Source organism: Pseudomonas sp. Marseille-Q1929 (assembly GCF_017316265.1).
Lineage (GTDB): Bacteria > Pseudomonadota > Gammaproteobacteria > Pseudomonadales > Pseudomonadaceae > Aquipseudomonas.
Window position 1 is genome coordinate 110,862 of the sequence record NZ_JAFLWU010000011.1, and the last position, 57,671, is coordinate 168,532.

At 63.3% G+C, this 57,671-nt stretch carries 46 protein-coding genes (1 of these 46 only partly in view); 16 read left to right on the forward strand and 30 right to left on the reverse strand.

Annotated elements, in window-relative coordinates; all coding sequences use genetic code 11:
• Together J1G37_RS14405 and J1G37_RS14410 are read left to right on the forward strand one after the other, a co-directional pair.
• Positions 1-6,205 carry the 3' portion of a non-ribosomal peptide synthetase gene (locus tag J1G37_RS14405; protein WP_207042672.1) on the forward strand. Its footprint begins 65 nt before the window's first position, so only the last 6,205 of its 6,270 coding nucleotides appear in the window; its start codon lies beyond the left edge, outside the window; the stop codon is at positions 6,203-6,205.
• Between the two features lie 757 nt (positions 6,206-6,962).
• Entirely contained in the window at positions 6,963-7,880 is a 918-nt protein-coding gene (locus tag J1G37_RS14410; RefSeq protein ID WP_207042673.1) for an ATP-binding cassette domain-containing protein, read from the forward strand.
• A 3-nt stretch (positions 7,881-7,883) separates the two neighbouring features.
• On the opposite strand, the gene J1G37_RS14415 is transcribed toward J1G37_RS14410, so the two are convergent.
• The 3 genes from J1G37_RS14415 to J1G37_RS14425 form a co-directional block, all read right to left on the reverse strand.
• Entirely contained in the window at positions 7,884-9,404 is a 1,521-nt protein-coding gene (locus tag J1G37_RS14415; RefSeq protein ID WP_207042675.1) for a glycosyltransferase family 39 protein, read from the reverse strand.
• Entirely contained in the window at positions 9,401-11,056 is a 1,656-nt protein-coding gene (gene arnT, locus J1G37_RS14420) for a lipid IV(A) 4-amino-4-deoxy-L-arabinosyltransferase (protein ID WP_207042678.1), read from the reverse strand. Before arnT ends, J1G37_RS14415 begins: the two co-directional genes overlap by 4 nt.
• 170 nt (positions 11,057-11,226) lie before the next feature.
• Positions 11,227-11,901 carry a histidine phosphatase family protein gene (locus J1G37_RS14425; RefSeq protein WP_207042680.1) on the reverse strand — a complete coding sequence of 225 codons (675 nt, stop codon included), beginning with the start codon at positions 11,899-11,901 and terminating at the stop codon, positions 11,227-11,229.
• 274 nt (positions 11,902-12,175) lie between these two features.
• Between J1G37_RS14425 and J1G37_RS14430 the strand changes: the two genes are divergently transcribed.
• The 5 genes from J1G37_RS14430 (at position 12,176) to J1G37_RS14450 (ending at position 17,864) form a co-directional block, all read left to right on the forward strand.
• Complete coding sequence (locus J1G37_RS14430; protein ID WP_207042682.1) at positions 12,176-12,844, forward strand: ABC transporter ATP-binding protein; 669 nt, start codon at positions 12,176-12,178, stop codon at positions 12,842-12,844.
• A 1-nt stretch (position 12,845) separates the two neighbouring features.
• Positions 12,846-15,308 carry an FtsX-like permease family protein gene (locus tag J1G37_RS14435; protein ID WP_207042683.1) on the forward strand — a complete coding sequence of 821 codons (2,463 nt, stop codon included), beginning with the start codon at positions 12,846-12,848 and terminating at the stop codon, positions 15,306-15,308.
• On the forward strand, positions 15,298-16,362 hold the full coding sequence (locus J1G37_RS14440) for a lipocalin-like domain-containing protein (protein ID WP_207042684.1): 1,065 nt from the start codon (positions 15,298-15,300) through the stop codon (positions 16,360-16,362). The genes J1G37_RS14435 and J1G37_RS14440 overlap by 11 nt, the downstream gene beginning before the upstream one ends.
• Before the next feature lie 138 nt (positions 16,363-16,500).
• On the forward strand, positions 16,501-17,499 hold the full coding sequence (locus J1G37_RS14445; protein WP_207042685.1) for a hypothetical protein: 999 nt from the start codon (positions 16,501-16,503) through the stop codon (positions 17,497-17,499).
• 2 nt (positions 17,500-17,501) lie between these two features.
• Entirely contained in the window at positions 17,502-17,864 is a 363-nt protein-coding gene (locus J1G37_RS14450) for a hypothetical protein (protein WP_207042686.1), read from the forward strand.
• Position 17,865: 1 nt separating this feature from the next.
• Here the strand turns inward: J1G37_RS14450 and J1G37_RS14455 are convergent, their stop codons facing one another.
• From J1G37_RS14455 to J1G37_RS14520, 14 genes are all read right to left on the reverse strand, one after another.
• Entirely contained in the window at positions 17,866-18,966 is a 1,101-nt protein-coding gene (locus tag J1G37_RS14455) for an SMP-30/gluconolactonase/LRE family protein (RefSeq protein WP_207042687.1), read from the reverse strand.
• Between the two features lie 72 nt (positions 18,967-19,038).
• Positions 19,039-19,902, reverse strand: coding sequence for a LysR family transcriptional regulator (locus tag J1G37_RS14460; RefSeq protein ID WP_207042688.1), 864 nt, complete (start codon positions 19,900-19,902; stop codon positions 19,039-19,041).
• Between the two features lie 787 nt (positions 19,903-20,689).
• Entirely contained in the window at positions 20,690-22,093 is a 1,404-nt protein-coding gene (locus J1G37_RS14465) for an amidase (RefSeq protein WP_207042690.1), read from the reverse strand.
• Positions 22,090-23,358 carry a Zn-dependent hydrolase gene (locus J1G37_RS14470; RefSeq protein ID WP_207042693.1) on the reverse strand — a complete coding sequence of 423 codons (1,269 nt, stop codon included), beginning with the start codon at positions 23,356-23,358 and terminating at the stop codon, positions 22,090-22,092. Before J1G37_RS14470 ends, J1G37_RS14465 begins: the two co-directional genes overlap by 4 nt.
• 13 nt (positions 23,359-23,371) lie before the next feature.
• Entirely contained in the window at positions 23,372-24,067 is a 696-nt protein-coding gene (locus J1G37_RS14475; RefSeq protein WP_207042695.1) for an ABC transporter ATP-binding protein, read from the reverse strand.
• On the reverse strand, positions 24,067-24,816 hold the full coding sequence (locus tag J1G37_RS14480; RefSeq protein WP_078049325.1) for an ABC transporter ATP-binding protein: 750 nt from the start codon (positions 24,814-24,816) through the stop codon (positions 24,067-24,069). Before J1G37_RS14480 ends, J1G37_RS14475 begins: the two co-directional genes overlap by 1 nt.
• Entirely contained in the window at positions 24,813-25,823 is a 1,011-nt protein-coding gene (locus tag J1G37_RS14485; RefSeq protein WP_207042697.1) for a branched-chain amino acid ABC transporter permease, read from the reverse strand. The genes J1G37_RS14480 and J1G37_RS14485 overlap by 4 nt, the downstream gene beginning before the upstream one ends.
• Position 25,824: 1 nt before the next feature.
• A complete protein-coding gene (locus J1G37_RS14490; RefSeq protein ID WP_124529663.1) occupies positions 25,825-26,685 on the reverse strand; it encodes a branched-chain amino acid ABC transporter permease in 861 nt (286 codons plus the stop codon).
• 57 nt (positions 26,686-26,742) lie between these two features.
• The gene (locus tag J1G37_RS14495) at positions 26,743-27,945 is read right to left on the reverse strand and encodes an ABC transporter substrate-binding protein (protein ID WP_207042699.1); all 1,203 of its coding nucleotides are present in this window, start codon (positions 27,943-27,945) and stop codon (positions 26,743-26,745) included.
• Positions 27,946-28,214: 269 nt separating this feature from the next.
• Positions 28,215-28,985 (reverse strand): FCD domain-containing protein, encoded by a 771-nt coding sequence (locus tag J1G37_RS14500; protein ID WP_207042701.1) that lies wholly within the window; start codon positions 28,983-28,985, stop codon positions 28,215-28,217.
• A 107-nt stretch (positions 28,986-29,092) separates the two neighbouring features.
• Positions 29,093-29,842 carry an alpha/beta fold hydrolase gene (locus J1G37_RS14505; protein ID WP_207042704.1) on the reverse strand — a complete coding sequence of 250 codons (750 nt, stop codon included), beginning with the start codon at positions 29,840-29,842 and terminating at the stop codon, positions 29,093-29,095.
• Positions 29,843-29,949: 107 nt separating this feature from the next.
• Entirely contained in the window at positions 29,950-31,350 is a 1,401-nt protein-coding gene (locus tag J1G37_RS14510; RefSeq protein ID WP_207042706.1) for an efflux transporter outer membrane subunit, read from the reverse strand.
• Complete coding sequence (locus J1G37_RS14515; protein ID WP_207042708.1) at positions 31,343-33,316, reverse strand: MacB family efflux pump subunit; 1,974 nt, start codon at positions 33,314-33,316, stop codon at positions 31,343-31,345. Before J1G37_RS14515 ends, J1G37_RS14510 begins: the two co-directional genes overlap by 8 nt.
• Before the next feature lies 1 nt (position 33,317).
• On the reverse strand, positions 33,318-34,487 hold the full coding sequence (locus tag J1G37_RS14520) for an efflux RND transporter periplasmic adaptor subunit (protein ID WP_207042710.1): 1,170 nt from the start codon (positions 34,485-34,487) through the stop codon (positions 33,318-33,320).
• 226 nt (positions 34,488-34,713) lie between these two features.
• Between J1G37_RS14520 and J1G37_RS14525 the strand changes: the two genes are divergently transcribed.
• From J1G37_RS14525 to J1G37_RS14540, 4 genes are all read left to right on the forward strand, one after another.
• A complete protein-coding gene (locus tag J1G37_RS14525) occupies positions 34,714-35,229 on the forward strand; it encodes a sigma-70 family RNA polymerase sigma factor (RefSeq protein WP_347402346.1) in 516 nt (171 codons plus the stop codon).
• Between the two features lie 120 nt (positions 35,230-35,349).
• Positions 35,350-36,687, forward strand: coding sequence for a SidA/IucD/PvdA family monooxygenase (locus J1G37_RS14530; RefSeq protein ID WP_207042719.1), 1,338 nt, complete (start codon positions 35,350-35,352; stop codon positions 36,685-36,687).
• A 66-nt stretch (positions 36,688-36,753) separates the two neighbouring features.
• Positions 36,754-37,974: a putative DNA modification/repair radical SAM protein gene (locus tag J1G37_RS14535; protein ID WP_207042721.1), complete on the forward strand. Its 1,221-nt coding sequence runs from the start codon at positions 36,754-36,756 to the stop codon at positions 37,972-37,974.
• Positions 37,971-38,852 carry a TIGR03915 family putative DNA repair protein gene (locus J1G37_RS14540; protein WP_207042723.1) on the forward strand — a complete coding sequence of 294 codons (882 nt, stop codon included), beginning with the start codon at positions 37,971-37,973 and terminating at the stop codon, positions 38,850-38,852. Before J1G37_RS14535 ends, J1G37_RS14540 begins: the two co-directional genes overlap by 4 nt.
• Positions 38,853-38,919: 67 nt before the next feature.
• On the opposite strand, the gene J1G37_RS14545 is transcribed toward J1G37_RS14540, so the two are convergent.
• The 7 genes from J1G37_RS14545 to J1G37_RS14575 all read right to left on the reverse strand — a co-directional run bounded on the left by J1G37_RS14545 (position 38,920) and on the right by J1G37_RS14575 (position 44,811).
• Positions 38,920-39,417, reverse strand: a complete 498-nt coding sequence (locus J1G37_RS14545) for an Lrp/AsnC family transcriptional regulator (protein WP_207042724.1) — start codon at positions 39,415-39,417, stop codon at positions 38,920-38,922.
• Between the two features lie 5 nt (positions 39,418-39,422).
• Positions 39,423-40,253, reverse strand: coding sequence for an ATP-binding cassette domain-containing protein (locus J1G37_RS14550; protein ID WP_277990749.1), 831 nt, complete (start codon positions 40,251-40,253; stop codon positions 39,423-39,425).
• Positions 40,254-40,256: 3 nt separating this feature from the next.
• The gene (locus tag J1G37_RS14555) at positions 40,257-40,970 is read right to left on the reverse strand and encodes an ABC transporter permease (protein ID WP_124529641.1); all 714 of its coding nucleotides are present in this window, start codon (positions 40,968-40,970) and stop codon (positions 40,257-40,259) included.
• Positions 40,967-41,668: an ABC transporter permease gene (locus J1G37_RS14560; protein WP_207042725.1), complete on the reverse strand. Its 702-nt coding sequence runs from the start codon at positions 41,666-41,668 to the stop codon at positions 40,967-40,969. The genes J1G37_RS14555 and J1G37_RS14560 overlap by 4 nt, the downstream gene beginning before the upstream one ends.
• 136 nt (positions 41,669-41,804) lie before the next feature.
• A complete protein-coding gene (locus J1G37_RS14565; protein WP_026136619.1) occupies positions 41,805-42,584 on the reverse strand; it encodes an ABC transporter substrate-binding protein in 780 nt (259 codons plus the stop codon).
• A 245-nt stretch (positions 42,585-42,829) separates the two neighbouring features.
• On the reverse strand, positions 42,830-43,873 hold the full coding sequence (locus J1G37_RS14570; protein ID WP_207042726.1) for an ornithine cyclodeaminase: 1,044 nt from the start codon (positions 43,871-43,873) through the stop codon (positions 42,830-42,832).
• An 11-nt stretch (positions 43,874-43,884) separates the two neighbouring features.
• Positions 43,885-44,811, reverse strand: a complete 927-nt coding sequence (locus tag J1G37_RS14575; protein ID WP_207042727.1) for an arginine deiminase-related protein — start codon at positions 44,809-44,811, stop codon at positions 43,885-43,887.
• 287 nt (positions 44,812-45,098) lie between these two features.
• On the opposite strand from J1G37_RS14575, the gene J1G37_RS14580 reads away from it, so the two are divergent.
• Positions 45,099-45,992 carry a GNAT family acetyltransferase gene (locus J1G37_RS14580; RefSeq protein ID WP_207042728.1) on the forward strand — a complete coding sequence of 298 codons (894 nt, stop codon included), beginning with the start codon at positions 45,099-45,101 and terminating at the stop codon, positions 45,990-45,992.
• A gap of 136 nt (positions 45,993-46,128) precedes the next feature.
• Here the strand turns inward: J1G37_RS14580 and J1G37_RS14585 are convergent, their stop codons facing one another.
• The 5 genes from J1G37_RS14585 to J1G37_RS14605 form a co-directional block, all read right to left on the reverse strand.
• Complete coding sequence (locus tag J1G37_RS14585; RefSeq protein ID WP_207042729.1) at positions 46,129-47,148, reverse strand: branched-chain amino acid aminotransferase; 1,020 nt, start codon at positions 47,146-47,148, stop codon at positions 46,129-46,131.
• 172 nt (positions 47,149-47,320) lie between these two features.
• Complete coding sequence (gene lpdA / locus J1G37_RS14590; RefSeq protein WP_207042730.1) at positions 47,321-48,700, reverse strand: dihydrolipoyl dehydrogenase; 1,380 nt, start codon at positions 48,698-48,700, stop codon at positions 47,321-47,323.
• Positions 48,701-48,703: 3 nt separating this feature from the next.
• Complete coding sequence (locus J1G37_RS14595) at positions 48,704-49,960, reverse strand: dihydrolipoamide acetyltransferase family protein (protein WP_207042731.1); 1,257 nt, start codon at positions 49,958-49,960, stop codon at positions 48,704-48,706.
• Complete coding sequence (locus tag J1G37_RS14600) at positions 49,961-51,019, reverse strand: alpha-ketoacid dehydrogenase subunit beta (protein ID WP_207042733.1); 1,059 nt, start codon at positions 51,017-51,019, stop codon at positions 49,961-49,963.
• A gap of 1 nt (position 51,020) precedes the next feature.
• The gene (locus tag J1G37_RS14605; protein ID WP_207042734.1) at positions 51,021-52,256 is read right to left on the reverse strand and encodes a 3-methyl-2-oxobutanoate dehydrogenase (2-methylpropanoyl-transferring) subunit alpha; all 1,236 of its coding nucleotides are present in this window, start codon (positions 52,254-52,256) and stop codon (positions 51,021-51,023) included.
• Between the two features lie 195 nt (positions 52,257-52,451).
• On the opposite strand from J1G37_RS14605, the gene bkdR reads away from it, so the two are divergent.
• Positions 52,452-52,940, forward strand: a complete 489-nt coding sequence (gene bkdR, locus J1G37_RS14610; RefSeq protein ID WP_017735434.1) for a Bkd operon transcriptional regulator BkdR — start codon at positions 52,452-52,454, stop codon at positions 52,938-52,940.
• 135 nt (positions 52,941-53,075) lie between these two features.
• Here the strand turns inward: bkdR and J1G37_RS14615 are convergent, their stop codons facing one another.
• The gene (locus J1G37_RS14615; RefSeq protein WP_207042736.1) at positions 53,076-53,939 is read right to left on the reverse strand and encodes an MBL fold metallo-hydrolase; all 864 of its coding nucleotides are present in this window, start codon (positions 53,937-53,939) and stop codon (positions 53,076-53,078) included.
• Positions 53,940-54,070: 131 nt separating this feature from the next.
• Between J1G37_RS14615 and J1G37_RS14620 the strand changes: the two genes are divergently transcribed.
• The 3 genes from J1G37_RS14620 (at position 54,071) to nosP (ending at position 57,576) form a co-directional block, all read left to right on the forward strand.
• Positions 54,071-54,883: a sulfite exporter TauE/SafE family protein gene (locus J1G37_RS14620; protein ID WP_124529065.1), complete on the forward strand. Its 813-nt coding sequence runs from the start codon at positions 54,071-54,073 to the stop codon at positions 54,881-54,883.
• A 145-nt stretch (positions 54,884-55,028) separates the two neighbouring features.
• Entirely contained in the window at positions 55,029-56,204 is a 1,176-nt protein-coding gene (locus J1G37_RS14625) for a porin (protein ID WP_207042738.1), read from the forward strand.
• Between the two features lie 226 nt (positions 56,205-56,430).
• Positions 56,431-57,576, forward strand: coding sequence for a nitric oxide-sensing protein NosP (gene nosP, locus J1G37_RS14630; protein ID WP_207042740.1), 1,146 nt, complete (start codon positions 56,431-56,433; stop codon positions 57,574-57,576).
• Positions 57,577-57,671: the final 95 nt, after the last annotated feature.

A 57,671-nucleotide genomic window follows, 5' to 3' on the forward strand; every position in this document is an offset into this window, starting at 1 on the left:
CGACCAACTGCGCCAGGGCGACTCGCCGCTGTACAACATCGGTGGCTACGTGGACTTTGCCGGCGCCGTAGTGCCGGCGCTGATCGAGCAAGCCATCGCGCAACTGGTGGCCACCCACGATGCGCTGCGCAGCCAAGTGCATGGCGACGCCGAGGGCTTGCCCCAGCAAACCTTTGTCGCCGAGATGGCGGCCGAGGTGGCCCTGCATGACGTGTCGGCGCAGCCGGATCCACTTGCCGCGTTCCAGGCTTTGATGCAAGCGCAGATGGCCCGGCCCTATGCCCTGGCAGGCGAGCCGTTGTTCCGCTTCTTCCTGGTCAAGCTTGGCAGCCAGCATTACCGCCTCGGCACCCAGGCCCACCACTTGATCCTGGATGGCTGGGGGTTTGGCCAGATGCTGCAATCCCTTGCCGGCCGGTACAGCGCCCTGCAACAGGGACAGCCGCTGGTGCAGCAAGCGCCGTCCTATCGCGACTTTATCGACGCCGACCTGAGCTATCGGCAGTCGCCCCGTTATGCCCGTGACCGCGCCTATTGGCTGGCCAAGTACCAGACCTTGCCGGACCCGCTGCTGACGCCTCGTCACACCACCAAGGCGCCGAGCAACACCTGGGTGCAGGCGTTTCCGCTAGCCTTGCTCGAACGCATGGAGCAGCTTGCCAAGGGTTACCAGGCGTCGGCGTTTCATGTGCTGCTGGCGGCGATGCACGTGTATTTCACCCGTACCAGCCAGCGTGGGGAATGGGTGGTGGGGGTGCCGATTCTCAACCGCGCCAACGCCCGGTTTCGCGCGACGGTCGGGCTGTTTGCCCAGGTCAGTGCGGTGCGTTTGCAGTTCGATGCGCAATTGCCCTTTGGTGAATTGGTACGTGGCGTGCGCGACCAACTCCAGCAGGATTTTCGCCACCAGCGCTTTCCCTTGAGCGAAATGAACCGCGAGTTGGGCCTGCGCCGCAGCGGGCGCGAGCAGTTGTTCGAGGTGTCGCTGTCGTTCGAGCAGGACGACCATGACCTGCGTTACGGCGACGTCCAGGCGCGGGCGGTCAAGGTGTCCAATCTGCATGAGCCGCTGCCGTTGGCCATCCACCTGCGCAGCAACCGCCAGCAGGGCAGTGCGAGCCTGCATTGCGTGTACAACGAGGGGTATTTCCAGCACGACGAGGTGCAGGCGCTGGCGCAGCGTTTGATCTGGCTGCTGGAACAGGGGCTGGACGACAGCGCTGTTCCGGTCGGCGAACTGACGCTGGTGACGCCGGTCGAGCAGGCCCGGTTGCAGCAGTGGAATGCCACGGCGCGGCCGCTGGTTGAGCCGCGCACCGTGCACGAGCGTATCGCAGCGCAGGTCGAGCGTACGCCGCAGGCGATTGCGGCGCGGTACCAGGGGCAAGCGCTGACCTACGCCGCGCTCGACCAACAGGCGAATGGCTTGGCCCAGCAACTGCTGGCCCACGGCGTACAGCCGGATGATCGGGTGGTGATCCTCGCCCGGCGCGGCCTCGACACGTTGGTGGGGTTGTTGGCGATTCTCAAGGCCGGCGCCTGCTACGTGCCGGTGGACCCGGCCCATCCCGCCGAGCGCTTGCATTACTTGCTGCACGACAGCGCGCCGGCGTTGGTGCTGGCCCAGCCCGAGCTGCTGCATCGCCTGCCCACGCTGGCGGTGCCCGTGATTGCGCTGGGCCAGGCATCGGAGCCGTCAAGCCAGCCGCCCCGTGTTGCGGTCAGCCCGACGCACCTGGCCTATGTGATCTACACCTCCGGCTCCACCGGCTTGCCCAAGGGTGTGATGGTCGAACACCACAGCGTCTGCAACCTGGTGGACTGGCACTGCCACACGTTCGACCTGCAGGCCGGCAGCCACACGGCGAGTGTCGCCGGGTTTGGCTTTGATGCGATGGCCTGGGAGGTCTGGCCGGCGCTGTGCGTGGGCGCCACCTTGCACCTGCCACCGGCCCATGACGGTGCCGAGGATATCGACGCGCTGCTGCACTGGTGGCGCGGGCAACCGCTGGACGTGTGTTTCTTGCCAACACCGGTTGCCGAATACGCCTTCAGCCAGGGCCTGGGCCACCCGACCTTGCGCACTTTGCTGATTGGCGGCGACCGCCTGCGAGCGTTCCCCCTGGCGCAGACCTTTGCCGTGATCAACAACTACGGGCCAACCGAAGCCACGGTGGTCGCCACCTCCGGCCGCGTCGAGGTGGGCCGGTCGTTGCATATCGGTGCGCCGGTGGCGAATGCCTGCGTTTACCTGCTGGATGCGCACCTGCGTGCGGTGCCCATTGGCGTCACGGGGGAGTTGTACGTCGGCGGCAAGGGCGTGGCCCGTGGTTACTTCAACCGGCCGGACCTGACGGCGCAGCGCTTCGTCGATGACCCCAACACGGGCGGGCGGATGTACCGCACCGGCGACCTGGCGCGCTGGCTGCCCGACGGCAATCTGGAATATCTAGGCCGCAACGATGATCAGGTAAAGATCCGTGGCGTGCGTATCGAACTGGGCGAGATCGAAGCGGCACTAGCCGCTCACCCGCAGGTTGCCGACGCGGTGGTGCTGTGTCGCGAAGGGCAACTGCTGGCCTGGTTTATCGAGCGTGAGCCGCTGGCAATCGAAGCATTGCGCAGCCATCTGCAAGCCTCGTTGCCTGACTATATGCTGCCCGTGGCCTACACCCGGCTGGCGGCATTGCCGCTGACCGCCAACGGCAAACTCGACCGTAAAGCGTTGCCGGAACCGACGCAGGACGCCTTCGTCACGCGTGTGTTTGAGGCCCCGCACGAGGGGGTGGAAACCACCCTGGCGCAGCTATGGGCCGAGCTGTTGCAGGTCGGGCAAGTGGGGCGCCACGATCATTTCTTTGAGCTGGGCGGCCACTCGCTGTTGGCGGTGCAACTGGTGCAACGCATGCGCCAGGCCGGCCTGCGTGCCGATGTGCAGGTGTTGTTCGGCCAGCCGACGCTGGCGGCCCTGGCGGCGGTGAGCGAGGGCCGCGACAGCGACGTGCCGGCCAACCGCGTGCCGGCCGATTGCGCCGTCCTCACCCCGGATCTGCTGGCCCTGGCGACGCTGGATCAGGCCAGCCTGGATCGCATCGTCGCGGGCATTCCCGGCGGTGCGACGAATGTGCAGGAGATCTACCCGCTGGCGCCGTTGCAGGAAGGGTTGCTCTACCACCACCTCACCGATGAGCACGATCCGTATCAGCAGCAAGCGCTGTTCAGCTTTGCCGGCCGCGCGCAGTTGGAGGCATTTGCCCAGGCGCTGCAACAGGTGATCAACCGCCACGACATCCTGCGCACCAGCCTGGTGTGGGACGCCCTTGAGCAGCCGATGCAAGTGGTGTGGCGCGCGGCGACGCTGCGGGTCGAGCCGCTGGGCGAAGCCTGTGCACCGCTGGATCTGCGCCAGGCGCCGTTGCTGGCCCTGGACTATCGCGAGGAGCCGGAGCAGCAGCGCTGGGTCGCCCGGTTGCGCTTCCATCATCTGGTGAATGACGCCACGTCGACCACGATTCTGCTGGACGAAATACGCGCCCATCTGCGCGGTGAACAGGCGCGATTGCCCGCGCCGGTGCCGTATCGCAATGTGGTCGCGCAGGCACGCCTACCCGCTTGTCAGGCGGCGCATGAAGCGTTCTTTCGTGAGCGTTTGGCCGACGTTGACGAGCCGACCCTGGCCTTCGGCCTACAGGAACATCGGGCGCAGCCTGCCGACACCGAAGCCGCCGAACAAGTGTTGGACGAACTTCTCAACCAGCGCTTGCGCGCGCAGGCACGGGCCTTGGGCGTGAGCGCCGCAAGCCTGTTCCACCTGGCCTGGGCCCAGGTGCTCAGCCGCGTGGCCGGCCGTGAGGACGTGGTGTTCGGCAGCGTATTGCTCGGTCGCTTGCAGGCGGGAGAAGGTGCGGATCGGGCCCTCGGCATGTTCATCAACACGCTGCCGCTGCGCCTGAGTTTGGCTGGGCGAAGCGTGATCGAGGCGGTGCGCGACACCCACCGCCAATTGAGCGCGCTACTGGTCCATGAACAAGCCTCCCTCGCCCTGGCCCAACGTTGCAGCCAGGTGGCGCCGCTGTTCAACAGTCTGCTCAACTATCGGCATACCGCTGCAGACGCCGCGCCGGACCTGGGGCCGGGCATTGCCTTGCTCAGCAGCGAAGACATCCTCAGTTATCCGCTGATGCTCACCGTGGACGACGTTGCCAGCGGCTTTCGCCTCAAGGCCAAGGCGCCGCGCCAGGTCGGTGCCGCGCGTCTGTTGGGCTACCTCGACACTGCACTCAATGGCCTGGCGGATGCACTTGAACATGCCCCGCAAAGCCCATTGCGCGACGTGCCGGTGCTGCCCGCCAGCGAACTGCACAGGCTGTTGGTGGACCTCAATGCGACGGTCACCGACCACGATGAAACCCAGACGGTGCAAGCGTTGTTCGAGGCCCACGCGCGGCATATCCCTCATGCGGTGGCGGTGCAGGCCGGCACGTTGCAACTGACTTATCGTGAACTCAACGAGCGCGCCAATCGGCTTGCATACGCCTTGCGCGAGCGTGGGGTGCAGCCGGATTCGCGGGTGGCGCTGTGCGTCGAGCGCGGGCTCGACCTGGTGGTGGGGTTGCTGGCGATTCTCAAGGCGGGCGGCGCCTACGTGCCGCTGGACCCGAGCTATCCCCGCGAACGCCTGGCCTACATGCTCCACGACAGCCAACCGGTGGCGTTGCTGGTGCATGGCGCCACCCGCGACTTGCCGGGTGACGTGGCGATCCCGGTGTTCGACTTCGACCGCTGCACCTGGCAACAGGCGCCCGCCGGTAACCCCCGGGTGCCGGGCCTGACCCCCGCCAACCTGGCATACGTGATGTACACCTCGGGCTCCACCGGCACGCCCAAGGGCGTGATGATCGAACACCGCGGCCTGACCAACCTGCTGCACTGGGGCTCGCAGCTGTGCCCGAACGCCGAAGGCGGCGCGCTGTTGCAACGTGCGCCGTTCAGCTTTGACGGCTCGGTGTGGGAGCTGTTCTGGCCGCTGGCCAATGGCATGCGCCTGGTGCTGGCGCGGCCCGATGGGCATCGCGAACCGGCGTATCTGGCGCAAGTGATTCGTGATGAACAAATCAGCGTGATCAAATTCGTGCCGGCGATGTTGCAGCAGTTCCTTGAACTGGAAGAGTCAACGTTGTGCAGCAGCCTGACCGATGTGTTGTGTGGCGGCGGCGAACTCACCGAGGCCCTGGCCCGCGGCGTGCAGGCGCGCCTGCCGCAGGTGCGCTTGCACAACGTCTATGGCCCCACCGAAGCCACGGTGGACAGCAGCGCCTGGACCCTGGAGCCGGGTGCCCGCGTGCCCGCGCTGCAATTGCCGATTGGTCGACCGATCAGCAATACCCGCCTGTATGTGTTGGACGAACATGATGCGCCGGTACCGATGGGCGTCAGCGGCCAATTGCATATCGGCGGGGTCGGCGTGGCGCGCGGCTACCTGGGGCTGGCGCAGATGACCGCCGAGCGGTTTATCGACAGCCCGTTTGTGGCCGGTGATCGCCTTTACCGCACCGGCGATCTGGTGCGGTACTTGGCGGATGGCAACCTGCATTTCCTTGGGCGTAACGACTTCCAGGTCAAGCTGCGCGGCGTGCGCCTGGAGCTGGGGGAAATCGAAGCGTGCCTGGCGGCGCATCCGGCGTTGTGCGAGGTGGCGGTGCTGATTCGTGACGAGCGCTTGGTGGCGTACTTCACCCTGCGTGCCGAGGCGCCGAGCCCGGAGGTGTTGCGTGCGCATGTGCTGGAGCAACTGCCGGAGTACATGGTGCCGGCGGCGTTTGTACAGCTCGACGCCTTGCCGCTGAATCCGGCTGGCAAACTGGATCGCAAGGCGCTGCCGGAGCCGGGTTTGGCGTCGGTGCTCAGCCGCGCGTATGTGGCGCCGGTTGGGGAGGTTGAAACGGTGATGGCCGGGATCTGGGCCGAGGTGTTGAAGTTGGAAAGGGTGGGGCGGTATGACCACTTTTTTGAACTGGGGGGGCATTCGTTGCTGGCGGTGAATGTGGTGGCGCGGATGCGCAAGGCGGGGCTGGAGGTGGATGCGCGCACGTTGTTCAGTCAGCCGACGTTGGCGCAGTTGGCGGTGTGTACCGTGGCGCAGGTTCAGCAAGTGGCTGTTGCTGAAACCGCTATCCCTGCGCTGAATCGGCGTCGTCGGATCTGAAGCCTGACAGTGATTGGATGTGTAAGCAGGCTTGTGTGGGAGCGGGCTTGCTCGCGAAGGCTATGTGGCAGGCGGCCAAGTCTTATCGGATGTACGCCGCTCTATTGTGGGAGCTGGCTTGCCTGCGATAGCGGTCTTTCTGTGTACATATCCATTATTTGGGTAACGGCTGCTTAGGGTTCCGCCCTTACGGCGGCTCACTTTTGAAGAGCGCAAAAGTAAGCAAAACGCTCTTGCCCCAACACTCGGTGCCTCGCCTAGGCTCGGCATGCCCGTAATCCGACATGGATTTGGGGGGCCGCCGCCACGCGCCATCCATGGCGCGGGGCGGCTAAACCGGCATCCCTGCCGGTTTACCCCCCAAATCCATGCCGAATTCCGGCCAGCGTGTTTAACGGGGCGCCTAAGATCAAAATCAAAAGCAAAGCGCGGCGGCCTAGTAGCCGACCGGGTCTCTGGAGCTGACGCGTTCCCCTGTGGGAGCTGGCTTGCCTGCGATGGCATCAACTGGGTGTGCCTGATGTACCGAGGTGTCTGCATCGCAGGCAAGCCAGCTCCCACACGGGTCTGATGCTGAATGGATTCAACACGCTGAGCGCCCATTGCATATAACTGAAAAACCAATCCATATGCGATCCAGCTATTGGATTGTTCATAAGGCTTTGCCTTTAATTCGCCACCTAACTCATTGTTACACGGAGTAAATCAGCGCCTCGTCGCGCTGGGATGAGTCACCGTAGCGCATTAGAGATTAGCCATGAGCAACCCCGTTGCCGTTGCACCCCAGCCCCTGGTCCGCGCGCGTGACCTGTGCAAGACCTTTGGCACCCAACGGGCGCTGGATCAGGTCAGCCTGGAGCTATACCCGGGTGAAGGCGTGGGTTTGTTGGGGGTGGAAGGCGCGGGCAAGTCCACCTTGGTCAACATCCTCGGCGGCACCCTGGTGCCGGATGCCGGTGAGCTGTGGGTCGATGGGGTGCGGCAACGGTTTATCTCACCGTTGTCGGCACGGCGGGTGGGGATTGTCGCGGTCCACCAGCGCCCCGACGAAGGCATTGCCCCGGGCCTGAGCGTCGCCGAAAACCTGCTGCTCGACGAACTGTGCTTGCCGGGCGCGGACTTCCTGCTCAACCGCAAGAACCTCCTGCAACGCGCCGAAACCATCGCCGCCGGCTTGGGCCTGGACCTGCCGCTGCAACTGCCGGTCGAGCGCCTCGGCCAGGCCGACCGCCAATTGCTGGTACTCGCCCGCGCTTTCGCCCTGCAACCGCGCTTGCTCATCCTCGACGAACCCACCGCAACCCTGTCAGCCCCTGACGCCGAGCGCCTGCTGGAACTGGTCGATTCCCAGCGCCGCCGAGGCGTGGCCATCCTCTACATCTCCCAGCGCTTGTCCGACCTGCAACGGGTGGCCAACCGCGCAATCGTCCTGGAGAACGGGCGGATTAGCCGTGAAGTGAACACACGGCATTTGCCGACGGCGGCGTACACCTTGTTCGGGGATGCGACGCAAAGCGCGTTACCGGAGCAGAACCTGTCGGTGCCGTTTCTTGAGCGGTTTACTCGGACGGGTTTTATTCGTAATCGGGCGGAGGGGCGGGTGGTGCGGGAGCAGGTGTCTGGTATCGCCGCGCCGGCCGAGGCATTGCCCACCGGGAAAATCAACCGCCCCTGATGCTCAGCGCTGCCCCGGCACGTACGCCACACTGCCTTCCTTACGCACCTTGAACAACCGTTCCCCATTGTCCGGTTGCGTGACGATCACCTGGTGATCCGCCCCCAGATACGCCAACGGCGTCGGGTCGTCCCTGGTGTATTGCGCGACGATGATCGTGTGCTGGGGATCGAAGCGCTGGCCGCTGGTGTTCTCCAGCCAGGCCATGAATGCGGCGCTGTTGCCCTGGCGTGGGAAGTCCTGGTTTTCGCCGACGTAATAGAAGGGCTTTCCGCCGTTTTGCAGGTACATCGGTAGTTTGTTGTCGGCTTCCACCAGCACGATTTGCCATTGGTTCCAGGGTGCGCTTTTGACCGCTTCGGCGCGCACATCGTCGGCGAAGCGGGTCACGCCGCCGTTGCCGTTGGTCCAGGGGTAGGCCAGGCCGAGTATCAGCAGCAACAGGCTGGCGGCGATGGTGAAACCTATGCGCCAGCGGGGGCGTGCGGCGGGTTTTTTCAGCAGGTGTTCGTGCAGCCACCAGGCGCCGAGCAGTTGGGCAAAGGGCACCAGGGGCAGCACGTAGTAGCTGCGTCGGCTGCCACTGGCGGTGAAGAACACAAACAGCAGGCCCAAGCCCCATACCAGCCAGCGCACGTTGGGCGGCGTGGTACGCCAGTGGCGCACGGCCAGCCACAGGCCGAGCAACCAGCAGGGCGCCCATGGCAGGGTGTAGGCGGGGAGGTAGATCAGGTAGGTGTAGATCGGCCCCATATGGTCGAAAGGGTCGAAGAAGCGCACCACGTTTTCCCGGAACACCAGGGCCAGGCCGCTTTGGCCGTAGGTCGGTGTGCCGTAGAAATGGGACAACACGAAAGGCACCGCATAGACTGCTGCGGCAATCACCAGTGCCAGCAACAGGCGCAGGTTGAGGTGGTGTTTGTAGCGCTGCTCGCTAAGCACATGCGGCAGCAACACCAGGCCCGGCAGCACGAAGCCGATCAAGCCCTTGAACAGCGACGTCAGCGCCAGCAGCAGGAAAAATACCGTGTAGCGCCCCAGCCGTGTGTCCTCCGGGCCGCGCCAATACCACCACACCGCCGCGAGCACGCCGCACACCGTGAGCACATCCGCCGTGGCGACCCGCGCCCAGAACATGAAGTAGAAGGTGGTGGCGAGCATCCAGCCGGCAATCAGGCCGGTGCCCCTGTGCAGCAGGCGCTCGCCGATCAGGTAGACCAGCCACACGCTCAGCCACGCGGCGAGTACCGAAGGCAGGCGCAGTGACCACGGGCCAAGGCCGCCCATCACGTGCGCGAGGGCGGTTATCAGCCAGTAGGAGGGCAGGGGCTTGTCGTAATAGGGCTGGCCCTTGAGGTAAGGGTCGAAGTAGTCGCCGCTTTGCAGCATGTGCAAGGCGATGTCGGCCCAGCGCGTTTCCGGGCCCCACAGGTCACGGCCACCGAGGCCCGGCAAGAGCATCAGCGCCGTGACGGCAAGCAATAGCAGCAGAGCGCGGTGTTGGCGTGGGATAAGCCGGCTCATGGCAGTTTCGGGTAGATGATCAATTGCAGGTAACCCTTGTCATAGCGGGTGCCGCCGGGGGGCAGTTGCCCGACTTGACGCATCTCGCTGCTGCTGCCAGCACGTACCAACACGCCCACCGAGCCTTTCTGGCGCGCCTCTTTGAGCCAGCCTTGCACTTGGTCCAGGCTGATTTTGCGCTGCACGCTGTCTGGGTATTGCAGGCCATAGCGCAGCTCGCCTTCGGCTTCATACAAGCCCACTTCTGGCCGTTGCAGGCGCCAGGCCAGGGCGCTGGCGCTTTCCAGTTCGTTGCTGAGCAAAGCGCTGGTTTGCTTGAGCTCGTCGAGGTGTTCAAGCACAAACTGGTCGGGCATCTCGTTGTCGGTCACCTGGGCCGGCATGCTCGCCGGCAACAGGATCACCAGCAAACCAATGCCCAACACTGGCATCGCCCACAGCGTCAGCGGGCGGAACGCTTGCAGTAGGTTGGCGAGGATCCAGCCCAGCAGCACGATAAAGATCAACGAGAGGCTGAACATCTCCGCATGGCTGTTGCCGTACGGCGGCCTGCTGATTTGCAGGTAGATCAGCGCCACCATCGCAACCATGCCGATAGCAAAGTTGAGCAGGCCGTTGAGGCAGATCGCGCGGGATTTGCCTTGTTGCGGCAGCTCGGTCAACGCATGGCCCATCAACAGCGCCAGGGGCAGCAGGCACGGCATGATGTAGGTCGGCAGCTTGCCGTTGCTCAAGCTGAAAAAGAACAACGGCAACAGCATCCACAAGGCCAGGAAGGCGATCGCTGGTTGGCGCCGTTGTTGCCACATCTTGGTCAGCGTGGCTGGCAGCATCCCCGCCCAGGGCAGGCACGCCACCACCATGATCGGCAGGAAGAACCACCACGGTCGGGCGTGTTGCGCGGTGGCGGAGGTAAAGCGGCGCACGTGTTCGTTCCAGAAGAAGAACCGCCAGTAGTCCGGCTCTTGCACATGGATCGCCCACACCCACGGCAGGCAGAGCAGCAGCGCCACGGCCACGGCCAGCGGGCCGTAACGCAGCAACTCACCCAGGCGGCGCTGCCAGAGCATATACGGCAGGGCAATCAGCACCGGCAGCGCCAAGGCGAGGAAACCCTTGGTCATGAAACCCATGGCGCAGGCCACGCCCAACACCGCCCACGAGGCGAGGCGGCCACGGGGGGAGGGGCTGTCGAGGGCAAACCACAGCGCGACGAGGCTAAGATTGACCCAGAGGGTGAATTGCGGATCGAGGTTGGAGTAACCCGCTTGCCCGGCAACCAGGCCAAAGCTCAGGTAGAGCAGGGCGCACGCGAAGCTTTTGCGTGGGTCGTGCCACATCCGCCGCGCGACCAGGTAGGCGAGCCAAACGCTCAGTGCAGTGGTCAAGGCCGAGGCGACGCGCACACCGAACAGGTTCTGGCCAAACACCGCCTGGCCGAGGGCGATCAACCAATAGCCGGCGGCCGGTTTTTCGAAGTAGCGCACGCCCATGAAGTGCGGGGTGACCCAGTTGCCGCTCAGCAGCATTTCCTGGCTGATCTGGGCGTAGCGGGTTTCATCCGGAATCCACAGGCCGTGCAGGCCCAGGGGTAACAGATAAAACGCGGCGAAGGCCAGCAACAGCAGATATAGGGGTTTGAAGCGCATCATGAAAACGTCGCTCCTTGACGTTTGATGGAGGGAAGTTGAGACATGAAAGTCATAGCGCAAACCATCGAAGTTTCCACTAAGTTATTGAAAGTGTTCATGACATCCTTAACTAACAGGCACAACTAAACATGCCAGAAGTTGGCTGTCGTTTTGCTGAACATGGGGAAGTGTTAGAACTGCTTGAGTGCGTTGGGCCAGTTCTCATTGTTGACGATGCCCAATACTTTGAACTTGGCGTTGGGCAACACTTGTACGAACAATGAACTGCCGTATTGCGGGAAGGTGGCGTGGGGGAAACCCAGGCTCTTCTCGAAGTCGGCGATGCAGCCGCTGTGGGTGACGAACACCAGGTTGCGTCCCGGGACCTTGTGGTTGAGCAATTCTTCGCCCATGGCCGTGCCGCAAACGGCGCGTTCGCCTGAAGTCATCTCACTTTTGCCGAACATGAAACGCACGGTCTGGGCGGTGCGGATGGCCGGGCTGGCCAGTACGTCACTGCCCGCCATGCCCAATGCAGCAAAGGCTTTTCCCAGGTTGACGGCCTGTTGACTGCCGTTGACGGTCAGCCCTTCGACCGGGCCCAGGCACGGGTTGGTCGAGCGGTCGCAGCGCTCTTCATGGCGGACCAGCACGATCACGTCACCGTCACGCCACAGCGGCATCACTGGCGAGTTCAGCAGGCGATTGCCGACGCCCAAATCCCGTGGCGATGCAGGCCACAGCAAGCTGCAACCGAGCAGCAAACCAACCACGCCAACCCCCAGCCAAAGCCTGCGCAGGCGCTTGAAAAAGGCCCGGGGCAAGCGCGGCTTGGTCAGGGTAAGGTCAACCACTTCATTCACCATGGGCACCGTCGGCAATGTTGTACTAGTTAGGCGCAATGGCTTGGCGAGTGCCCTGAGTGAAGCAGGAGGCTGTCACAGGGCTGCTGTCTTTTCGCTGAACGCGTTGCGGTTATAAAGTTGCCCGGTGGGCTAACTAACAAGTTGCCGACCGGTGACACTTGGCCGGTAATGTAGAGAACGGCGGGTGGGCAACCGGTGAAATCCATGTGAAAAATTTGCGTGGGCATGCCAGCCAGCCGTTATTCTCGGTTGCAGTCCATTGGTGAGTGCTCCCATGTTGCAGGTGCAAGGTGTCCTGAAAAGCTACGCCACCCCGCAAGGCCCGTTGGCGGTGCTGGCGGGTGTGGATCTGCATCTGGCGGCGCGCAGCAGCCTGGCGCTGATGGGCGAGTCCGGCAGCGGCAAGAGCACCTTGCTGCACCTGGTGGCCGGCCTGGATCGGGTGGATGGCGGCACCATCGCGGTGGGCGAGCAGCGCCTGGATCAACTCAATGAAGCCCAACTCGCCCATTGGCGGCGCACGCAAATCGGCCTGGTGTTCCAGCAGTTCAACCTGATCGGCAGTTTGCGCGTGGACGACAACCTGGCCTTCCAGGCGCGGCTGGCGGGGCGCTTCGATGCGCAGTGGCAGGCGCAATTGGTGGAGCGCCTGGGCCTGGGGGAATTGCTCAAGCGCTATCCCGAACAGCTTTCCGGCGGCCAGCAGCAACGGGTCGCGGTGGGTCGGGCGCTGGCTTCGCGCCCGGCGCTGTTGTTGGCCGACGAACCTACCGGCAACCTCGACGAAGCCACCAGCGATGACGTGCTGCAATTGCTCCTGGACCTGTTGCGCGACAGCCCCACCAGCCTGTTGATGGTCACCCACAGCCCGCGCCTCGCCGCACGCCTGGATCGCCAGGTGGTGCTGCATCGCGGGCGTGTCGTGCCTGCGGGCGCCGTGTGAGATGGCCGTGTTTTATTGGGCGTTGCGCGCGCTGCTGAGCCATTGGCGGCGCCATCCCGTGCAGTTTTTCAGTGTGCTCACCGGCTTGTGGCTGGCCACGGCGTTGCTCACCGGGGTGCAGGCCCTGAACAGTCAGGCGCGGGACAGTTACGCACGCGCCAGCCAATTGATCGGCGGTGAACCCCAGGCCAGCCTCAGTGCGCCGGACGGGGCCAGTTTCCCCCAGGCGCTGTTCGCCCAGTTGCGCCGGGCCGGCTGGCCGGTGTCACCGGTGGTGCAGGGGCGGGTGCAACTGCAAGGGCATGCCGACGCGCGCTTGCAGTTGATGGGCGTCGAACCGGTGTCGTTGCCGGGCAGCGGTGCGGTGGCGGGGCAGCGTTTGAGCCAGGCGCAGATGCTCGCGTTTTTTGCGCCGCCGGGGCGTACCTGGATTGCTCCGCAAACCTTGCAGACCCTGGGGCTGCGTGAGGGGCAGCAACCGATGACGCTGAGCGGCCACGTGTTACCGCCCTTGCAAGCCCAGCAGGACATGGCGCCCGGGGTGTTGCTGACCGATATCGGCTTTGCCCAGCCGCTGCTGGACATGCCTGGCCGCCTGTCGCGCTTGCTGGTGGACAAGACCTATGCGGCAAGCCATCCCACGCCACCGGAGGGCTTGCAGCTGAAACAGGGCGAAGACAACAACCTGTCGCGCCTGACCGAAAGCTTTCACCTGAACCTCGACGCCCTGGGCTTTCTGTCCTTTGTGGTGGGGCTGTTTATCGTGCACGCCGCCATCGGCCTGGCCCTGGAGCAACGCCGTGGCCTGCTGCGCACCTTGCGCGCCTGCGGGGTCAGCGCGCGGTTGTTGATCCTCAGCCTGGGTGTGGAATTGGGCGTGCTGGCCTTGCTCGGCGGTGTGCTCGGCGTCGCCAGCGGCTACCTGCTGGCCAGCCTGTTGCTGCCGGATGTGGCCGCCAGCCTGCGCGGCCTGTATGGCGCCGAGGTTGCCGGCCAACTGAGCCTGAGCCCAGGTTGGTGGGCCGCTGGACTGGGGTTGAGCCTGCTCGGCGCGCTGCTCGCCGGCGCCAACAGCCTGTGGCGGGCGGCGCGCTTGCCGTTGCTGGCGCTGGCCAACGCCCAGGCCTGGCATGAGGCCCATGGGCGCTGGTTGCGTCGCCAGGGTTGGGTGGCGGCCGCTGCACTGCTGATCGCGCTGCTGGCTTTGCTGCTGGGCGACAGCCTGGCCGCCGGCTTTGTGTTGATGGCGACGTTGTTGCTGGGCGCCGCACTGGGCTTGCCGGTGATGCTCAATGGGCTGCTCAAGGCGCTACTGGGGCGCAGCCGCTCGGTGCTCGGCCAATGGTTCCTCGCCGATTGCCGCCAACAACTCCCGGCCTTGAGCCTGGCGCTGATGGCGTTGCTGTTGGCGCTGGCGGCGAATATCGGCGCGGGGTCCATGACCTCGGGTTTTCGCCAGACCTTCACCCACTGGCTGGAGCAGCGCCTGACGGCCGAGCTGTACCTTAATCCGCAAAACGCGGCGCAGTCGGCACAACTGCAGCGCTGGCTGGAGGCGCAACCGCAGGTACAGACCGTGCTGCCCACCTGGCAAGTCGCGGTGCAACTGCAAGGCTGGCCGGCGGAGCTGTTTGGCGTGGTCGATGACCCCACCTATCGCCAGCACTGGCCGTTGCTGCAGGCGCTGAGTGATCCCTGGGACCAATTGCTCGAAGGCGACACGCTGATGCTCAGCGAGCAATTGGCGCGACGCCTGGGCGTGCAGTTGGGCGATACGCTGGCGATCCCCACGCCGCAGGGGGCGTGGACGCCGCAGGTGGTGGGGATCTACGCCGACTACGGCAATCCCAAGGGCCATCTGCTGGTCAATGCCCGGCACCTGCTGGCGCATTGGCCGACGCTGTCACCGGCGCGCTTCAACCTGCGCGTGCAGCCGCAGGATGTGCCGGCGCTGGTGGCTGAAGTGCAGCGGGTGTTTGCCCTGGAAGACAGCCGCATCGTCGATCAGCAGCAGCTCAAGGGCTGGTCCAGCCAAGTGTTCGAACGCACCTTCGCCGCCACCGCCGCCCTCAACAGCCTGACCCTCGGCGTCGCCGGCGTGGCGTTGTTTATCAGCCTGCTGAGCCAAAGCCAGAGCCGCCTCGGCCAGCTCGCGCCGCTGTGGGCGTTGGGGGTGACGCGCCGGCAATTGATGCTGCTGAACCTGGAGCAGACCTGGCTGCTGGCCGCGCTCACGCTGATCCTCGCATTGCCCTTGGGCCTGTTGCTGGCGTGGTGCCTGGATGCGGTGATCAATGTGCAGGCGTTCGGTTGGCGCCTGCCGTTGCAGGTGTTCCCGTGGCAGCTCGCGCAACTGCTGGGCTTGGCGCTGCTGGCGACGTTGCTGGCCTCGGCCTGGCCGCTGTGGCAGCTGTACCGCAGCCGCCCGGCGGACTTGTTGAGGACCTTTGCCCATGAAGATTAAGCCGCTGCTGTGGGCGCTGCTGTTGCTGTTGAGCGGGTGCGATAAAGCCCCGGCGCCAGAGGAAAGCTTCGCCGGCCTGGGCAGCGCGGCGGCGGACTTTGCCCAGGTGGTGCCGGGCAAGGTGTTCAGCTTTCCCGAGGACCACGGCCCCCATGATGGTTTTCGCATCGAATGGTGGTACGTCACCGCCAACCTCAAGGATGCTCAGGGCAACCTGTTCGGCGTGCAATGGACGTTGTTTCGCAACGCCCTCCAGGCCGGGCCGACGCAATCTGGCTGGCGCGACTCGACGGTCTGGCTGGGCCACGCCGCCGTCACCTCCGCCACGCGCCACTACGCCGCCGAACGCTATGCCCGTGGCGGCGTTGGCCAGGCGGGCGCACAGGCGGTGCCGTTCAACGCCTGGATCGACGACTGGAACTTCGCCTCCCGCCCCGGTGCCGCCAGCCCGTTGGCGGATATGCAGCTCACGGCCAGCGGCGCACAGTTCGCCTATGACCTGCACCTGACGTCCAGCCGCCCGTTGGTGCTGCAAGGTGAACAGGGTTACAGCCGCAAGTCCGACCAGGGCCAGGCGTCGTACTACTACAGCCAGCCGTTTTTCAGCGCCACGGGCAGCGTGCGGATCGACGGCACCACCTACCAGGTCAGCGGCCCGGCGTGGCTGGATCGCGAATGGAGCAGCCAACCCCTCGCGGCCAACCAGAGCGGGTGGGACTGGTTTTCCCTGCACCTGGATCGCGGCGAACAATTGATGCTATTTCGCGTGCGCCAGCAGGACGGTCCGGGTTACCTCACCGGCACCTGGATTGATCAGCAGGGCCACACCCAGACCTTGCACAACGCCGATATCCAACTGACGCCGTTGGCGACCACGGAGATCGACGGACGTAAAATCCCTACGCGTTGGTCGCTGAAAATCCCCGGTAAACAGCTGGATATCACCCCCTCGGCGGTCAACCCGAATGCCTGGATGAACCTGAGCATTCCCTACTGGGAAGGGCCGGTGCGGTTCGACGGTGGGGTGGGTTACCTGGAAATGACCGGGTATTAGCGGTTTTCTGTAAGCACCGTTTCTTCGCCTATGTAGGCAACTTCCCAAACTGATTTTCAACCCCCTCGGGCTTGTGTCCGGGGCGGGAGCGCTTGCTTATATTTCGACGCCATCTCTATTGGATTCGGGATGTCGGGCATGGCGCAGGGCTATATCAACAATGAGGTGATTGATCTCACCAGTCTGAAAACCCGCTTGATGGGCCATGGCTTGAGCCGCGAGCGCTCGGACCATTTTGATGTGTTGAACCACCACCTGCGCCACGGCTTGGTGACGCCGGGGCAACTGGTGGTGATTCCGGATACCTACAGCGTCAGCTGTTCCTGGGAGGAGGCCTGGTTGATGCGCCGTGCGGAAGAAGTGCGGCGCAACCTGGAACAGGATGCTGCGGCTGGGGCGGCGGTGATTAACGACTATGACCTGCTACAGAGCTTGCTGACCTACGGCTCAATCGGCGTCGGCAGCACGACCTCGGGGTGGGCACGGCATCTGGATGAGGTGCTGCATACGCTGGAGGAGATCGAGCAGTTGCATCAGCGTTTGAAGGCGGGCGGCTTGGAGCGCCAGGCGTTTATTCGCCAGCGCCAGGTGTTGTTTGAATTGCTGGATACCCAGGTGCGTGGGGCGGCTCGGTTTGGCACGGGGTTGCGCGGGAATCAGTCGTTGAAGAACGTGCTGGGGATTTCCACCAAGAGTTATTTGCACAAGGGCGAGATCGATGGGTATGCCAAGCGCATGGCGGCGATTGCGCGGGCGTCGAAGTGGTTGGGGAAGGGCACGTATGTGGGGTTGGCGATGGATGTGGGCGTTGCGGGGTTGAAGATCAAGGAGGCGTGTGTGGAGGGGCGGGATGCGCAGTGCAGGCGGGCGAGGTATGTGGAGAGTGGGCGGTTGGTGGGGGGCGTTACGGGGGCGGCGATCTTGGGGAAAGCCGGTGCAGAAGTTGCTCGTAGCGCATGCAAGATCGTGTTGGCGGTTGGTTTGAAAGAACGTAGCGGGCTGGCCTGTGGAATTATTGGCGGTGCCGTAGGTGGTTATGCCGGAGGATCTTTTTTCGGTGATTACGGTGCCTTTTTGGGTGGGGTGGTCATAGAGGTTGCTGATGGACAATTCATATTTGAACCAGAGGGCGCTTAACCATGTCGTTTTTTCTCGTCTACAGCATTGTGTTGATGGCTGGGGTATTCGTCCTTTTGGGGTTGGTGCTATTTGCGGAATATCGAAAACTCGATGAGCTGGAAAGTTACTTCAGTGAAAACGAAAAGGTTCGAAGGCATAAGCGCTTTTGGGGAAGAAACCAGCCGATCGACAGGTTTCATCGTATGGGCCTGATGATCGACTTTCTTTCAATGCCAAAGACTCACATCAAGGCGGGCCTCGTGACTGAGGCCGAATTGGCATCTGTTCCTATCGCGCTGAGACGATGGGCACTGTGGCCCTATCGAATGACTTATGTGTGGATCGTCGCATGCATCATCTGTGAGATCTGGTTCCGATGGTGACTCACTCCCCCGCAATCACCACCCCCAACGCCACCCGCGCCATCCCCGTGCCCTTCAACGACCCCAGGTACAACCACTCCCCATACTCCCGCGCCGTGGTGATCGGCGAGTAATTCCCCGCGCTGCCATCCTGCAAGTTCGCAATCACCTTGCCCTCGACATCCAGCCCCAACACAAACGCCCTACGCTCAATCGGCTTGGGCAGCACCATCAACGCCCGTACCATCACTTTGCGCAGCATCGGGTACCCGGCAAAGCTATCCAGCAGCGGATTACGCGGCGAATACAGCGCCACCCAGAAACGATCCCGCCCATTGAAACTGAGGTTGTCCGGCAAGCCCGGCAGGTTGTCGATAAACAGGTCGTGGCTGCCGGCGCGTTCGCCCTTGAGCCAATAGCGGCTGATGCGATAGGCACCGGTCTCATTCACCAGCACATAGTCTTCATCCGGGCCCAGGGCCACGCCGTTGGCGAATTGCAGATGCTCCAGCAACACTTCGGTGCTGGCGTTGCTGAAGTCATAGCGCAGCAGCCGGCCGTCGCCGCCGTGTTCGATCACGGCTTCGCCATCCTGGCCGTAACCCCAGCGACTCGACGCATCGCTGAAATACGCGTAGCGCCCGCTGGCGTCCACGATCACGTCATCGGTAAAACCGAAGGGCACGCCGTTGGCCGTGGTGCTCAGGGACGTGAGTTGGCGGTTGGCATCCAGCGCGAGCAGGCCCTTGATGCCGTCGGCAATGATCAAGCGCCCATCCGGGTGCAGCGCCAGGCCCAGCGGGCGTCCGCCGGTGTTGGCCAGCACTTCCAGGGTGTCGCTGCCGGGTGCGGTGCGGATGATGCGCCCGTCATGCAGCCCGCTGAGCAGGAAACCCTCGGCATCCAGCACCAGCGCTTCGGGCCCGGCGATGCCCTGGGCGCCGGTTTTTTCTACGCCCTTGAGGCGCTGGTTTTCAGCGTAGGGCCCGTGGGTCATCGACGGCGCCTTGGGCGGCGCCCAGTTCACCGGCTGCACCTTGGTGGGCATCAGCAAGAGGAAGGCCACCACCGCCAGCAGCAGGACAAACAGCAGGTGACGCAGTTTTCGTGAGCGGGTACGCATGCCGACTCCTGGCATTTTTGATGGGGCTTGAGCGTAGTCCGGCTGGAAAAATCTGCTAGTCGCGTTTGTGTTTCAAAGTACTGGGTCCCAGCGTTGCGACCAGTCACTCTCGGCCTTGACCACGCCACGCAGCAGTTCCAGCGCCTGCTGCAACACCGCCGAATCCCGCCCCCGCGAATACACCAGGTAGGTGGGGAAACTGAACTCCGGCGCCTTCGGCACCCGGCGCATCACGCCGCTGTCCAGGTAGCTCTGCACCACCCGCGTGCGGAAGTACCCGGCACCGCCGTTTTCGAGGATGTACTGCAAGGCCAGCGGCCCGAGATTGAAACTCAGCGCCGCCCGCGCCTTGTCGGGCAGTGCCGCGTCATGCTGCTGGCGGAAGCCCGGGCCCCAGTCGATATACACGTAGGGCACCGGCTTGCTGGCCAACTGCACCAGGATCAGTTTTTCTTCCAGCACCTGCTCCACCTGCAACCCCGGCCAGTATTGCGGCTGGAACACCAGCGCGGCGTCGAGCACCCCCAGTTCCAGTTGGCGCAGCAGGTACTCGCCCTCGCGCACTTCGGTACGTAACGCATGCCCGGGGATATGTTCGCGCAGGGCCTGGGCCCAGCCGAGCATCAAGGGGTTGCACAGGCTGACCTCACCGCCGATATGCAGCACGTTGCGATAGCCTTCGGGCAGCGGCAGGTCACGCCGTGCCGCTTCCCACGTTTGCAGCAACTGGTTGGCGTAGACCACGAAGGCTTCGCCGTCGGCGGTCAGGCGCGCGCCGGCGCGATTGCGGATGAAGAGGGTGCTGCCGAGCTGGCTTTCCAGGCTCTTGACCCGCGCGGTGATGGCGGTCTGGGTGACGTGCAGTTTCTCGGCCGCTGCGGCCAGGCTGCCGCAGCGGGTGATTTCGAGGAAGGTGCGTGCCAGTTCGATGTCCATGAAGCCCCCGGGTATGAATGGGGGGCATTGTAGTGGAATGCGGTTGGAACTGTGGGAGCTGGCTTGCCTGCGATAGCGGTGTGTCGGTGTGCATATCCGTTATTTAGGTAACGGCGGCTTATGGTTCCGCCCTTACGGCGGCTCACTTTTGAAGAGCGCAAAAGTAAGCAAAACGCTCTTGCCCCAACACTCGGCACCTCGCCTAGGCTCGGTGTGCCCGTAATCCATATCGAATTCCGGCCAGCGTGTTTAACGGGGCGCCTAAGATCAAAATCAAAAACAAAGCGCGGCGGCCTAGTAGCCGACCTGATCGATGAAGCGTGCGCGTTTCCCTGTGGGAGCTGGCTTGCCTGCGATGGCATCAACTGGGTGTGCCTGATGTACCGAGTTGTCTGCATCGCAGGCAAGCCAGCTCCCACATTTTTAACCGAGATCGGCAGGACAAATACCGGTCGGCTCTAAGGCCGCCGCGCTCTGGCTTTTGATCTTACTTGCCCCGTCAAACACGCTGGCCGAACGCAGGCTTGAATCCGTGGGTAACCCGGCAGGACGCCGGGTTAGCCGCCCCGCGCCATGGATGGCGCGTGGCGGCGGCCCACGGATTCAAGCCTTCGTTCGGGCATGCCGAGCCTAAGCGAGGCACCGAGTGTTGGGGCAAGAGCCCTTTGCTTACTTTGGGGCTTTTCCAAAGTGAGCCGCTGTAAGAGCGGAGCCCTAAGTGGCCGTTACCTAAATAACGGATATGTACACCTGCCCAAAAGCCTCAGCTCCCACATTCAATCGCATTTCAACTCTGAGTTTTTGGCGCTTGCAGGTGCCGGGTGGGGAACGCCTTTGCATACACCTGGCAAACCCGCAAAACCGTATCATCGGCAAACCGCGCGCCCACCACATGCAACCCCACCGGCAAACCATTCGCCGCCAGCCCGCACGGCACCGAGGCCGCTGGCTGTTGGGTCAAGTTGAAGGGATAGGTGAACGGCGTCCACTCCGTCCATTCCTGCAAACCCGAGCCCGGCGGCACATCGTGCCCGGCGCAAAACGCGGTAATCGGCAGCATCGGCGACACCAACACATCGTAATGCTCATGGAACGCCGCCATCCGTGCCACCAACGCGGCCCGTGCTTCGAGGGCCGCGCTGAAGTCGTCCAGGCTCAAGCGCTCGCCGCGTTGCGCGATGCGCAGCAGGCCGGGGTCCAGCAGCTGCTTTTGCGCGTCGCTCATCGGCCCGGTCAAGCGCGCGGCCCCCGCGGCCCACAGGGTGCTGAATACCTCCAGCGGGTCGCTGAAACCGGGGTCGATCTGCTCGACATGGGCGCCCAATTGCACCAATCCTTCCACCGCCTGGGCGACCACCTTGGCCACCTGCGGGTCCACATCCACATAACCGAACGTGGGGCTGTAGGCCACGCGCAAGCCCTTCAAATCCGTGCCCGGCTTCAACCACGGCGTGGTTCGCGGCGCGCCGCTCAGGCCATCGCGTGCGTCCGGTTGGGCGATGGTGTGCAGCATCAAGACGCTGTCTTCGACGGTGCGCGTCATTGGCCCCAGGTGTGACAGGATCGTCATGGAGCTGGCCGGCCACTGCGGCACATAACCAAAGGTCGGCTTGATCCCGAACGTGCCGGTAAACGCGCAGGGGATGCGGATCGAACCACCGGCGTCGCTGCCCTGGTGCAACACCCCCAGGTTCAACGCCGCCGCTGCCCCGGCGCCACCGGACGAACCGCCCGCCGTGGTGCGGGTGTCCCACGGGTTGCGCGTGATGCCATACAGCGGGTTGTCGGTGACGCCTTTCCAGCCGAATTCCGGGGTGGTGGTCTTGCCCAGCAGCACCGCGCCGGCCTTGCGCATAAAGGCGGGGAAGGGCGCGTCTACCTCCCATGGCCCGTCGGCGGATGAGGTGCGCGAGCCCTTGCGCGTGGGCATGCCGATGGTCAGCGTAAGGTCTTTGATGGACGCCGGCACGCCGTCCAGGGCGCCGCAGGGCTGGCCTTTGAGCCAGCGCAGTTCCGAGGCCCGCGCGGCGTCCAGCGCACCTTGCGGGTCGACATGGCAGTAGGCGTTCACCACCGGGTTGTAGCGTTCGATGCGCAGCAAGGCGTCTTTGGTGACCTCCACCGGCGACAGGGTCTTGTCGCGAAAATGCTGCAGCAATTGCACCGCCGTCAGTTGCCCGATCTCGCTCATGCCAGGTCTCCTTGCGCCGCATTGACCATGGCGCGCAGCAACACCGCGCAGCCTGCCGCCAGGTCATCCGGCGCGGCGTTTTCGATTTCGTTGTGGCTGATGCCGCCTTCGCACGGCACGAAGATCATTCCAGCCGGGCCCAGTTCGGCGACAAAAATCGCGTCATGCCCGGCGCCGCTGACAATGTCCATATGGCTCAAGCCCAGGCGGCTTGCGCCATCGCGCACGGCGTTGACGCAGGCCGGGGCGAAGTCCAGCGGCGGGAAGTCCGCCGTGGGCGTCAGCTCAAAGCTCAGGCCGTGTCGCTCGGCAGTGGCTTCGATCACGCCGCGCACTTCATCGACCATGGCTTGCAACGTGTCGGCATGCAGGTGGCGCAGGTCGAGGGTCATGTGCACCTGGCCGGGAATCACATTGCGTGAACCGGGGTGCAGGCTCAGGCAACCGACGGTACCGCAGGCGTGGGGTTGCTGTTGGTGGGCGATACGGTTGACCGCGCTGACCACCTCGGCGGCGCCCACCAGGGCGTCCTTGCGCAAGTGCATCGGCGTCGGCCCGGCGTGGGCTTCGACGCCGGTGAAGGTCAGGTCGAACCACTTCTGGCCCAGGCAACCCATGACCACGCCGATGGTGGTGGCGCGGTCTTCCAGCACCGGGCCTTGTTCGATATGCGCTTCGAAATACGCACCCACCGGGTGGCCCAGCACCGCGCGGGAGCCGGCGTAGCCGATGCGCTGCAATTCGGCGCCCACCGACAGGCCCTGGTCATCGACTTTATCGAGGGTGTCCTGCAAGTCGAACTTCCCGGCAAACACCCCGGAACCCATCATGCACGGCGGGAAGCGCGAGCCTTCTTCGTTGGTCCACACCACTACTTCGATGGGCGCTTCGGTTTCGATGTTCAAATCGTTCAGGGTGCGGATCACTTCCAACCCGGCCATCACGCCATAGCAGCCATCAAACTTGCCACCCGTGGGCTGGGTGTCGATATGGCTGCCGGTCATCACCGGGGGCAGGGCCGGATTGCGCCCGGCACGGCGCGCAAAGATATTGCCGATGGCATCCACACTGACGCTGCACCCGGCTGCTTCGCACCACTGCACGAACAGGTCGCGGGCCTGGCGGTCGAGGTCGGTGAGGGCGAGGCGGCACACGCCGCCTTTGACGGTGGCGCCCAACTGGGCCAGGTCCATCAGCGATTGCCACAGGCGGTCGCGGTTGATCAGTTGGGCGTTGCTGTTGAGCGGTTGCGCAAAACTATTCATCTGCATTCTCCGGTCAGGCACTCAGGGCCAAATAGCGGTTCTTGATCGTCGGGTCGGCGCGGAAGGCGGCGGCGCTGCCTTCGTAGACCACGCGGCCTTGTTCGAGCACGTAATGGCGGTCGGCGAGCTTGTCGCAGACCATCAGGTTCTGTTCCACCAGCAGCACGGGCAGGCCGTCGTCCTTGATCTTGCGCAGGATCTTCACCAGCTCGTCGACGATCACCGGCGCCAGGCCTTCGGTGGGCTCATCGAGGATCAGCAGCTTGGGGTCATTGAGCAGGGCGCGGGCGATGGCGAGCATTTGTTGTTCGCCGCCGGACAACGCATGGCCGGCGTTTTTGCGCCGCTCCTTGAGGCGCGGGAACATGCCGTACACATCCTCCAACTGCCAGCGACTGGTCTTGCGGGCGGCGATGCGCAGGTTTTCCTCGACGGTGAGCAGGCGGAAAATTCCACGGTTTTCCGGGACCAGCGCCAAACCCTGGCGGGCGATTTCGAAGATCTTCTGCCCCACCAAGGCCTGGCCGTTGAAGTGGATCTCGCCCTGGCGCGGGCAGATGATCCCGAGGATGCTGCGCAGCGTGGTGGTCTTGCCCGCGCCGTTGCGCCCCAGCAGCGTCACCAGTTCACCGGGGTTGACGGTCAGCGACACGCCTTCAAGCACGTGGCTTTTGTCGTAGTAGGAATGGATATTCTCGACGATCAGCATCAGGCAGCCTCCCCAAGGTATGCAGTGCGCACACGTTCATCGGCACGCACGAACTCCGGCGTGCCCTCCACGAGGATCTGCCCGTGGCTCATCACCGTGATGCGCTGGCTTATGGACATGACGATGCTCATGTTGTGTTCGATCAGCAGCACCGTGTGGTCGCGGCCGAGGTCGCTGATCAGTTGGGTCATGATCGGGATGTCATCGATGCCCATGCCCGAAGTGGGCTCGTCGAGCATCAACAGTTTGGGCTTGGAGCAGATCGACATGCCCACCTCCAGCACCCGTTGCTGGCCGTGGGACAACTCGCCGGCCAGGGTGTCGGCGCGGGCGGTGAGTTGCAGGCGTTCCAGGACCTGGTCGGCCATCTCCAGATGCTCGCGTTTGCTGTCCACGCGGCGCCAGAAGTTCAGCGCGCGCGCACCGTCACGGCCTTGGGCGGCGAGGCGTAGGTTTTCGCGCACGCTGAGGTTCTGGAACAGGCTGGTGAGCTGGAACGAGCGCGCCATGCCCAGGCCGACGCGGCCGTGGGCCGGTTTGCGCATCAGGTTCCTGCCGTCGAAGTGGATCGCCCCGGCGGTGGCCTGGCGTTCGCCGGTGAGGCAGTGGAACAGGCTGGTCTTGCCCGCGCCGTTGGGGCCGATGATGGTGTGGATGGTGCCGGCTTCGACCTTGAGGTTGACGCCGTTCACCGCATGGAAGGCGCCGTAGGCCAGTTCCAGATCCTTGGTTTCCAGCAGGATGCTCATAACACTTCCTCCTTGGCGATAACGGCGGCTTTGCGACTGCCGCGCACTTTTTCAAACAGCGACGCCAGACCGCCCCACAAACCACCGCGCATAAAGATCACCACCAGGATCAGAATCACCCCCAGCAGCATCAGCCAGCGTGGCCACAGGTCCGAAAGAAAGTCCCCCAACAGCACGATCGAGCCGGCCCCCAGCAACGAACCGAACAACGAGCCAGTGCCGCCGACGATGGTCATGATCAGGATGTTCTCGGACATCGCCAGGTCGATATTCGACAGCGGCACAAAGTGCAGCAGCATCGCGTACAGCGCGCCGGCAATCCCGGTGACGGCGCCGGACAGCACAAACACGAGGATCTTGAAGTGGCGCGTGTCGTAGCCGATGGCCGAGGCGCGGGTTTCGTTTTCGCGGATCGCCATCAGCGTGCTGCCGAACGGCGAGGCGATCACCCGGCGCGCGCCGATAAAGATCAGCAAGAACAGCACGGCGACGAAGCCGTAGAACGCACGGGCGTCGGCCAGGGACAGCAGCACGGTTTCACCGAAGCGGATCTCCGGGCGCGGCACGCTGAGCAGGCCGTTGTCGCCGCCAGTCCAGTCGCTCAAGGTATAGGCGACAAAATAGGCCATCTGGCTGAACGCCAGGGTCAGCATCACGAAGTAGATGCCGGTGCGACGGATCGCCAAGGCGCCCACCAGCAAGGCGAGGAAACCACCGGCAATGGCGGCGCCGAGCAAGGCGGTGAACAGGCCCATCTGCAAGTGCAACATCAGCAGCGCCGCGCAATACGCGCCGGCACCAAAGAAGATGCCTTGGCCGAACGACAGCAGCCCGGTGTAGCCCAGCAGCAGGTTGCAGGCGAGGGCCGCCATGGCAAAGATCAGGATCTCGGTGGCCAGGGTCGCCGAGGGCAGGATCAACGGCAGGCCGATCAACACCGCCAGCACCCACAGCAACATCGCGCGGGATTGGGTCTTGGCAAACGGCAGGGGATTTTTCTCGCTCATGTCAGGCTCTCCCGAACAGGCCGTAAGGGCGCACCAGAATCACCACGGCCATCGCGCCGTAGATCATCAGGCTCGCACCCTGGGGCCAGAGTGTGGTCATCAGGCTTTGCACCACGCCCACCAATAAACCGCCGACCAACGCACCGCTAAACGAACCCATGCCACCGATCACCACCACCACGAAGGCCACGCCGAGAATCTCCGGGCCGACAAAGGGCTGCGCGCCGCGCAACGGCGCGAACAGCACACCGGCAACGCCGGCCAGGGCCACGCCGAGGGCGAAGGTCATCGAGAACAAGCGGAAAATATTCGTGCCCAGCAGCGACACGGTCTCGGTGCTTTCACTGCCGGCGCGCACCAGGGCGCCGAAGCGCGTGCGTTCCAGCAGCAGCCATAGCCCCAGACCGATCAGCGCGGAAAAACCGATCAGGAACAGGCGGTAGTGCGGGTACACAAAGTCACCGACCACCAGTACCCCGCGCAGCAGTTCCGGCACGGCGACGCTTTTGCCCACCGGGCCCCAGATCATCACGCTGGCTTCCTGGATGATCAGCGCGATGCCGAGCGTCACCAGGATCTGGAACATGTGCGGCAAGTGATAGATCCGCTGGATCAACAGGCGCTCGATCACCCACGCCAGGGCGGCGACCACCAACGGCGCGATCAACAGCGCCAGCCAGAAGTTGCCGGTGAGGCTCACGGCGGTGTAGCAGATGTAGGCGCCCAGCAGAAAGAATGCGCCGTGGGCAAAGTTGACGAAGTTGAGCAGGCCGAAAATGATCGTCAGCCCGACGGCGATCAGGAAGTAGATCATCCCCAATCCAAGGCCGTTGAGTATCTGGAACAGGTAAAGATTAAGCATGCAGGAACCCTCGGCAGGATGCCGCTTGCGCGGCCCTGCTCGGCAATGTTCAGGGGGTCAGGCGAGCGTGCAGCCGGTGGCTTCCACGGGCGGGAACGACTGGCCGGCGCTGAGCACCTTCGCGAGGTCATCCTTGTCGGCCATCTCGCTGGCGGCTTTGCCGATCAGCAGGTAGTAGTCCTTGATCACCTGGTGGTCGCCGGCGCGGATCGATTCCTTGCCGGTCGGGCCGTCGAAACTCAGGCCCTGCATGGCCTTGGCCACGGTCGGCCCGTCGAAACTGCCGGTGGCGATGATGGTGTCGAGCATGACCTTGGTGCTGATGTAGTCGGCGGCCAGTGGGTAGGTGGGGTTGATGCCGTATTTGGCCTGGGTCAGCTTGACCAGTTCGCGGTTGAGCGGGGTGTCGACCTGGTGCCAGTACTGCGCGCCGAGGTACACGCCTTCGAGGATGTCGCTGCCCAGTTCCTGGAACTGGTCGAGCCCTGCGGACCACACCAGCAGCACTTTCATGCGCTCCTTGATGCCGAAGTTCACCGCCTGGCGCAGGGTGTTGGACGACTGGCTGCCGAAGTTGAGCAGCACCAGCACATCGGGTTTGGCGGCGATGGCGTTGGTCAGGTAGCCGGAGAATTCCTGTTCCTGCAACGAGTGATAGCTGTTACCGATGTGCTCCAGGCCGCTGTCCTTGAGCACGCTTTTCGCGCCTTCCAGCAACGCTTCGCCGAACACGTATTGCGGGGTGATGGTGTACCAGCGCTTGGCGTCCGGCAGTAGCTTGATCAGCGGCAGCATGGTTTCGCGGATCGCGCCGTAGGTGGGCACCGACCAGCGGAACGTCGCGTGGTTGCAGTCCTTGCCGGTGACTTCATCGGCGCCCACTGGGGTCATGAACACGCCGCCGACCTTGTCCACTTCCTTGGCCACCGCCAGTGCCGACGACGACAGCGTGCAACCCTGGAAGAACCGCGCGCCGTCTTGCTGGATGGCTTCCTGCACCTTGCGCACCGCCTTGCCGGCGTTGCCTTCGGTGTCGATGACCTTGTAGTTCAGCGGGCGGCCGAGAAGTGCGGGATGTTGCTCAACCGCCAGGCGCGAACCCATGTCGGCAAATTTGCCATAGCTGGCAAAGGCGCCAGACATGGACTTTAGGCCGTAAAAGGTAAAGGGCTCGGCGGCGAATGCGTGGCGCACGCTCAGCGGAAGGCTGAGGGCGGCGGCTGCGGTAAGACTGGCTTTCAATAACGTACGACGCTGCATGGGGTGACTCCCTGGTTTAGTTATTGGCAGGAGCGGCAAGGGCGATACGGTGGAGCTTGGGCCTGTGGGCAGGCTTGTTATTGGATAACGCGGTTTATCAGGTCCACTCGGTCTTCTGTGGGAGCTGGCTTGTGTGGGAGCTGGCTTGCCTGCGATGGCATCACTGCGGTCTCGCTGACAAACCGAGGTGTCTGCATCGCAGGCAAGCCAGCTCCCACACAAGCCAGCTCCCACATTGATCGGGTTTGCACATTGGAGTTGTGGGGTTTTCAGGGGCGATGATCGAACTCCAGTAGAAAGTGCGGGCTGACCTCACCTTCCAGCGCCGTCATATGGTGTTCGGCATCGCACATGTGTTCATGCATCAAGCTGCGCACCGCACTTTCATCACCGGCGCGAAAGGCGATCAGCAGTTGCTTGTGATAATCGAGGTTGGCCGCGTCGAACTGCTTGCGCTTGGGCTTGTAGGCTTTTTTCAGCACCACCAGGTCGCGCAGCAGGTCGTTGAGAAACTGCGCCATAAAGCTCAGCAACGGGTTGGGGCAGGCCTTGGCCAGCAGGTTGTGGAACTCCAGTTCCGCCAGGCGCTGCTCACGTTGGCCGGCCTCGCTGTCTTCCGGGGCGCTGCAGAATTCCACGTTGTCCTGTAAGGCCTGGTAGTCGTCTTCGCTGAGGCGCCCGAGCACCGAGACAGCCAATTCCACTTCGATCACCTTGCGCAACTGGTACACCTGTTCACCGTCCAGATGCTGGAAGTGCAGGTAGTTGCGCAAAGCGCGACTGGCCGGTTCGGTGCCGGCCTGGTTCAAGTACGCGCCGCCACTGGGCCCGGTGCGCGTACTCACCAAACCCTCGACTTCCAAGGCCTTGAGCGCTTCGCGGGCCGAGCCCTTGGAGCACTGGAAGCTTTCCATCAGCTCGCGCTCGGTGGGCAAACGGTCGCCGGGCTTCAAGGCGTCGGTGACGATGGAGCGCTTGACCGACTCGACAATCACGTCGGACAACTTCTGGCGTTTGCGTTTCAGCGGGCGGCTTAGCATAAGTTCGATTTATCGTATTAATGCGGATTAATAGCACTTAATAACGATTGGGCCGGAGCGTCAACGCAGGGTGTCGTTTTCGGCAGGAACAGGTCGCAAACGGGCTGTTACTCCCAATCGCTCGGGTCGAGGCAGCGGGTGGACGGTGGCGGGTGTTTGCCATAGATCAGGAAGTCGCCGACCCATTGGTTGACACAGCCGTTGGCGCCGGGCGTGACGGGTTCCCTGAGGTGCAGTTGGTCCACCAGCGGCGCGCTGGTCTCACCGGGTGCGGTGTTGACCAGCACCATGCGTGCGACACGCTCGGGAAACAGCGCGGCGTAGCGGCTGCCCAGGCGGGTGGCGTCGGCGCTGCCCAGATAATGCAGTTGGGGTTCGTCGAGTTGGGCGCGGACGAATTCCATGTCCCGTGCCGCGTGTTCAACCCCGTTCTCCTGGTTGAGGTCACGGGCCGTGAGTTCGATGACGTCGTAGCGATTGAGCAACGTGCGATAGGCCTGGGTGGCGTAGGCGCCCCAATTGCCGGCCAAGAGGATCGCGAAGGTGCCGTTGTGATTGGCCTGGGGGCTGTTGCCGGGCTGGGTGAAGACCACGCCTTCACGGCTCAACGGGTCACGCGCGCCAACACGGGTCAGGTACAGGCGCAGGCTGCCTTGGCGGGGCGCCGCGTAGTTGCGTGGCACGGTGACGATGGCGCACTGGGTGCGCTCCAGTACGTCGGGTTGCAGGTGTGCAAGGGCGGGGAGGTGGCAGTCCAGTTGCCAGTCGATGGCGGTGGGGCGGATCAACGGCACGCCGTGGGCAAGGTTTGTAGCCAGCCACAGAGCTGCGCACATCAAGGTTTTTGCGACAGTCATCAAGAGGTCCCGGGCAGCCGTGAGATAGTGGCTTTTTTACCAAGGACCCGGGGTTGATGAATGTAGGTTGAGCAGACGCCAGGTGTACGAAAGCGGACTTTCGTTTATCAGATATCGGTTTTCCAACCGCCACCCAATGCCTTGTACAAGGCGATGCTGGCTTGTAGCCGAGACAGCCGCAGTTGTACGTTCAAGTCCTGGGCTGCGTACAGGGTGCGCTGGGTTTCGAGGACCGTCAGCAAGTCTTCGGCGCCCGCCTGGTAGCGGCTTTCAGCGATGCCGAAGGCGGTCTGCGCCTGTTGCAGTTCCTCGGTTTGCCATTGGCGCTGCTGGTCGAGGCGGATGATGCTGCTGAGGGCTTTTTCCACATCGGCAAAGCCATTGATGATCGCGCCGCGATAGGTTTGCAGCAGCTCATCCTGGCGTGCGCGGGCCTTGTCACGCTCGGCGCTTAAACGGCCGTTGTTGAAGATCGGCGCCACCAGCCCGGAGGTCAGGGTGTAGAACGGGCTGCGCAGAATGTCGTTGGCCTTGTAGGCGCCACTGCCGAGGGTGGCGCCCAAGGTCACGGTGGGCAGCATGGCGGCGCGGGCGACAGTCACGTCGGCGCTTGCTGCCGCGAGTTGCGCCTCGGCCTGGGCCAGGTCGGGGCGACGGCTGAGCAACTGGCTTGGCACGCCAGGGCCGATGCTCGGCCAGCTCAGCGTGTGGAACGTTTCGTTGCCCAGGTCAACGGCCTGCACTGGCTGGCCGAGCAGGGCGGCGAGGGTGATCTGCGACTCTTCGGCCAATTGCTGGATCAGCGGCAATTGTCGCTGTTGGCTGGCCACCAGGCTTTTCTGCTGGGCCAGTTCCAGGGCGGTGGCGGAACCGGCGTTGTAGCGCGTCTGCACCAGGTCGAGCACGTTGCGCGCATTGGCCAGGTTGAGCTCGGCGATCTGCTGGCGCTGGCGCGCGGCGAGGGTTTGCGCGTAGCGGTCGGCGACGTTGCTGAGCAGGGTCAGCTCCACCGTGGCGCGGTCGAACTCGCTGGCGCGCAGGGTGTGCACGGCGCTGTCGCGGGCGGCGGCGCGGCCGCCCCAGAAGTCCAGCTCATAGCTGGCGGTGAGGTTGGCGTCGAAGCTGTTGACAGTGTTGTTGCTTTCGGTGGCGTTCAGGTCCGAATTGCCGCTGCCGCGCAGCAGCCGTTCACGGCTGGCGGTGAGGTTGAACTTCACCTCGGGCAGCATCGGCGCGCCGGCGATCACCGCGCTGGCCTGGGCCTGGCGCACGCGGGCCATGGCGGCGGCCACGTCAAAACTGTCGCGCCGCGCCTGGTCGATCAGGCGGTCGAGCTGCGGGCTGCCGAACTGCGTCCACCAACGGCCGTTGATGGCCTGTGCCGCATCCCGTTCGGCATATTGCCAGGCGGCGGGTGCGGCGATGCCGCTGTCGGTAACGGGCGGCTGACCGGCGCAGGCGCTGAGCAACAGGCACAGGCCGGGCAGATAAAGGGAAGATTTATTCACTGGTCAACGCCTTAACCGGATCGAGCCGGGCAGCTTTACGGGCCGGCATAAAGCCGAAGATGACACCGGTGACCAGCGCACAGCCAAACGCGCCGAGCACCGCCACCAGGGAAAACTCCACCGCCACTTCGGCCAGCACCAGCACGCCGCCCACCAGCAAGGCGAGGGCGATGCCGAACAGGCCGCCGACCACCGACAGCATCACCGCCTCGGTGAGGAACTGGCGCAGGATGTCGCGCTGGCGTGCCCCGGTGGCCATGCGGATACCGATTTCACGGGTGCGTTCGCGCACGGTCATCAGCATGATATTCATCACCCCAATGCCGCCCACCAGCAGGGAAATCGCGGCAATCGAGCCGAGCATCAGCGACAGCGTGTTCTGCGTGCGCGCCTCGGCCTGGATCATTGCCGCGTTGTTGGTCAACTGGTAGTCGCGCTTGCCGTTGTGCAGCTTGAGCATCAACTGGTCGATGGCCTGTTCAGCCTCGTGGACCTTGCGCGCATCGGCGGCGGCAATCGCCACGTATTCCGGGTTGTAGGTGCCGAACAGGCGCACGCTGGCGGCGGTGTAGGGGATGGCGACGCGGTCGTCGCTGTCCTTGTTGCCGGAGCTGGAGCCTTTTTCCGCGAGCACGCCGATCACCTGGAACGGCACGTTTTCGATGAGGATGTATTGGCCAATGGGCGTTGGCACATCTTTGAACAGTTTCTCGCGGATACGATGGCCGATCACCGCGACAGTGGCGCCGGCGCGTTCATCCGCCTCGGTGAAGTAGCTGCCCTCGACCACCGGCCAGTTGAAGATGTCCGGGAAGTTGATGTCGTTGCCGCCCACGTACGCCAGGTAGTCGAGGTTGCCGAAGCGAATCCCGGCGTCGCTGCCGTTGACCGGCATGATGCGCTTGACCTGGGGCAACGCCGCCAGCGCCGCCACATCGTTGAGGGTGACGATGCCCAGCGGCGTGCGCGGGTTGGGCGAGGAACCGCTGAGGTAAATGATGTTGGAGCCAAACGCGCCCATCTGCGCCATGACCTGGCGCTTGCTGCCTTCGCCCACCGCCAGCATCACCACCACCGACGCCACGCCGATGATGATCCCCAGCAAGGTCAGGGCGGTGCGGAACTTGTTGATCCACATCACCCGCCAGGCGGCCTGCACTGCGTCCACCAGCTCGGCTTTCCAGGCGCCGTTGTGCTCGGCACCGTCGGCCAGGCGCTGGCGCAGGTCCACGGCTTGCAGGGCGTCGCTGTTGGCGACCGCCGGCACGTAGCTCTGATCGTCGGCCGAATCACTGATGATCAAGCCGTCGCGGATCTCGATGATGCGGTTGGCCCGCGCCGCCACTTCGCGGTCGTGGGTGATCAGGATGACCACGTGGCCCTGGCTCGCCAGTTCGTCGAGCAGGATCATCACCTCGGCGCCGCTGTGGCTGTCGAGGGCGCCGGTGGGTTCGTCGGCGAGGATGATATGGCCGCCGTTCATCAGCGCCCGGGCAATCGACACCCGTTGCTGCTGGCCTCCGGAGAGCTGGTGCGGACGGTTGCCCGTGCGGTCGGCCAGGCCCAGGCGCGTGAGCAGGGCCTTGGCGCGGGCGTGGCGCTCAGTGGCACTGATGCCGGCATAGATGGCCGGCATTTCGACGTTTTCCTGGGCCGAGCCCGACGGGATCAGGTGGTAGCCCTGGAACACAAAGCCGAACGCTTCACGGCGCAGCCAGGCCAGCGCGTCGCCGTCCAGGTGGGCGACGTTTTCCCCGGCGAACAGGTAGTCGCCCGCAGTAGGGCGGTCGAGGCAGCCGAGGATATTCATCAGCGTGGATTTGCCGGAGCCGGACGCGCCGACAATCGCGACAAACTCCCCGGCGTGGATCGACAGGTCGATGCCGCGCAACACATCGACCTGCGGGCTGTCGCCGCCGCCGTAGGATTTGCGGATGTTCTTGAGTTCGATCAGGGGCGTGGTCAACTCAACCCCCGTTGCCGTCAGCCGGGCCGATCAGCAGGTGATCGCCTTCGTTCAAGCCTTGCAGCACTTCGACGCGCAGACGGTCGCTGATGCCCAGGTGCACTTCACGCTCTTCAATACGGCCGTTCTTGGCGACCACGCGGGCGATCTGCGTGTCGGCGTTGTGGCTGCCTTGCAGCGCGGCCACGGGGGCGGTGAGGGCGTCTTTGACCTGGCTGGCGACAAAAAACACCTGGGCGGTCATCTCGGCCATCAGCGTGTTGTCGGTGTTGTCCACGTCCAGCAGCACGGTGTACAGCACCACGCGGCCGGTGCCGGTCTTGCCGGCGCTGCTCGGGCTGCCGCTGCCCTGGGTTTCGTTCAAGGGTTTGGGCGGGATCGGCAGGATCTGCCGCACCGTGCTGGTCCAGCGCCGGTTGCCGCCGCTGAGGGTGGTGAAATACGCGGTCATGCCCGGTTTGACGTGGCCGATATCGGCTTCCGAGACTTCGGCCCACACGGTCATCGGCGACAGCTTGGCGATGCGCAGGATCAGTGGGGTCTGCTGCTGGTTGTTGAGGGTCTGGCCGACACGGGCGTCCACTGCGACCACGGTGCCGTCCATGGGCGCATAGATGCGCGTGTAGCCCAACTCGGCCTCGTCGCTGCGCAGGCTGGCCTGGGCTTCGAGGATCTGCGCCTGGAACATCGCGACCCGCGCCTGGGTGGCGCTCAGTTCGGCCTTGGCGGTTTGCACGTCTTCTTCGCGGGTCGCGTTGCCGGCCTCCAGGCGTTGCTGGCGCTGGTGCTTCTGGCGTGCCAGTTCGTGCAGGGCTTTTTGCTCCTGCAACTGGGCCTTGAGGTTTTCGATGGCGTAGCGGCTGGCATCGAGCTTGGCTTTTTGCGTGGACGGGTCGATCTCCACCAGCAACTGGCCTTCCTTGACGCGGTCGCCGGCCTCGACGTGGATCTTCTGGATCTGCCCGGACGCCTGGGCGCCCACGTCCACATAGCGGCGTGGTTGCAGGGTGCCCAGGGCGGTGACGCTGTTTTCAATGTTGCCGCGGGTCACGGTGACGGTGGCTAGGGTGTCGCGGCCCGGAGGCAACACCTGCCAGGCTGCAACGCCGAGTAGGGGAATCAGGCACGCGATCACCAGCAGCGCGCGTCGGGCAGGTCGAGAGCGTTTCATGCTTGGGTTCCAGCCGGGGAATATCGGAGCGCAGTTGCGCAGAGCTGACAGTTAAACGAGGAAATTGCACGGGGATTTAGGCGGTTACACAAACGGTTACGCCTCCATTGCGTAAAAAAATCGTCCATTGATACGAGACTGCTTTAAAAGTAGATGAGAATTACTATAAATTGCACGCACTCAAACTGCCATCATCGTTTGGGGATCTTTCTTACAGCGCACAAGGATCGGATCCTGCCTCTCCAGGCGGTCGGGAGTCATGTTGGAAAACTACTATCGCGAGCTGGTGTGTTTCCTCAACGCCAAGCTGGGCAACCGTCAGGTGGCCGAAGATGTGGTGCATGACGCTTATGTGCGGGTGCTGGAGCGCTCCAGCGACACGCCGATCGAACAACCCCGCGCGTTTTTGTACCGCACCGCGCTGAACCTGGTGATCGACGGGCACCGGCGCAACGCCGCGCGCCAGAACGAACCGCTGGAAGTGCTGGACGCCGAAGAGCGCTTCTCCAACTATTCGCCCCACGCCAGCCATGACCACAGCCAGCGCCTGGCCTTGGTCGAGCGCGCCCTGGCGGAATTGCCGGCGGCCTGCCGCGACAGTTTCCTGCTGCGCAAGCTCGATGGCCTGTCCCACCCGCAAATCGCTGATCGCCTGGGTATTTCCCGCAGCCTCGTGGAAAAACACATCGTCAACGCGATGAAGCACTGCCGGGTGCGGATGCGTGAGTGGGAAGGGCACTGATCGGCAATCAGTTAAATTTTATTTCACTGTCCTCGTTTCCTATCAACACACGACCTGTTGTGCAGGTCTTGAAAGGTATTCCCGCCCCACCGCCAAGGGGCTTATCCAGAGGACACTGGAATGACACAGGCAATTGCTTCGCCCGCGGTTCACGACCTGATCGGTATCGGTTTCGGCCCTTCGAACCTGGCGCTGGCCATCGCCCTCCAGGAGCGCGAAAAAGCCCAGGGCAAACTGGACGTGCTGTTTCTCGACAAGCAAGCCGACTACCGCTGGCACGGCAATACCCTGGTGACACAGAGTGAACTGCAGATTTCGTTCCTCAAGGACCTGGTCACCCTGCGCAACCCCACCAGCCCGTATTCCTTCGTCAATTACCTGAAAGCCCACGACCGCCTGGTGGATTTCATCAACCTGGGCACCTTTTATCCGTGCCGCATGGAGTACAACGACTACCTGCGCTGGGTCGCCGGGCAGTTCCAGGCCCAGGCGCAGTATGGCGAGGAAGTGCTGGCCATCGAGCCGATCCTGCATCAACAACAGGTTGAAGCGCTGCGCGTGATCTCCCGCGATACGCTGGGCGAGCAGCATGTGCGCACCACCCGTTCGGTGGTGGTCAGCGCCGGTGGCACGCCGCGCATTCCCGAGGCGTTCAAGGCGCTCAAGGGCGACAGCCGCGTGTTCCACCACTCCCAATACCTGGAACGCATGGCCCAGCAGCCGTGTGTCGACGGCAAGGCGATGCGCATCGCGATCATCGGCGGCGGGCAAAGCGCGGCCGAGGCGTTTATCGACCTCAACGACAGCTTCCCGTCGGTGCAAGTCGACATGATCCTGCGCGGTTCGGCGCTCAAGCCGGCGGATGACAGCCCGTTCGTCAACGAAGTGTTCTCGCCGGCGTTCACCGACCTGGTGTTCCAGCAAGTTGGCGCCGAGCGTGAGCGCCTGGTGGCCGAATACCAGAACACCAACTACTCGGTGGTGGACCTGGACCTGATCGAGCGCATCTACGGCATCTTCTATCGCCAGAAAGTCTCCGGCATCGCACGCCAGGCATTCCGCACCATGACCGTGGTGGAGAAAGCCACGCCAGGCCCGCTGGGCATCGAGTTGGTGCTGCGCAACAACGCCAACGGCGAAACCAGCGTCAGCCATTACGACGCGGTGATCCTCGCCACTGGCTACGAACGCCAGACCCACCGCGCCCTGCTGGCGCCGCTGGAAGCCTATATGGGCGACTTCGAAGTGGCCCGCGACTACCGCATCGTCACCGACGAGCGGTGCAAGGCCGGCATCTACATCCAGGGTTTCAGCCAGGCCAGCCATGGCTTGAGCGATACGTTGCTGTCGGTGCTGCCGATTCGTGCGGATGAGATTGCCGCGTCGTTGTATGAACATGACCGCAGCCGGGGCAAGGGGCGTTCGGTGCAGGACCTGCTACTCGCTACTGCGAGCTGACAAGCTGCACTTGTGACAGGGTGGGCTGGCTGATACTGTACAAAAAACCAGTATCGGTAGCCCTCCATGCAGTTGATCGAAAAACTCAGCATTCTTGCCGACGCCGCCAAGTACGACGCGTCCTGCGCCAGCAGCGGCGCGCCCAAGCGCAGCTCCGAGGGCAAGGCCGGGCTGGGCTCCACCGATGGCATGGGCATTTGCCACAGCTACACACCGGATGGGCGCTGTGTGTCGTTGCTCAAGGTGCTGCTCACCAACTTCTGTCTCTACGACTGCCAATACTGCGTCAACCGCCGCTCCAGCGACGTGCCCCGTGCACGCTTCAGCCCGGAGGAGGTGGTCAGCCTGACCCTGGATTTCTACCGGCGCAATTGCGTCAGCGGGTTGTTCCTCAGCTCCGGCATCATCCGCTCGTCCGACTACACCATGGAACAGTTGGTGCGCGTGGCCAAGCTGCTGCGTGAAGATCATGACTTTCGCGGCTATATCCACCTCAAGACCATTCCCGATGCCGACCCGGCGCTGATTGCCGAAGCGGGGCGTTATGCCGACCGATTAAGTGTGAATCTTGAATTGCCCACCGAGGCCAGCCTGAAAACCTTGGCGCCGGAAAAAACCGTCGTCTCGATCAAGCAGGCCATGCAGACCATCTACACCGGCGAACAGACGGTGCTCAACGAGCCACGCGCGCCGCGTTTCGCCCCGGCCGGGCAAAGCACCCAATTGATTATTGGCGCCGACGACACCGATGACAGCACCATCCTCCACGGGGCCGAGGCGTTGTATGGCAGTTTCAAGCTGCGCCGCGTGTACTACTCGGCGTTCAGCCCTATCCCCAACAGCCCGAAAAGCGTGCCGCTCGCCGCTCCACCGCTGATGCGCGAGCACCGTTTGTACCAAGCCGACTTCCTGTTGCGCAGCTACGGCTTCAGCGCCAATGAACTGTTCGAGGGCCCCGGCCACCTGGCGTTGGACATCGACCCCAAGCTGGCCTGGGCGCTGGAACACCGCGACGTGTTCCCCCTGGACCTGAACCGCGCCGAACCGACCCTGATCGCCCGCATCCCCGGCATTGGCCTGCGCACCACCCAGCGCCTGGTGGACCTGCGCCGCGAACGCAAGATCCGTTTCGAAGACCTGGCGCGCATGCGTTGCGTGCTGGCCAAGGCCAAGCCGTTTTTCATCACCAGCGACTACCACCCGCAGCAGGCAGAGCGAACCAGCGTGCTGTTGCGCGAGCAACTGCGTGACCGCCCGCAACCGCAGCAAATGGGGTTGTGGGGGTGATCAGCCTGGAATGCGACAACCTTTTCAGCACCTGGCGCGAACAGGCCCGCTGGTTGCTCAGCCATCAGGTCGACCCCAGCCTGGTGAGCTGGGGCGAGGCCGAGGTGGCGGATCTGTTTGCCACCGATGTGGCGATCCCGGAAGGGCTGGGGCCGTTCCAGACGCGGGTGCCCAAGGCGTTGCTGGAATTGCTGGAGTCGGCGGCCTGTTACCACGGCGAGCAGCGTTGGAGCCTGTTGTATGAAGTGCTGTGGCGCGTCAGTCATGGCGACCGTACGGCGATGTTGGCGGGGGACAAGTTGGGCAGCGAGTTGCAGCGGCGGATCAAGCAGGTACACCGCGAGGCGCACCACCTGCATGCGTTTGTACGTTTTGTTGCGCTACCGGCTGAGGCCGGCCCTGAGCTGCCGGAATATGTGGCCTGGCACGAGCCGGCCCACGATATTTTGCAGTCGGCGAGCCAGCATTTTGTCGGGCGCATGGGCCGCCATCGCTGGATGATCGCTACGCCGCTGGATGGGGTGTATTACGACGGTGAGCAGCTCCTTCATCAGCGCGAATGCCCTGAGGCATGGCGGCGGTTGGCGCAGAACGTCGAAGATCCCCACAGCGAGATGTGGTTGACGTACTACAGCCACATCTTCAACCCGGCGCGGTTGAATCCCAAGGTGATGGAAGGGCACTTGCCGAGCCGGTTCTGGAAGAACCTGCCGGAGGGCAAGTTGATCCCGGGGTTGATTAGCGAGGCGCGGACGGGGAAGCAGAAGGATGGGCAGGCGAAGTTGATTGGGGCCAAGCCCGGCAAGAGAATTGCGAACCCGGTCAATGTGGGAGCTGGCTTGCCTGCGATAGCGGTGGATCAGTCAGCCCTGATTTAACTGGCCCGCCGCCATCGCAGGCAAGCCAGCTCCCACATTGGATCTTCATTGTTTTGGAAATAGGGGCTCAGGCCAGTTCGGTCGCGGTGTTCTTGACGACCGCCAACTCCGGATGCGCCACCAGCTTATCGATATGCAACTCGTCATTGTTCAACCAGGTCTCCGTCAGCACCCGGTAATGCTCCATGTCCCGGCAGCGCATGCGCAGGCTGTAGTCGAACGGCCCGCTGATCAGCTGGCATTCGAACACCTGCGGGCAGGCTTTGACGCAGGCTTCAAAGGCCTTTTGCGCCGAGCGCCCGCTTTGGTTGGACAAGGCCACCAGCACCAGCAAGGACAACCCCGGCGAGACCATCTGCACATCGATGATCGCCCCGTACCCGCGAATCACCCCGCGTCGCTCCAGCTTGCGCACGCGCTCCAGGCAGGGCCTGGGGGTGAGGTGCACCAGCGACGAGAGCTTTTCGTAGGTGATACGCCCCTGGTGGCGCAGCACTTCGATGATGGCTTCATCGATGCGATCCAGCGCAGGGGAGGAAAGGGGTCCGTTGGCCTTGGTATCCATGGGTTTCACTTCAGACGATTGGAAAGAAATTGCTGCAAGCGCTCGCTGTTGGGATGGTCAAGGATCTCGGCACCGCCTTGTTCCTCGACCCGGCCCTGATGCAAGAACAGCACTTGGCTGGACACCTGGCGGGCAAAGCCCATCTCGTGGGTGACCATCAGCATGGTACGACCTTCCTCGGCCAACGTCTGTATGACTTTGAGGACTTCTCCTACAAGTTCCGGATCAAGGGCGGAGGTCGGTTCATCGAACAGGATGATCTCCGGTTCCATGGCCAGGGCGCGGGCAATGGCCACGCGTTGTTGTTGGCCGCCGGACAGGAACGCCGGGTACTGATCGGCCACGCGGCCCGGCAGGCCGACTTTGTCCAGGTACAGGCGGGCGCGTTTTTCCGCCTCGGCGGCACTGACGCCCAACACCCGGCGCGGGGCCATGGTGATGTTTTCCAGCACGGTCATGTGGCTCCACAGGTTGAAGTGCTGGAACACCATGGCCAGGCGTGTGCGCAGGTTTTGCAGTTGGGCCTGGTGCGGCGCGCGGGTGCCGGCACGGCCCTGTTGCATTTCAATGCTGATGCCGTCGAGGGTGATGACCCCGGCGTCCGGCTGTTCGAGAAAGTTGATACAGCGCAGCATCGTGCTTTTGCCCGAGCCGCTGGCGCCGATCAGGCTGATCACATCGCCATTGCGTGCATTCACGGAGACGCCCTTGAGCACTTCGTGGTCGCCGTAGCGTTTGTGGATGCCTTCGACTTGCAGCTTGACGGCGGCGGTGGTGGTGTTGGCAGCGGGTACATCCATGGGGTATGCGGCCAGGGCCTGCGCGGACTGATTCATGGGTTAGCCTCGGGTAGGAACAAGAAAACGCATCCAGCGACGTTCGGCCAGTCGGAACAGGCCCACCAGTGCAAAGGACAGCAGCATGTACAGCAGGGCGGCGATGCCAAACGCCTGAAACGTGAGGAACGTCTCGGCATTCGCGTCGCGGGCCACCTTGAGGATGTCGGCGACGGTGGCGGTAAACGCCAGGGAGGTGGCGTGCAGCATCAGGATCATTTCGTTGCTGTAGGCCGGCAATGCGCGGCGCAGGGCCGCTGGCACCACGACGAACAGGTTCAGCCGCCAACCGTGCAGGCCGTAGGCGCGGGCCGCTTCGATTTCGCCGTGGGGGATATTGCGGATCGCCCCGGCGAAGATCTCCACGGTGTAGGCGCAGGTGTTCAGCACAAAGGCCAGCAAGGTGCAGTTCAGCGCATTGCGGAAAAACTGGTTGAGCAGGGCGTTGTCCTGCACCACCTCCAGGCTGTACAGCCCGGTGTAGCAAATCAGCAGTTGGATATACAGCGGCGTGCCACGGAACAGGTAGGTGTAGACCTCCACCGGCCAGCGCAACCAGAAGTGCTCGGACACCCGCGCCAGCGCCAATGGGATCGACAGGCAAAACCCAAGCACCACCGAAATGATGAACAGCCACAACGTCATGGCCACGCCGGACAAACCCGCGCCATCGCTGAACAGGTAGGCCAGGCCGTATTGCTGGAACAGTTCGATCATCGCGCCATCCCCTTGATGCCGAGGTTGTAGCGCCGTTCGAGGCGCTTGAAGATGCGGTTGGAGAGGGTGGTGATCACCAGGTACACCAGGCCCGCGAGGATCAGGAAATACAGCGGCTCGTTGGTGGTCTTGCCGGCGTTCTGCGCGGCCTTGACCAGGTCCGACAGGCCGATGATCGACACCAGCGCGGTGGACTTGAGCAGCACCAGCCAGTTATTGCCCAGGCCCGGCAAGGCAAAGCGCATCAGTTGCGGGAACAGCACCAGGTGGAAACGCTGCCAGCGGCTCAGGCCGTAGGCGGTGGCCGCCTCCAACTGGCCGGCGGGCACGCTGAGGATTGCGCCACGGAAGTTCTCGGTGAAATACGCGCCGTAGATAAACCCCAGGGTGACCACCCCGGCGGTGAACGGGTCGATTTCAAAGTAGTCCCAGCCGGCCATTTCGCTGAGGTCGTTGAGCCACAGTTGCAGGCTGTAGAAGATCAGCAGGATCAGTACCAGGTCCGGCACGCTGCGGATCAGCGTGGTGTACAGCGTGGCCGGCACCCGCAGCCATTTCGCGCGGGAGAGCTTGGCACCGGCGGCGATCAGGCCCAGGACGAGGCTCAGGGCCAAGGCGAGAAACGACAGCTTGAGCGTCATCCACGCGCCTTGGGCGAGCATGGGGCCGTAGCCCTGCAGGTTGAGGAGGTCATTCATGGGAAGAATCTCGTTGGAGCGCAGAGATTTATTGTGGGAGCTGGCTTGCCTGCGATCGCGGTGGGTCAGTCGGCACATCAGTGACTGATAAATCGCTATCGCAGGCAAGCCAGCTCCCACAGGAGTGGACGTGGTGTTACTCGTTGTAGATGTCCTGATCGCCGAAATATTTCTTCTGGATCTCGGCATAAGTCCCGTCCGCCTGCACGGCCGCGATGCCCTTGTTGATCAGCGCGCGCAGTTCCTGGTCGTTCTTGCGCAGGCCCATGGCGATGTCCAGGGGCAGGGTCGGGTCCTTGAACGCCGGGCCGGTCTTGAAGTCGGCGCCTTCAGGCTTGGACAGGAAGTTGAGCTGGGCTTCGAGCTTGTCGGTCAGGGTCGCGTCGAGGCGGCCGTTTTGCAGGTCGGCGTAATTCTGGTCCTGGGACTGGTACGCCTTGATCTGCGCGCCGAGCTTGGCCAGGTGCGCACGGGCGTAGGCTTCCTGCAGCGAACCTTGCAGTACGCCGACTTGCTTGCCTTTCAACGATTCCGGGGTGTCGCCGAAGTCGGCGCTCTTGCGGGTGATTACCGAGGTCGGGCTGAGGAACAGGCGGTCGGTAAAATCGATGATTTTCTCGCGGGCCGGAGTCACGGCCATGGACGACATGATGGCGTCGAACTTGCGCGCGCGCAGGGCCGGGATCATGCCGTCGAATTCGTTGTGCACCCAGGTGCATTTGACTTCGAGCTTGGCGCAGATGGCGTTGCCCAGCTCAATGTCGAAACCTTGCAGGCTGCCATCGGCGGCCACGGATTCGAAGGGCGGGTACTCGGGGAAGACGCCGAAGCGGATTTCTTTCCACTCCTGAGCGTGGGCCGCAGTGGCACACAGTGGCAACAGCAACGCAGCGAAGAGTGATCGCAGTGGAGTCATGGTGTAGTCCCTATATTTTGTAATTGATGTCAGGGCAGTAAATGAGTTGAAACAAATCGTTCTTGTTGGCGGAGAGAATGCTTCAAGGTGGTGCGTTTTTTGTGTCGTTTACCCCTCGCATAAAGCGCAAATTGCGCTGTTAAATCGGGCAATGCAGCGGAATCGGCTGCAAGACCCGCTGAATCGGCTTTTCATCCCCGGAAACCTGGCCCGCCGCCGACGCAAAGCGGCAGGCCAGAGCGGTCTCAGGCGCGCTTTTTCTGCTGTGCGACGGGTTGGGCCAGGCGCGCAAACAGATCTTTCGGGTCGGCCAGGTCCGGCACCAGCTCCAGTGTGCTGCCCACGTCGAGGGCCTTGGCCACATCCAGCACGTAACGCAGGGCCGAGTAGTCTTCGATGGCGAAACCCACCGAGTCGAACAACGTGACCTGGCGCGGGTTTTCGCGGCCGGGTTTCTGGCCGTTGATCACTTGCCACAGCTCGGTCACCGGCGAATCTTCCGGCATGTGCTGGATTTCACCTTCGATACGGCTTTGCGGCTCGTACTCGACGATCACGCGGGCACGCTCGACGATACGGCGGTCCAGCTCGGTCTTGCCGGGGCAGTCGCCGCCGACGGCGTTGAGGTGCATGCCCGGCTCGATCATCTCGTCGGTGAGGATGGTCGCGTAGGCCTTGTCGGCGGTGACGGTGGTGACGATGTCCGCACCTTTCACCGCCTCGGCCACGCTGCTGGCCAGGATCACCTTGATCGCCGGGAACGCCTTGAGGTTGGCCGCCAGCTTGGCGGTGGCCTTGGCGTCGATGTCGAACAGGCGGATCTCATTGATGCCGAGCATGGCGTGGAAGGCCAGGGCCTGGAATTCACTCTGCGAGCCGTTGCCGATCAGCGCCATGCTGCGGCTGTTGTCGCGGGCCAGGTAACGCGCCACCAGCGCCGAGGTGGCGGCGGTGCGGATCGCGGTGGTCAGGGTCATTTCGGCCAGCAGCACCGGTTTGCCGGTGTCCACATCGCCCAGTGCACCAAAGGCCATCACGGTGAGCATGCCGGCCTGGGTGTTCTTCGGGTGGCCGTTGACGTACTTGAAGGCGTACAGCGCGGCGTCGGACACCGGCATCAACTCGATCACACCGTCCGGCGAGTGGTTGGCCAGGCGCGCGCATTTTTCGAAGTCCTGCCAGCGCAGGTAGTCGGCGCGGATGTACTCGGCCATCTCGCTGATGCAGGTTTGCAGGCCTTTTTGCGAGACCAGGTAGCTGAGGTCGTTGACGTCGATGTAACGGGTCATGGCAAGACTCCTTATTGAAATGAGGGACGGGCGGGCAGATGCACTTCTGCCAGCATGCAGCGGGCACTGCCGCCGCCGATGCGTTCGATGTTGTCGATGTTCACCACCACTGGCCGCGTGTGGCGTTCCACGTGCGCGCGCTGTGCCGGTTGCAGGGCGCCCCAGGCGCTGGCCGACATCACCAGCAGCGGCTGGCCGTCGCGGTCGTGGACTTCGAGCATGTTGCCGGCGAAGGCTTCCAGCTGATCGAAGTCGAGGGCGAGGATGTCTTTGCCGGTGTCGCGCAGGGAGCGTTCCAGGGTCAGGCGCTCGCCGTCGTCGGGCAGGGCTTGCAGGCACACCACCGAGAGGTCGCGGCCGACGCTCATCATCACGTTGCTGTGGTAGATCGGCGCGTGATGGCGGTCCACGGCATGGAACACACAGAGCTGGTAGTCGAGGCGCTCGGCGAACTGGCGCAAGGCGTCGTGGTGGGTGCGCCCGGAGTGGCAGGCGTAGCTGATGCGGTGCTGGCGGTCGAGCACCATGCTGCCGGTGCCTTCGAGGAAGATGTTCTGTTGTTCCAGGTGGCTGAGGTCGATGGTGCTGTGGATCGCGAAGCGTTGCTCCAGCACTTGCAGCACGCCTTTGTCGCGCTCCAGCCGGCGGTTCTGGCCTTCCATCGGGTACAGCACCAGGCTGCCGTCGGCGTGGCTGCTCCACCAGTTATTGGGGAAGATCGAATCGGGTGTGTGGGGCGCCAGGGTGTCCTGCACCACCAGCACCTCCACGCCGTGCTGGCGCAGGGTGTCGACATAGCCGTCGAACTCTTCCAGCGCTTTCTGCTGCGCGCTGAGCGGGTCGAGGGGCTGGCGTTGGAAGCGGTTGTTGATGGCAGTGTCCGGGTTGAAGGCAAAGCGCGCCGGGCGAATCATCAAGACGGTGTTGGTGGTTTGCATGGGTGCACGAATCCATGAGGTTGAGCAGTGCGGCTATTTTGTGGGTTGTGCGGGGTGAATCCCGGCTGAAACGAGGGGGCGGCTCAGCCGGGAAAGCTGAAAAGTGCAGTAGCGCAGCCAAATCGGCTGTAGGGGTGAAATGCAATCCAATGTGGGAGCTGGCTTGCCTGCGATAGCGGTTTTCCAGCCGGAACACAAGACACTGACAGACCGCTATCGCAGGCAAGCCAGCTCCCACATTAGTATGGGGGTGGTTTTTGATCTCTGTTCTCAGCAAGGAGCCCTGCATGCCTACCGCCGTTCGTCTCGCCCAACCCGCCGATGCCGAAGGCATCAGCCAGGTCATCCTGGCTGCCCTGCACAGCAGCAACGCGAAGGATTACCCGGCAGACGTGATCGCCCGGGTCGCAAGCAACTTCACCCCCGACGCGGTTCTGGCCTTGCTGACACGCCGGGTGGTGCTGGTGGCGGTGCAGGACGATGTCATCGTCGCCACGGCGGCGCTGGATGCCAACGTGGTGCGCTCGGTGTTCGTCAACCCGGCGCTGCAAGGGCAGGGCATTGGCCGGTTGCTGATGGTCGAGATTGAACTGCGTGCCCGCCAGGCCGGTGTGACGGTGTTGAGCGTGCCGTCTTCACTGACGGCCGAGCCGTTCTATACCGCGCTGGGATTTCACACGGTGCGCGACGTCTACCACGGTAACGAACGGACCTTGGTGATGGAGAAGACGCTGCTGTCGCGGCATCCCATCGGGCCGTATCGCGACCGCCCGCACCGGGCGCAGGTGGTGGCGTTGTGGCAACAGGCCTTTGGTTATGACACGGCGCATAACTCGCCGGCTCTGGCGATTGATAAAAAGCTGGCGGTCAACGACGGGCTGTTTTTTGTCGCGACGGATAAAAAGGCAGTCGTCGGCACGATCCTCGCGGGCTATGACGGCCATCGTGGCTGGCTGTATTCGGTGGCGGTACACGCCGACTATCGGCGCCATGGCTTGGGTTCTTCGCTGGTGCGCCATGCGGAACAGGCGTTGACGGCCTTGGGTTGCATGAAGATCAACCTGCAGATCACCAGCGGTAATGACGCGGTGACGGGGTTTTATGAGGCATTGGGCTATGGCGTGGAACCACGGATCAGCATGGGCAAGAAGATTGTGGAAAACATTCCTGCTCAATCCTGAGAACACTGAAAAACAAATGTGGGAGCTGGCTTGCCTGCGATGGCGGTGGTTCAGTCACAGTAAATGTTGACTGATACACCGCCATCGCAGGCAAGCCAGCTCCCACAGGGTTTTGTGGTGTTGCTGGCTTTTGGGCTTAGACCTTGACGATCCAACCCTCTGGCGCTTCAACATCACCGGTCTGCACGCCGGTCAGCTCTTTATAGAGCTGCTGGGTGATCGGACCGACTTCGGTTTCGCTGTGGAATACATGCAGCTTGCCGTTGTACTGGATGCCACCAATCGGCGAGATCACCGCCGCGGTACCGCAGGCGCCGGCTTCCTTGAATTTGTTCAGCTTGTCGATGAACACTTCGCCTTCAACCACTTCCAGGCCCAGGCGGGACTTGGCCAGTTCGATCAGCGACAGGCGGGTGATGCCTGGCAGTACCGAAGGCGACTTCGGCGTGATGAACTGGTTGTCGTGGGTGATACCGAAGAAGTTGGCCGAACCGACTTCTTCGATTTTCGAGTGGGTCATCGGGTCCAGGTAGATCGCATCGGCAAAACCGGCTTTCTTCGCTTCGGAACCTGGCATCAGGCTGGCGGCGTAGTTGCCACCGACCTTGGCGGCACCGGTGCCTTGTGGCGCGGCGCGGTCGAAGGTGGAGATCTGGAAGTTGTGGGGCACCAGGCCGCCCTTGAAGTAGGCGCCAACCGGGATGGCGAACACCGAGAAGATGAACTCCGGTGCGGTGCGCACGCCGATGTTGTCACCGGTGCCGATCACGAACGGGCGCAGGTACAGCGCGCCGCCGCTGCCGTACGGCGGGATGAACCGCTCGTTGGCCTTGACCACTTGCTTGCAGGCGTCGATGAACACGTCGGTCGGTACATGGGGCATCAACAGGCGCGCGCAGCTGCGTTGCATGCGGGCGGCGTTCTGGTCCGGGCGGAACAGGTTGATCGAACCGTCCTTGCAACGGTAGGCCTTGAGGCCTTCGAAGCACTGCTGGCCATAGTGCAGGGCGGTGGAGCCCTCGCTGATGTGCAGCACGTTGTCGTCGGTCAGGGTGCCGTCTTGCCACTCGCCGTTTTTCCAGACCTGGAGAAACCGTTTGTCGGTCTTGATGTAGTCAAAACCCAGCTTGTCCCAATTGATGCTTTCGTTACCCATGACACCCTCTATCTTTGGTCAAGTCGGTTTTTTTCTGAATGGGCGCAACAATACTTCATTCTTGCTTTGTGTGGGAGCGGGCTTGCTCGCGAATGCGGTGTGTCAGTCATCAGGTTTATTGGCTGATCCACCGCATTCGCGAGCAAGCCCGCTCCCACAGGGGGTTGCGTTCTTACAGGTGCAACGCGTGGCCCAAGGCTCTTAAAGCCGCTTCCTGCACGGCCTCGCCCAGGGTCGGATGGGCATGGATCGTCCCCGCCACATCCTCCAGGCGCGCGCCCATTTCCAGGCTCACACCAAACGCGGTGGACAGTTCGGAAACCCCCACGCCCACCGCTTGCCAGCCGACGATCAGGTGATTGTCGCGCCGCGCCACCACCCGCACAAAGCCGGTTTTCGACTCCAGGGTCATTGCCCGACCATTCGCCGCAAACGGGAAACTCGACACGATGCAGTCCAGCCCGGCAGCCTTGGCTTCATCCGGGGTCTTGCCGACGACCACCAGTTCCGGGTCGGTAAAGCACACCGCCGGGATCGCCGCCGGGTTGAATTCACGGTGTTGACCGCTGATCAGTTCGGCAACCATCTCGCCCTGGGCCATGGCCCGGTGTGCCAGCATCGGCTCGCCGCTCAGGTCGCCGATGGCCCACACATTGCGCATGCTGGTCTGGCAGCGGTTGTCGATCTTGATCGCCGCGCCGTTCATGTCCAGGTTCAGGGCTTCAAGGTTCCAGCCCTGGGTGTTGGGTTTGCGCCCCACGGCCACCAGCACTTGGTCGGTGGCCAGTGACAAGGTGTCGCCATTCGGATCGCGTACTTGCAATTTGCCATCGGCAAAGCCGGTGACGCTGTGCTTGAGGTACAGCTTCACGCCCAACTGCTTGAGGGATTCGTTCACCGGTTGCGTCAGCTCGGCGTCGTAGGCGGGCAGGATACGTTCCTGTGCCTCGACCACACTGACCTCGGCGCCGAGCTTGCGGTAGGCAATCCCCAGTTCCAGGCCGATATAACCACCACCCACCACGATCAGCCGTTTTGGCACGCGGGTCGGCGCCAGGGCTTCGGTGGACGAGATGATCGGCCCGCCAATAGGCAGCATCGGCAGGTTGACGCTGTTCGAGCCGGTGGCCAGCAGCAGGTGTTCGCAGTGGATGCGCTGGTCGCCGACATCGACGGTCTTGCCGTCCACGACCTTGGCCCAGCCGTGGATCACCTGCACCTTGTGTTTTTTCAGCAGCGCGGCGACGCCAGTGGTCAGGCGGTCAACAATGCCGTCTTTCCATTCCACGCTTTTGCGGATGTCCAGGGTCGGCACATCCACCTCGATGCCCAGTTGCGAACCCTGGCTGTGGTGGATGGTTTGCTGGAATTGTTCGGCCACATGGATCAAGGCCTTGGACGGGATGCAGCCGATATTCAGGCAGGTGCCGCCCAGCGCCTGGCCTTCCACCAGGATGGTAGGGATGCCCAGTTGGCCGGCACGGATCGCCGCGACATAACCGCCAGGGCCGCCGCCGATGATCAGCAGCGTGGTATTCAAAGTCTGTGACATGCCTTACTCCAGGAACAGGCTGGCGGGTTGTTCGAGCAGGCCGCGAATGGCCTGGATGAATTGCGCCGCGTCCATGCCATCGACCACGCGGTGATCGAAGGAGCTGGAGAGGTTCATCATCTTGCGCACCACGATCTGGCCCTTGATCACCATCGGCCGCTCGACGATACGGTTGACGCCGACAATGGCCACTTCCGGCAGGTTCAGCACCGGCGTGCTGACGATACCGCCCAACGCACCCAGGCTGGTCAGGGTAATGGTCGAGCCCGACAGCTCGTCGCGGCTGGCCTTGCCATTGCGCGCGGCCGTGGCCAAACGTGCGATTTCTTCCGCGTTGCCCCACAGGCTGCGGGCCTCGGCGTGACGCACCACCGGCACCATCAGGCCGACATCGCTTTGGGTGGCGACGCCCACATGCACCGCGCCGAGGCGAGTGATGACCTGGGCTTCGTCGTCGTAGCGGGCGTTGATCTGCGGGAAGTCCTTCAGCGCCACCACCATGGCACGCACGATGAACGGCAGCAGGGTCAGCTTGCCGCGTGTGGCGCCGTGTTTCTCGTTGAGGTGCACGCGCAGCTCGTCGAGGGCGGTGACGTCGATTTCTTCCACGTAGCTGAAATGCGCGGCACGACGGGTGGCGTCCTGCATGCGCTGGGCGATCTTGCGGCGCATGCCGATCACCGGGATCTGTTCTTCGCTGTTGCGTTCGGCGTAGGGGTTGGCAGTGGATGAAGCTTTTGCCGTGCCTTGTTGCAGGTACGCGTCGAGGTCTTCGTGGAGGATTCGCCCGGCTGGGCCGGTGCCCTGAACCAGGCGTAATTGAATCCCGGCGTCCAGCGCATGCTTGCGCACGGCGGGGGAGGCCAGCGGACGTTCGTCGGCATCGCGGGCAACCGGGGCCGCTGCGGCTTTTACAACCACCGGTTTGCTTTCAACCACCGGCGCGGGCTTGGCTTCCACGACCGGTGCAGCCTTGGGCGCTTCCTTCACCACCGGTGCGTCCTTCGCGTTGCCCGCACCTTCCACTTCAATGCTGATCAAAATACTGCCCACGGCCATGACTTCACCTGGCGCGCCGCCGAGGGAAATCACCTTGCCGTGCACCGGCGAGGGAATGTCCACCATCGCCTTGTCGGTCATCACATCCGCCAGCACCTGGTCTTCAACCACCAGGTCGCCGACTTTCACATGCCAGACCGACAGTTCAACTTCTGCGATGCCTTCGCCAATGTCCGGCATCTTGATAACGTGCGTGCCCATTCAGACCTCCATGACCCGTTTCAACGCCGCGCCCACACGGGACGGCCCTGGGAAATACGCCCACTCTTGCGCGTGCGGGTAGGGGGTGTCCCAACCGGTGACGCGTTCGATCGGCGCTTCCAGGTGATGGAAGCAATGCTCTTGCACCAACGCCACCAGCTCGGCGCCAAAACCGCAGGTGCGTGTGGCTTCGTGCACCACCACGCAACGGCCGGTCTTTTTCACCGATTTGACGATGGTTTCCAGGTCCAGCGGCCACAGGCTGCGCAGGTCAATGACCTCGGCGTCGATACCGGTTTCCTCGGCGGCGACTTGCGACACATACACGGTGGTGCCGTAGGTCAGCACGGTAACGGCCGAACCCGGACGCACGATGGCAGCCACGTCCAGCGGCACGGTGTAGTAACCGTCCGGCACTTGCGCTTGCGGGTGTTTCGACCACGGGGTTACCGGGCGGTCGTGGTGGCCGTCGAACGGGCCGTTGTACAGGCGCTTGGGCTCCAGGAAGATCACCGGGTCATCGTTTTCGATGGAGGCGATCAGCAAACCTTTGGCGTCATACGGGTTGGACGGCATCACCGTGCGCAGGCCGCAGACCTGGGTGAACACCGCTTCGATGCTCTGGCTGTGGGTCTGGCCGCCGTAGATGCCGCCGCCGCAAGGCATGCGCATGGTCAGTGGTGCGGTGAACTGGCCGGCCGAGCGATAACGCAGGCGGGCGGCTTCGGAGATGATCTGGTCAGTGGCGGGGTAGACGTAGTCGGCGAACTGGATCTCGGCCACCGGGCGCAGGCCGTAGGCGCCCATGCCCACCGCTACGCCGATAATGCCGCTTTCGGAAATCGGCGCGTCGAACACCCGCGAGCTGCCGTACTTGGTCTGCAAGCCTTCGGTGCAACGGAACACGCCGCCGAAATAACCGACGTCCTGGCCGAACACCACCACGTTGTCGTCACGTTCGAGCATCACATCCATGGCCGAGCGCAGGGCCTGGATCATGGTCATGGTGGTGGTGGTCATGGCGGTTTCCACTTCAATGCTGTTGTTGTGATCGTTCATGTCAGATCCCCAACTCTTGACGCTGGCGCTTCAAGTGCTCCGGCATCTCTTTGTAGACGTCTTCGAACATGGTCGCGGCGCTTGGAATCTGGCCGCCGGCAAGGGTGCCGTACTGTTCGGCTTCTTTTTGCGCCGCGATGACCTCGGCTTCAAGCTCGGCACTGACTGCCGCGTGTTCCTCTTCGGACCATTGGCCAATCTTGATCAGGTGCTGCTTGAGACGGGTGATCGGGTCGCCGAGGGGGAAGTGGCTCCAGTCATCGGCGGGGCGGTATTTCGAAGGGTCATCGGACGTGGAGTGCGGGCCGGCGCGGTAGGTGACCCACTCGATCAGCGTTGGCCCCAGGTTGCGGCGCGCCCGCTCGGCGGCCCAGGCGGAGGCGGCGTACACGGCGATAAAGTCGTTGCCGTCCACGCGCAGGGAGGCGATGCCGCAACCCACGCCGCGTCCGGCGAAGGTGGTGGCTTCACCGCCGGCGATGGCCTGGAAGGTGGAGATGGCCCACTGGTTGTTGACCACGTTGAGGATCACCGGCGCGCGGTACACATGAGCGAAGGTGAGGGCGGTGTGGAAGTCGGATTCGGCGGTGGCGCCGTCGCCGATCCAGGCGGACGCGATCTTGGTGTCACCCTTGATCGCCGAGGCCATGCCCCAGCCCACACCCTGTACGAACTGGGTGGCAAGGTTGCCGGAAATGGTGAAGAAACCGGATTCCTTGACCGAATACATGATCGGCAACTGGCGGCCCTTGAGCGGGTCACGCTCGTTGGACAGCAACTGGCAGATCAGGTCCACCAACGGCACTTCGCGGGCCATCAGGATGCTTTGCTGGCGGTAGGTGGGGAAGCACATGTCGTCGATGTTCAAGGCCAGGGCCTGGGCGCTGCCGATGGCTTCTTCGCCAAGGCTTTGCATGTAGAACGACATTTTTTTCTGACGCTGGGCGACCACCATGCGGTTGTCGAAGATGCGCGTCTTGAGCATCGCGCGCATGCCTTTGCGCAGGATCTCCACCGGGACGCCTTCAGCCCATGGGCCGAGGGCCTGGCCCTGGTCGTCGAGCACGCGGATCAGGCCCTTGGCCAGGTCGGCGGTGTCGGCGGGTTCTACATCGATGGCGGGTTTGCGCACCAGGCCGGCGTCGGTCAGGCGCAGGTAGGTAAAGTCGGTCTTGCAGCCTGGGCGTCCCGAGGGTTCAGGGACGTGCAGGCGCAGTGGTTCATACTGCTGGGTCATGGCTTTCTACGCTCTATCTTGTGAATTTCTTGTAGTGGGCGCGCTAGCTGACAGTCAGACCCCGGGTAGGGGAAATCTTGTCCTACAACAATCATAGGCGGGGCGTAGAAGAATATTTATCTGTGTTTCGTTGCACTCACGACCATTTGCGGATAAAAAAACTGCATAAACATAATAAACAGGTGATTTTGTCTCATGCGCAAACTGGACCGTACCGATATCGGCATTCTCAACGCCTTGCAGGAGAACGCCCGCATCACCAACGCCGACCTGGCCCGCTCGGTCAACCTGTCGCCCACGCCGTGTTTCAACCGGGTGAAGGCGATGGAAGAGTTGGGCTTGATTCGCGAGCAAGTCACCCTGCTGGACGCGGATTTGCTGGGGCTGCACGTCAACGTATTCATTCACGTCAGTCTGGAAAAGCAGAATGAGCTGGCGTTGCAGCAGTTCGAAAGCGCGATTTCCGACCGCCCGGAAGTGATGGAGTGCTACCTGATGGCCGGCGACCCGGACTACCTGATCCGGGTGCTGGTGCCGACGATCCAGTCGCTGGAGCGCTTCATGATGGACTTTTTGACCAAGGTGCCGGGTGTGGCGAATATTCGGTCGAGTTTTGCGTTGAAGCAGGTGCGCTATAAGACCGCGTTGCCTTTACCCGCTAACGGCATAAACCTGGGCACCTGACCCAACACACCACCCACTGTGAAATGCTGGCCCCTGTGGGAGCTGGCTTGCCTGCGATAGCGGTCTATCAGTCACTGATGTGCAGGCTGGCCCACCGCCATCGCAGGCAAGCCAGCTCCCACAGGGTTATGCATTTCAGAGTTGGTTGAGGGGGATCTTCAGGTACACCACGCCGTTGTCCTCCGGCGGCGGCATATACCCCGCCCGCACATTCACCTGGATCGCCGGCAGCAACAGCGTCGGCATGCCCAACCCGGCATCCCGGGTGGTGCGCATCTCGACAAACGCTGCCTCATCCACCCCGTCATGCACATGAATATTCCCCGCCCGCTGCTCCGCCACGGTCGTCATGCACTTGGCCTCACGCCCCTCGGGCGGGTAGTCATGGCACACATACAACTCCGTCTCCAACGGAAAACCCAGCAACCTGCGCATCGACGCATACAACTGCCGCGCATCCCCACCCGGGAAATCACAACGCGCCGTGCCCACATCCGGCATGAACAGGGTGTCACCCACCAGGATCAACCGGTCATCCACCAGATAGGCCATGTCTGCTGGCGTATGCCCCGGCACATGCAGGGCCTTCGCCTTGATATTGCCGATGTAGAACACCTCATCCGGCGCAAACAGATGGTCGAACTGCGAGCCATCCACGCGAAATTCCGGCTCCAGGTTGAACAGGTTCTTGAACACGTCCTGCACGGTGCTGATGGACTGGCCAATCGCTATCTTGCCGCCCAGGGTTCGGCGCAAATACGGTGCGGCGGACAAGTGGTCGGCGTGGGCATGGGTTTCCAGCAACCACTGCACCTGCAGGCGGTGTTCGCGCACGTAGGCGATCACCTGATCGGCCTGGCGCGTGTCGGTGCGCCCGGAGGCCGGGTCGTAGTTGAGCACCGAATCGATAATCGCGCAGGGGCCATCATCGGCTTCATGTAGGACATAGGTGTAGGTCGACGACGCCTCGTCCAGAAAGGCTTTGATCAACGCTGACATGACGGTGGTCCTTGGTATAGACGTGATTTCCACATAGGCTTGCGAGCTTAAGTGAAAAAAACGGTCCGAGGCAAAGGATCGCAATGCGGGATGTGACGCCACACGGCAGCATCCGGCCTAAGGTGGATTGAATGTTGTTGGCAAGTGTTCTGGGGTTATTGATGGGCTTGGTGATGGGCCTGACCGGCGCGGGCGGCGGCATCCTTGGGGTGCCGGCGCTGGTGTTGGGGTTGGGCCTGAGCATGACCCAGGCCGCGCCGGTGTCGCTTTTGGCCGTTGGTGCGGCGGCAGCGGTGGGTGCGCTCGACGGCTTGCGCCACGGCCTGGTGCGTTACCGCGCCGCGTTGCTGATCGCCTTGTTGGGCGCGTTGTGCTCGCCGGTGGGGGTGTTTTTCGCCCATCAATTACCGGAGGCCGTGCTGATGGGCCTGTTCAGCGCGCTGATGGTGCTGGTGGCCTGGCGCATGTTGCAGCGCGAAAAACTCCAGGCCGGGCCGAGTGACCATGGCACCGCGTCCTGGGGGCAGAAGAACTGCATGCTCGACCAGCAGACCGGGCGCCTGACCTGGACCGCCAAATGCAGCGCCACCCTGGCCGCCCTCGGCGCGGTCACCGGCGCCGTGTCCGGCCTGCTCGGCGTAGGCGGCGGCTTCCTCATCGTGCCGGCGTTCAAGCAACTCACCGACGTACAGATGCGCGGCATCGTCGCCACCTCGCTGATGGTGGTCAGCCTGCTGTCGTTGATCGGCGTGGCGGGTGCGTTCCATGCCGGGGTCACCATCGAACCTGTGGGTTGGGTGTTCGTCGGCGCAAGCATCGTCGGCATGCTTGCCGGTCGGCGCCTGAGTTCGGTGATCCCCGCCCGGTACTTGCAGGTCGGTTTTGCCAGCCTGTGTGTACTGGTGGCTGTCGGCATGTTGGCCAAGGCCGGTCTTACGCACTAAGTGCCGGGCCTGGCTTACACCGAACTTGGCGGGCACCCGCAGCCCGTCCAAAGCATCTCGAAACCACGGCCAAGGCAGCGTATGCCGGGGCCTGGCGCCTTTTGATAATCGCCTCCGACATCAAGTCCCCGTTGCGGAGCGCGCCATGCATAAGAATAAGAATGTCCCCCTGCGTCTGTTGCCTGCCTTTATCGTCGGCCTCGGCCTGAGCCCATTCGCCGACGCCGAAATCATGCTGTACGACAAGGACGAAACCACCTTTTCCACCGACGGCTACATCAACGCCTTCTACGTCAACAGCGACGTGGACCGCGCCGGCGACCAGTACGACCGCCGCCAATCCCGCGTAAAGATGGGCTTCTTGCCCAACTACCTGGGCTTCAACATGACCAAGCAGGTCGATGACCTCAAGCTCGGCGCCCGCGCCTCGTTCTGGGTGACCATCAACGACAGCGAAACCAACGGCACCGACACCGCCATCGACGTGCGCCAGTTCTACGGCACCGTGGCCAACAAAGAATGGGGCGAAGTGCTGATCGGCAAGGACTTCGGCCTGTTCGCCCGCTCCAACATCCTGCTCGACGAACTGCTCGCCGGTTACGGCCAGGTCAGCGACAGCCTCGGCCTGGTGGACGGCGGCGGTGTGTCGTTCGGCAATATCGGTAGCGGCTACCCGTACCCGTTCCCCACCTCGCAGATCACCTACCGCACCCCGGTGATGGACGGCCTGCGCGTCGCCGTCGGTATCATGGACCCGGTGGACACCAACGACAGCAGCGCCCTGGGCAAGGCCTACCAGAAGAACCCGCGCACCGAGAGCGAGATCACCTACCAGTTCGACGTGGGCGGGGCGAAGATCTACAGCTGGCTCAACGGCAGCTACCAGACCTCGGACAATACCGATTCCAACGTCGCCAGCGTCACCTCCAAAGGCCTGGGCTACGGCGTACAGGCGAAGATGGGCGGCCTGTCGCTGACCGGCTCGGGTTTCCAGGCCAAGGGCATCAACCCGTTTTTCACCAACAACGCCGGCGAAGCCACCCTGCGTAATGTCGACAGCAACGGCTACCTGGTGCAGGGCTCGTACAAACTCGGCAAGAACCGCCTGGCGCTGTCCTACGGCAAGACCAAGGACGACGGCAACGGCGTGGTCGGCAGCGGCGCGGATTATGAAACCCGTGGGATTGCGCTGTTCCATGACGTGAACGCCAACCTGAAACTGGTGGCGGAGTACAACCAGTTCCAGATCAAGGGGCATGACACCAATGCCCAGAATGAAGACACCGACACCTTTGCCGTAGGTGCCGTCCTCACCTGGTAAGACTTGGAATGCTTACCCCTGTGGGAGCTGGCTTGCCTGCGATAGCAATCTACCTGACAACTAATCATTGCCTGGTGCACCGCTATCGCAGGCAAGCCAGCTCCCACATTTTGCTCTCCATCAGTCCTGAGATATTCATCCCAACGCATCTCCCACCCAGTACCCAAGTAGCATAGGGCCCACCCCCCGGCCTTCGTACACTGACGCCTTAGAGGGGGAACCAACGATGCACAACAGTGAAGGCGTAGTCAGCGCCATGTCCCAGGCCACCGATCCAGGGCAGGCCGCTGAAGAGTTGGCCCGCCAACTGCTGCATCCGTACCTGGGCTTTGTGCTGTTTTTCTGTTCCGCTGGCTACGACTTGCAGGCCCTCGGCCAGGCCTTGCAGCAGTGCTTCGGCAATGTGCGCGTGGTCGGCTGCACCAGCGCCGGCGAGATCACGCCCCAAGGCTACGGGCGCAATTGCATCACCGCGATGGGGTTCAACCACGCGCACTTTTCCATCGCCACCGAATTGATCGACGAGGTGGAGCACTTCAGCCTGATCGGCGCCCAGGACATGGTCGAGCGCCTGGTCGGCGGCTGTCGCAGCAACACCCTGGCGCCGATCAAGGGCAACACCTTTGCCCTGACCCTGCTCGACGGCCTGTCCAGCCGTGAAGAGATGGTGCTCGCCGCCCTCAGCGCCGCCCTCGGCGATATCCCGCACTTCGGCGGCTCGGCCGGGGACGACAACTTCCTCACCCACACCCACGTGTACTTCAACGGCGTGTTCCACAGCGGCGCGGCGGTGGTGGTGCTGGTCAATACCTGGCTGGATTTCGAGGTGTTCACCACCCATCACATCCTGCCGCGCACGGAAAAACTGGTGGTGACCGGCGCCGACAGCCCGTCCCGCCGGGTCTTCGAGCTCAACGCCGAACCCGCCGCCGAAGAGTACGCGCGACACATCGGCGTGGCGGTGGCCGACCTTGACCATCGCACCTTCGCCGCCCACCCGCTGGCGGTGCGCATCCACGACCAGTATTACGTGCGCGCGATCCAGCAGGTGCATGACGACCTCAGCCTGAGTTTCTACTGCGCGGTGGAGAACGGCATTGTGCTGACCCTGATGCAACCGGGCCCGATCCTGCCCAACCTGCAAGACTTGTTCGACGGCCTGCACGCGCGCCTCGGCGACCTGTTGCTGACCATCGGCTGCGACTGCTTCCTGCGGCGCATGGAACTGGAAGACAACGGCCACCTGGAACAGATCGGCAACTACCTGCAAGGCCAACGGGTGCTGGGCTTCAACACCTACGGAGAACAGTTCAATGGCATGCACATCAACCAGACCTTCACCGGGGTCGCCATTGCCCGTGGCCGACGCTGAACTGCGCGCCCAGGTTGCCCAACTGCAACAGGCCAACCACAAGCTGGCGCGGATCAACGCGGCGCTGATCGAGCGCATCGAATCCGGCATGACCC

Excerpts from the sequence above, each read along its gene's own strand:
- J1G37_RS14410 (WP_207042673.1), top strand. The coding sequence starts at position 6,963 with ATGAGCAACCCCGTTGCCGTTGCACCCCAGCCCCTGGTCCGCGCGCGT.
- J1G37_RS14415 (WP_207042675.1), bottom strand. The coding sequence starts at position 9,404 with ATGAGCCGGCTTATCCCACGCCAACACCGCGCTCTGCTGCTATTGCTT.
- arnT (WP_207042678.1), bottom strand. The coding sequence starts at position 11,056 with ATGATGCGCTTCAAACCCCTATATCTGCTGTTGCTGGCCTTCGCCGCG.
- J1G37_RS14425 (WP_207042680.1), bottom strand. The coding sequence starts at position 11,901 with ATGGTGAATGAAGTGGTTGACCTTACCCTGACCAAGCCGCGCTTGCCC.
- J1G37_RS14430 (WP_207042682.1), top strand. The coding sequence starts at position 12,176 with ATGTTGCAGGTGCAAGGTGTCCTGAAAAGCTACGCCACCCCGCAAGGC.
- J1G37_RS14435 (WP_207042683.1), top strand. The coding sequence starts at position 12,846 with ATGGCCGTGTTTTATTGGGCGTTGCGCGCGCTGCTGAGCCATTGGCGG.
- J1G37_RS14440 (WP_207042684.1), top strand. The coding sequence starts at position 15,298 with ATGAAGATTAAGCCGCTGCTGTGGGCGCTGCTGTTGCTGTTGAGCGGG.
- J1G37_RS14445 (WP_207042685.1), top strand. The coding sequence starts at position 16,501 with ATGGCGCAGGGCTATATCAACAATGAGGTGATTGATCTCACCAGTCTG.
- J1G37_RS14450 (WP_207042686.1), top strand. The coding sequence starts at position 17,502 with ATGTCGTTTTTTCTCGTCTACAGCATTGTGTTGATGGCTGGGGTATTC.
- J1G37_RS14455 (WP_207042687.1), bottom strand. The coding sequence starts at position 18,966 with ATGCGTACCCGCTCACGAAAACTGCGTCACCTGCTGTTTGTCCTGCTG.
- J1G37_RS14460 (WP_207042688.1), bottom strand. The coding sequence starts at position 19,902 with ATGGACATCGAACTGGCACGCACCTTCCTCGAAATCACCCGCTGCGGC.
- J1G37_RS14465 (WP_207042690.1), bottom strand. The coding sequence starts at position 22,093 with ATGAGCGAGATCGGGCAACTGACGGCGGTGCAATTGCTGCAGCATTTT.
- J1G37_RS14470 (WP_207042693.1), bottom strand. The coding sequence starts at position 23,358 with ATGAATAGTTTTGCGCAACCGCTCAACAGCAACGCCCAACTGATCAAC.
- J1G37_RS14475 (WP_207042695.1), bottom strand. The coding sequence starts at position 24,067 with ATGCTGATCGTCGAGAATATCCATTCCTACTACGACAAAAGCCACGTG.
- J1G37_RS14480 (WP_078049325.1), bottom strand. The coding sequence starts at position 24,816 with ATGAGCATCCTGCTGGAAACCAAGGATCTGGAACTGGCCTACGGCGCC.
- J1G37_RS14485 (WP_207042697.1), bottom strand. The coding sequence starts at position 25,823 with ATGAGCGAGAAAAATCCCCTGCCGTTTGCCAAGACCCAATCCCGCGCG.
- J1G37_RS14490 (WP_124529663.1), bottom strand. The coding sequence starts at position 26,685 with ATGCTTAATCTTTACCTGTTCCAGATACTCAACGGCCTTGGATTGGGG.
- J1G37_RS14495 (WP_207042699.1), bottom strand. The coding sequence starts at position 27,945 with ATGCAGCGTCGTACGTTATTGAAAGCCAGTCTTACCGCAGCCGCCGCC.
- J1G37_RS14500 (WP_207042701.1), bottom strand. The coding sequence starts at position 28,985 with ATGCTAAGCCGCCCGCTGAAACGCAAACGCCAGAAGTTGTCCGACGTG.
- J1G37_RS14505 (WP_207042704.1), bottom strand. The coding sequence starts at position 29,842 with ATGACTGTCGCAAAAACCTTGATGTGCGCAGCTCTGTGGCTGGCTACA.
- J1G37_RS14520 (WP_207042710.1), bottom strand. The coding sequence starts at position 34,487 with ATGAAACGCTCTCGACCTGCCCGACGCGCGCTGCTGGTGATCGCGTGC.
- J1G37_RS14530 (WP_207042719.1), top strand. The coding sequence starts at position 35,350 with ATGACACAGGCAATTGCTTCGCCCGCGGTTCACGACCTGATCGGTATC.
- J1G37_RS14535 (WP_207042721.1), top strand. The coding sequence starts at position 36,754 with ATGCAGTTGATCGAAAAACTCAGCATTCTTGCCGACGCCGCCAAGTAC.
- J1G37_RS14545 (WP_207042724.1), bottom strand. The coding sequence starts at position 39,417 with ATGGATACCAAGGCCAACGGACCCCTTTCCTCCCCTGCGCTGGATCGC.
- J1G37_RS14550 (WP_277990749.1), bottom strand. The coding sequence starts at position 40,253 with ATGAATCAGTCCGCGCAGGCCCTGGCCGCATACCCCATGGATGTACCC.
- J1G37_RS14555 (WP_124529641.1), bottom strand. The coding sequence starts at position 40,970 with ATGATCGAACTGTTCCAGCAATACGGCCTGGCCTACCTGTTCAGCGAT.
- J1G37_RS14560 (WP_207042725.1), bottom strand. The coding sequence starts at position 41,668 with ATGAATGACCTCCTCAACCTGCAGGGCTACGGCCCCATGCTCGCCCAA.
- J1G37_RS14565 (WP_026136619.1), bottom strand. The coding sequence starts at position 42,584 with ATGACTCCACTGCGATCACTCTTCGCTGCGTTGCTGTTGCCACTGTGT.
- J1G37_RS14570 (WP_207042726.1), bottom strand. The coding sequence starts at position 43,873 with ATGACCCGTTACATCGACGTCAACGACCTCAGCTACCTGGTCTCGCAA.
- J1G37_RS14575 (WP_207042727.1), bottom strand. The coding sequence starts at position 44,811 with ATGCAAACCACCAACACCGTCTTGATGATTCGCCCGGCGCGCTTTGCC.
- J1G37_RS14580 (WP_207042728.1), top strand. The coding sequence starts at position 45,099 with ATGCCTACCGCCGTTCGTCTCGCCCAACCCGCCGATGCCGAAGGCATC.
- J1G37_RS14585 (WP_207042729.1), bottom strand. The coding sequence starts at position 47,148 with ATGGGTAACGAAAGCATCAATTGGGACAAGCTGGGTTTTGACTACATC.
- lpdA (WP_207042730.1), bottom strand. The coding sequence starts at position 48,700 with ATGTCACAGACTTTGAATACCACGCTGCTGATCATCGGCGGCGGCCCT.
- J1G37_RS14595 (WP_207042731.1), bottom strand. The coding sequence starts at position 49,960 with ATGGGCACGCACGTTATCAAGATGCCGGACATTGGCGAAGGCATCGCA.
- J1G37_RS14600 (WP_207042733.1), bottom strand. The coding sequence starts at position 51,019 with ATGAACGATCACAACAACAGCATTGAAGTGGAAACCGCCATGACCACC.
- J1G37_RS14605 (WP_207042734.1), bottom strand. The coding sequence starts at position 52,256 with ATGACCCAGCAGTATGAACCACTGCGCCTGCACGTCCCTGAACCCTCG.
- bkdR (WP_017735434.1), top strand. The coding sequence starts at position 52,452 with ATGCGCAAACTGGACCGTACCGATATCGGCATTCTCAACGCCTTGCAG.
- J1G37_RS14615 (WP_207042736.1), bottom strand. The coding sequence starts at position 53,939 with ATGTCAGCGTTGATCAAAGCCTTTCTGGACGAGGCGTCGTCGACCTAC.
- J1G37_RS14620 (WP_124529065.1), top strand. The coding sequence starts at position 54,071 with ATGTTGTTGGCAAGTGTTCTGGGGTTATTGATGGGCTTGGTGATGGGC.
- J1G37_RS14625 (WP_207042738.1), top strand. The coding sequence starts at position 55,029 with ATGCATAAGAATAAGAATGTCCCCCTGCGTCTGTTGCCTGCCTTTATC.
- nosP (WP_207042740.1), top strand. The coding sequence starts at position 56,431 with ATGCACAACAGTGAAGGCGTAGTCAGCGCCATGTCCCAGGCCACCGAT.